The sequence below is a fragment of the Azospirillum argentinense genome (assembly GCF_000632475.1).
GTDB lineage: Bacteria > Pseudomonadota > Alphaproteobacteria > Azospirillales > Azospirillaceae > Azospirillum > Azospirillum baldaniorum.
On the sequence record NZ_CP007796.1, the window covers coordinates 634,388 to 686,487 of the forward strand.

Sequence of the window (52,100 nt, forward strand, 5' to 3'; positions counted from 1 at the left end):
ACGGCGGGGAGCAGAACCTGACGGTCATCAACATGTCGGAATTCAAGGAGGAGCATAAGGTCTCCATGCTCCTGGGTTCGCCCCCCGGCTATGTCGGCTTTGGCGAGGGCGGCGTTCTGACCGAGGCGGTGCGCCGCCGCCCCTACTCCGTGATCCTGCTGGACGAGATGGAGAAGGCCCACCCCGGCGTGCAGGACATCTTCTTCCAGGTGTTCGACAAGGGCATGCTGCGCGACGGCGAGGGGCGCGACATCGACTTCAAGAACACCCTCATCATCATGACCTCCAACGCCGGCACGGACACGCTGACGCGGCTCTCCGCCTCCCCCAGCGGCCTGCCGGCGCCGGACACTCTGCCGGACGCCCTGCAACCGGAGCTGCTGCGCCACTTCAAGCCGGCCTTCCTCGGCCGCGTGACGCTGGTGCCCTACCTGCCGCTGGCGCCCGACATCCTGACCCGCATCGTCGAGCTGAACCTGAACCGCATTGCCCGGCGCCTGCGCGAGGCTTACCGCGCCGACTTCCGCTACGGCCCCGAGGTGGTGGAGGCGATTGCCGCGCGGTGTGGCGAGGTTCACAGCGGCGCCCGCAACATCGAGCATATCCTGACCCGCGGCCTGCTTCCCGACCTGTCCGCCCTCCTTCTGGAGCGCTTGGCGCGCGACGAGCCGGTCGCGGCGGCCCGGGTCGGGTTGGACGCGCAGGGACGCTTTTCCTTCGACATCCACTAATTCCGCTTCAATCCTCTGGGAGGAGTCCGATGGCCATCTACGTGAAGATCGACGGCATCGAAGGCGACGCGACGCAGGAGTCGCACAAGAGTTGGGTGGAGGTCGGATCCATGGCCTTCAGCGCAGGACGATCCATCAGCACGCCGAGCGGCCGCGCCGCCAACCGCGAGGCTTCGGAACCCTCGATCAGCGAGGTGACGCTTAGCCGCGAACTTGACAAATCGTCGCCAAAATTCTTCAAAGAGGCGGTAGCTGGCAAGGTCGGCAAAAAGGTGCAGATCGACCTTGTTACCACTGGCGATCCCGGCGATACCTATATGACCTACACACTGGAGAACGCACTGGTCAGCGGTTACAGCGTGTCGGCGAACGGTTCAGGTCGGCCGAGTGAGACAATCAGTCTGAATTTCTCAAAGATTGAGTTGAAGTACACGCCGTATGATGCAGGCCACAAGCCGCAGGCGCCTATTGTTAGCTCCTACGACATAGCGACAACGAAAGCTGGATAAGTAAAAAAGCCTCAATATTCATGCTTTTTACAGGGAGGCAACATGACTGATCTTGATCCTCATGCTCGACTAAAATCTCGAGAATGGGAAAAGAATGATGAATGCATAAAGTATCTTAACGCCAATAAAGTAAAAATGCAAAATATCAGCCAAGGAGTAGGCGCAATTAACTACGATGAATATTCAATTTTAATTGAATTGATGCCAAAAAATATCACTCCAGGAAAATTCCTGCAAGATCTAGCTTCCGATATCAATCAAACTGTCAATCATGGAATGTTCAATACCATGAATGTGTTTGTTAGAAATTCAAAAAAAGAACCCAAAATAGGCGATATTTATGACATTGACATCTTAGGACCGGACAACGGTTCGATCATGACGGTAGCAATATCTCCTGATTTTGGTTCAGATCAAGCTAGCTCTGGATGGTTCATTATTAACACCGTTGAATCAGGAAAGTACGGCACTCATCCAGAATCTGGGGCCAGAGAATTCGGCTACGAAACAATAGCGGATGGAATAAAATTCTACACCAGAGGCGCCTCGCGACCCCAGAATGTCGGTTCTAAAATTGGTGGCTCTATCCCGCAAAGCATGAGTTGGAGTGCAATGATGGAGGGTATCGGAACCTCCATCAGTATGAAAGGCGGAAAAGCAAACATGAAATCCATTAAAAAGATAAAATTTTGAATAATTATTCTGGCCGAACATTCTAACAATAACGCCCAAATATTAATTTTTTATACTCACGACCCTCAAGAACAATCAAGGACCACATCCCCAACATCCACTTCAAAATCCCCACACTTCAGCCACATGTTCCACCCCAAGCGTGGCTGGAAGGCACCAACCTCCGCCAACCTGCACTCCGGCACCTCCTCGCGCTTCAGAATGAGCTGCACGTCGAAATCCAACGCCTCCCCCACCTGGAACCGTGTCAGCGCCGCCACGCGGTCCAGCCGCGCGCCGCCGGGCAGCAGCGAGTCAAAGTCCGCATAGGACACCGGCCCGATCACCACCCGAAACCGGCTCTGCACGTCCCAGGCGCGCTCACCGGCCATGGCGTCCACCCCCAGCGTGCAGAAGGCTTCGCCCAGGCGGGACTGCTCCGTCTCCGGCAACGTCAGCCACGCGCCCTGGAACTGCTCGATGCGCACAGGCAACCCGAGGTCGCCGGACAGCATCGCCTCCAGGGCAGCGGCGGAGGCGCGGCGTTGCGACAGGTGGCCGGCGTAATGCACCAGCGTCGGCGCCAGCGGGGGCGCCATGCCCTGCACCCCGACCAGGGCTTGCAGAACGGCGGTGATCGGGTCGGGCTCCTCCGCCGTGGCGGCGCGCTCCATCGACAGCCCGAGGTGGTATTTGCCGGCCGCCCGCGCGAACAGCGACAGGATGCGGTGGTGGAAGATGTCCAGGAAGTCGGCCAGCGCCGGGTTGTGCGAACGCCGGCATTCGTGGACGAAGGCGGTGTAGTGCTGCGGCAGCACGCCGAGCGGCCCCGTCAGGCCCAGCACCGACACGGCCATGTCCGCGCCGTCCCCGTACCGGTCCACGCGCGGCACCTCCGCGGCGGGATAGGTCAGCGTGTCGAGGCTGCGGAAGCGCACCGCGTCCTCGATGCACGGGCGGTCGCCGCCCACCGCCCGCCGGTCGCGCCCGGCAGCGCGCGCCGCCGCTTCCAGCAGGCGCACCGCCTGGACGAAGTCGAAGCGCCAGGGCTCCGCCTCCAGCTCGTCGGTTACAGGAGAATCCGCTCGCCCGCGCGCGCCGGCCATTGCTTCAGCACTCCCCCATGGTCCTTCGCGCGCAGGGTCAGGCGCGTGAAGCTGTTGATCGCCGCGTGCAGCGCCAGGAACCGTTCCAGCACCGCCGCGAACAGCAGCATGGACGTCCCCGAATAGCGCGCCGGGTCCAGATCCAGCGCCACGTCCACGCCCCGGCACAGCGCCAGCAGGCCCCCCTGCGGCGCCCGCGCCGCGGCGGGCCGGGCGCCGAGCCCCACGATGCCGTCGATGATGGCGGCGGTCTCCGGCGTTCGGCGCAGGTCGTACAGCGCCAGGATCTCGCGCAGATGCTCCGCCGCCCCCTCACCCGTCAGCGACAGGTGGTTGAGGCTGAGGTGGGAGATCAGCCGCCAGCGGTTCTGCCCCAGCTCCGACGGCCGCAGGGTGCGCGACGGCGGAGTCAGGCAGTCGATGCTGTCCACCGCGGCCATGCCCTGGACGGGCGTCAGACGCGGATTTCCGCCGCCGAAGGGCAGCTTGCCCGGCAGATCCCGGTTCAGGCAGGTCAGGTCCAGCGACAGCACGTGCCCGGCCGGTGCCGCGGGGTCGAATCCCAGGTCCACCAGCGACACGTACAGCTCGCTGCCGGGATTGGCCGGCCCGGCCGCGCGGCGCGTCGCATGCCAGAACCGCCCCTCGGGCGCGCCGGCGTGGCGGGTTCCGTAGAAGGGCAGGAACTCCGTGCGCCGGCCGTCCGGGGCGGCGGCGGTGACGCGGTCGATGCCGTAGACCTCCGTCCCGCGCGGCCGGCGCGCGTCGGGCACGACGCGGTATTCGGTCTGCCGGTGGGTCAGCGGGATCGGCTCCGCCTTCTGGGAGAACAGGTTGATCACCGGCGTGCAGCCGAGCGCGAAGTTCTCGACGCTGACCGCCCGCTCCAGATCCGGCCGCGCCTTGTCCAGATAGAGGAAGACCGACAGCGTGGTGCCCTTCGCCCGCCGCGCCCGCTCGGCCAGGCCGGTCAGGTCGAAGAACTGGAAGCTCTCCGGATAGGCGAAGTACTTGGTCAGCAGGCGGTAGCCGGGGGCCGTGCGCGGGTCGGCCGGCAGCATGGCCTCGTCGGGGTCGAAGCCCACGGGACGGACCGTCTCCGCCCCCAGGATGACCGGCGCCGGATCGGACGCGTCCTCCGCCACCGCGACGGAGAGCACATGGCCGGCCATCAGATCGTAGAGCGGAAACACCCGTTCCGGCGCGCCGCGCAGGAACAGGCGCAGGCGGTCGGGCGCCAGCGACGAAAACGGCGTCTCGGGCATCAGCGTGCGGAAGGTCAACCGCAGCACCGACACCGCGCCGCGCGCCCGCGGGTTCTCCGGGGCCGCGATCGGCCGTCCGGCGAGCACGGCGGACTCCAGCGCCACCGGCCACAACGTCACCGGGCAGCAGGTTCGGAAGGTGCAGACCTCGCCCTCCACCGCTTCGCTGTTCAGCGCGCTGCCGGCCGGCAGTACCGCGGGCTCGGTCAGGTCCGGCACGCTGGTGAAGCGCACCACGGCGGCCGAGGGCAGCGGCGCCAGATAGTGCGGGTACAGCACCCCCAACAGCGCCTCGGTCAGTTGCGGGAAGTCGTCGTCCAGCTTCAGCCGGACCCGTGCGGCGAGGTAGGCGAAGGCTTCCATCAGCCGGGCGACGTGCGGGTCCTCCACCGCGTCGCCGGTCAGGCGCAGCCGGCCGGCCTGGACGGGATGCGCCTTGGCGAACTCCGCCGCGGAGCGCCGCAGGTGGACGAGTTCCTGATTGTAGTAGGCGATGAGATCGTCGCTCATGCGCCTTTCCCAGTCTGGTTCCGCCCGATCTTGTGGCGCCGCGTGGCGGGATCGAACACGGAGTCGAGCACCAGCGGCTCCGGCGTCGGCTCCGCATACACCAGCGCGTTGATGCGGAACCGCAAGGTCGGGTCCAGCGGGTCGGTCTTCGACAGCAGCTCCACCCGCACCGAGACGTAGCGCGGCTCCATCAGCCGGATGGTCTGCTCCATGGCGCGGCAGAAGGCTTCCTGCGCCTCCGCGACCGCCAGATCGGTGCCGCCCATGTCCGGCAGGCCGTAGGCCAGCAGCGAGGCCTCCAGCTCCTCGAACTCCGTCGGCCAGCCGAGGCAGCGGCGGCGCGCGTTCAGCAGGGCTTCCAGATCGCGGCTGAGGCTGGCGCGCAGCTCGCGGATGCTCTGCCCACGCGCCTTGGGGTCGGGCTGGCCGGGCTTGGGCGCCGGTTCCAGAAGCCGGTCGAGCACGGAGGGCAGCAATCCACGGTCGACGATGCTCATGACGCCTCCATCGGGATTCATCCCTTTTATGATCCGGCCTTTTTAAGATCCGGCGCGCGCGGCGACGCGGGTGGTCAGGCGGAAGCTCGCCACCGCCTGTTCGAACTGGAAATGCGGCTGCAAGTGGATGATGCATTCGAAATGGCCGGGGCGGCCGGGCGGTTCGACGACCTGCACGCGCCCGTCGCGCAGCGGGTAGCGCGCCTTCATCTCCACCGAGGCGTCGTCGTTCCCCATGACATAGCCACGCAGCCAGTCCTCGATCCACGCCTGGCACTGTTCCGGGGTGGAAACGCTGCCGACACGGTCCCGCGCCAGCACCTTGATGAAATGGGCGAAGCGGCTGACGCAGAGCATCGCCGACAGCAGGGCCGAAAGCCGGGCGTTCGCCCCCGCCGCATCGTTCAGGTGGCCGGCCGGCTGCTGCACGGCCAACTGCTGAACCGATTGGCAGCTGTTGAACACGCAATAAGGCGTCTCGCGCGCCCGCGCCAGCGGCAGCAGCCCCTGTTCGCTGAGCGCCCGTTCCTGGCGTTCCGTCAAACCGATCTCCAGCGGCGCCCGCACCGCCACACCCCGGCGGTCCGTCGCGAAGTCGGCGCGCGGCAGATGGGTGACCAGCCCGCCGGCCAACTCGTCCAGCCGCGCCCCGCGGATGTCGGCGAGCCAGCCATGGTTGGCGAAGGCGCGCAGCACGACCGCGCCGAAGGCGAAGGCCGCGTTGCCCCACAGCAGTTCCCGCCCGTCCGGGACCTCCACGTTTTCCCGGAAGCGGAAGCCGTCGCAGCGCGTGCCATCGTCGGCGTAGGGCGCCCGCACCAGCACGCGCGGCAGGGCGAGGCCGAGGAAGCGCGCGTCCTCCTGCGCCTGGAACCGGGCAAAGCGCGCGTGCTCCGCCCCCTGGAAGACCGACGAGAGATCCGTGTTGGGCGTCAGGTCCGAGAAGCGCTCAACCCCGAGCGTGGCCGGCGCGCAACCCAGGATCATGGGCGCGAAGGCCGCCGCCGCGATGGCCGACAGACCGCCCAGCGCCGCCACGTCGTCGCTGGCGTGGCCGGGACCGAACCGATTCTGCACCTCGTAATCGCCGATCAGCAGGCCGTAGGGCTCGCCGCCCGGCATGCCGAACTCGTCGGAGTAGATGCGGGCGAACAGCACGCTCTGGTCGAAGTCGGCCGCGCGCTCCAGATCGCGGCAGACCTCCGCCCAGGAGACGGGAAGGACGCGGATCTTGGCACCCTCCACCCCGGCCGCGGCCTGCACCAGCAGATGCAGACTGCGCCACCCGGCTTCCAGTCTTTGAAAGCGCGGGTGGTGCAGAATGGCGTTGACTTGGTCCGTCAACGCCTCGTCGATGGCCGCGATCAGCCGGTCCACCTCGGCGCGGAGGCGATCCCGGTCGCGGGGCGGTGCGATGGGAGTCGGTGCGACCTCCAGGCCGCCGCACGCATCGTCCATCCCTTACGACCGCTTGGGCACGCGGGCGACCAGACGCATGGAGGCGTTCAGCTCTTCCATCTGCAGCCACGGCCGCAACCACGCCACCGCGTTGTAGGAGCCGGGCTTTCCGGGAATCTCCTTCACCTCCACCCGCGCGTCGCGCAACGGGTATTTGGCCCGCATCTCGGCGCTCGAATCCGGATTGGCGTTGACGTAGTTCATGATCCAGCGGTTCAGCCAGTCCTCGCAGTCGGTGGCCTCCATGAAGGACCCGATCTTGTCCCGCGCCATGACCTTCAGGTAATGGGCGAAGCGGGAGGTCGCCATGACGTAGGGCAGCCGGGCGGAGATGGCGGCGTTGGCGGTCGCCTCCGGCCGGTCGTACTGCTTGGGCTTCTGGGCGGTCTGGCCGCCGAAGAAGACGGCGTATTCGGTGTTCTTGTAGTGGCACAGCGGCAGGAAGCCCAGCTTGGACAGCTCCGCCTCGCGCCGGTCGGTGATGGCGATCTCGGTCGGGCACTTCATGTCCCGGTCGCCTTCGTCGGTCACGAACTGGTGCACGGGCAGCCCGTCCACCCGCCCGCCGTTCTCCGCCCCGCGGATGGTGGTGCAGAAGCCCGTCTTGGCGAAGGCGTCGGTCAGCTTGGTCCCCATCACATAGGCCGTGTTCATCCAGCAGTAATTGCCGTGCTCCATCGGCTGCGGCTGGCCCGCGGCGTCGCCGGGCGCCTCCTCGTACTTGAACTCCTCCACGGGCCGGGTCTCCGCCCCGTAGGGCAGGCGCGCCAGCACGCGCGGCATGGTCAGGACGACGAAGCGCGAGTCCTCCGACTCCCGGAAGGCCCTCCACTTCGCGTATTCGACCGAGTCGAAGATCTTGGCGAGGTCGCGCGGCTTGGCGAGGTCGCGGTAATCCTCGAACCCGAACAGCTTCGGGCCCGCGGCCGTCACGAAGGGAGCGAAGGACGCCGCCGCCACGTTGGACATGGAGGACAGGAGCTGGATGTCCTCCGGATGGTTGGTGAACTCATAGTCGCCGATCAGCGCGCCGTAGGGCTGCCCGCCGGACATGCCGAACTCGTTCTCGTAGAGCTTCTTGAAGGTGGTGCTCTGGTCGAACTCGACGGCGCGGTCCAGGTCCTTGAACAGCTCGCGCTTGGTGATGTGCATCACGCGGATCTTGAGCGACGTGCCCGTCTCGCTGTTCTTCACCAGATGGTTCAGGCCACGCCAGCTTCCCTCCAGCTTCAGGAAGTCCGGATGGTGCATGATGGCGGCGAGCTGCCGCGAGATCGTCGCGTCGATGGCGTCGATGGCCTTGTTCAGCGTGACCGTCAGGTTGCGGTCGTAAACGACGGTGCCCTTCAGCGCTTCCTCCGTCAGGGTGGACAGAAGCGCCTGGGTCCGGTCGGGTTCGGTCTGCCGCGTCGCCTGGATCGCCTGGTCGAGCAGACTGGGCATCGTCGGGGCGGTGGTGGGAACGGGAGCGCCGCCGGGCTCCGCGCCGGCTTGGGTCAGGTTGCTCATCCCCGCTCTCCTTCTCCGCCTGTCTGTTGGTCACCGCCGGGAATGCCCAGCTCCCCGGACAGACGGCGCAACTCGGCGTTGTCCTGCAGGATGTGGTCGAGCAGTTCCTCCAGGTTCTCCGAACGGTCGGCCTTGGACAGCAGGTCGCGCAGCCGGTTGCGCGTCTCCAGAAGCGCCCTCAGCGCCTGCACCTGTTCGACGATGCGGGCCGGCTCGAAATCCTCTATCGAGCGGAAGTTCAGCTCGACCGCCATCTCGCTTCCGTCATCCCGCAAGGTGTTGGGCACACGCATCTTCACGCCGGGCGTCATCGCCGCCATGACCTTGTCGAAGCTGTCGCGGTCGATCTCGGAAAAGCGCCGTTCGCTGAGCGGCTTGGGCGGTTGCGCCGGATTTCCGGAGAAATCGCCCAGGACGCCGACGACGAAGGGCAGTTCGCGTTCGACCTCCGCCCCTTCCGTCTCGACCTGATAGCTGATGTGGACGCGCGGCTTGCGGACGCGCGATAGCTTGTCGTGAACGCTGTCCATGAGTCCTCCCAGGAGAGTTCATTCAAATGGACGGCCGGATCGGGTTCGATCCGCAGCACCGCCGCGTCCGCGCCATTATTGAGAAATTTCGCCTATTTGTTTACCGATCGGCCATACGTCTACAAACCTTAAAAAGGACCGCCAATTGTGTCTTCGATAATCGACTCGTCAAAGTGCGTCTAAGGGGTAATCAACACTAACGAGTTATTGGCACATTCGCGGCTTAACACCGTCTGACAATAGAAACGCCGGTTTCGTTCGGGAATACTGCTACTCGACGATCATCACGGCAGAAGATCGAGCAGGAGCAGGCATGGGGATGACCGCCGCACCCCTGAGGAAGATTCGTCAGCGGCAGGCCCGTGACGTGGCGGATCTCTGCACGCTCGATGACGCGGCCCGGCTTCTGCTTGCCCCGGACCAATCGCCGACCGATTATCTTGCGGCGCTGATCGGCGCCGGCCGGCGCGCCGACGCGGTGCGGGTTCTGGCCCACGCCCTGCCGCCGCGGGAGGCGGTCTGGTGGGCCTGCGTCTGCATAAGGGCCACCCTGCCCCCCGACGCGCCGGAGCCGGTCCTGTCAGCCCTGGAGGCCGCCCGCGCGTGGGTGTTCCAGCCCAGCGACGCCAACCGCCGCGCTGCCTACGCCAGCGCCCAGGCGACCGACTTTCAGCACGCGGCCAGTTGGGCCGCCGTCGGCGCCTTCTGGTCCGGCGGCAGCATGGCGCCCGCCGGCGCGCCCGATGTCCCGGCCCCGGACGGGCTGGCGGGCAAGGCCGTCGCCGCGGCGGTGATCCTGGCGGCGGTGACCCGGCAGCCCGAACAGGGGAACCAACGGCTGGCGGCCTTTCTGGACAGCGGCCTGGACATCGCCGCGGGGGGCAACGGCCGCCTGACCGAAACCTTGAGCGGGTCCGGAGCGGGTGGCGCCGGGGAAGGAGACACCCGATGACCTTGTCCCGCGTCACGCTCCAGGTCGTCAGCCATCAGTCGGCCGACATGGATTGTCCGTCGGCGCAGCCGGATGGCCTGCCGTTCACCATCGGCCGCAAACCCGGCAACTCGTGGGTGCTTCCCGATCCGGACCGCCATGTTTCGAAATGCCACTGCATCATCGAACGCGACGGACCCGACTGGATCCTGACCGACACCAGCACCAACGGGGTGTACATCAACAACGGCTCGAAACCTCTGGGCAACCGCAACAGCGCGGTGCTTCAGGACGGCGACCTGCTGCGCGTCGGCACTTACGACGTCGCGGTCAGCATTGCCATGATCCCCGCAGCAGCCCCGGCGGCAATCCCGGCACAAGTACCGGCCTTGCCCCCGGCACCGGATCCCTTCGAGGACCCGCGGCCCTTCGGCCGGACGGCCCCGTCGGCGAAGCCGAGCGGCTGGCCCCAACCCGACCATGCCCCGCCGGAGACCAGTTGCTTCCGCATGCCGGACCCCACCGCCGATGCGGCGCTATCGGCATCGTCCTTCATTCCGCCCGACTGGGACGAAGACGAAGACGCCGCCGCTCCACACCCACCCGCAACGTCCGTTGCGGAACCGCCCCGGCCGGCCCCGCCGGTCCCGGGCACCGTTCCGCCGGCCGCGGCGGGCGGAACGCCGGATGCGAAGGACGATCCGCTGTGGGAGGCTTTTCTGGACGGGCTGGGCATAGACCTCGGTCCCCTGAGCCCAGCGGAACGCGCCGCCACGATCCGCACCGTCGCCACGGTCTACCGGACGGGGGTGCTGGGCCTCACCCAGCTTCTGCGCAGCCGGGCCACGGTGAAGGCCACCTTCAACGTCGATCACACGATGATCCAGGCGGTGGACAACAACCCCCTGAAGTTCGTCCCCGATCCGGACGAGGCCCTGGCCCGCATGGTGCGCCCCACCGGCCGCGGGTACATGCCGCCGGACGACGCCATGCGGCAGGCGCTGGACGACCTGCGCTCGCACGAGATGGCCATGATGGCCGCCGTGCAGAAGGCGGTCACGGCGCTCGTCAAGGAGTTCGATCCCGAAGCCGTGGCGCAGGCGGCGGAGTCCGGCGGCGGAATCACCCACCTGCTGCCCGGCGCGCGCAAGGCCCAGTGCTGGGACCATTACGAACGTCACTACAAGCGCGTCCTTGCCGGGCTCGAGGAGGATCTTCTCGGTTCCTTCGGGCGGGCGTTCGGACGCGCCTACGTGACGCACACCAAAACGTCCGAACGACGCTGAGGCCGACGGACGCGCGGGGACGAAAGACGGAAAGGTCGCCGCCCATGGTCTGGGACAACAAGATCGTCTGGTCGGAGGGCATGTTCCTGCGCGCCCAGCACTTCCAGCAGTTCGACCGCTACGTCGAAGCGCTGGTGGACGCGCGGACGAATGCGTTATGCGCGTATGGCTGGGGCGTCACGGAGTTGGAGATCGACCGCGATCTCCTGGGCACCGGAAAGCTGGCGCTGCGCCGCGCCCGGGGGGTTCTGCCCGACGGGACGCCCTTCCAGCTGCCCGAACAGGCGCCCTTGCCGACGCCGATCAAGCCGGCGGAGTCCGTTCGCAACGCCGTCGTGTACATCGCCCTGCCCCTGCGCTCCCCCGGGCGCGCCGACGTCGCCCTGCCGCCGCACGAAGAGGCGATCACCCGCTACGCGGCCACACCGTTCGAGGCGAAGGACGCCGTCGCCGCGTCCAACGCGATCGCCCAGCTCCAGGTCGGCCAATTGCGCCTGCGCCTGATGTTGGCGAACGAGGAGCGCTCCGGCTACGCCTGCATCGGCGTCGCGCGCATCGTGGAGGTGCCGGCCGGTCGCGGCATCGTGCTCGACCGGCATTACATTCCGCCAAGCCTGGTCTGCGCCGCGGCCCCGCAACTGACCGGCTTCCTGGCCGAGATGCACGGGCTGATCGGCCAGCGCGCGGAGGTGCTGGCCAACCGGCTGGGGCAGGCCGGCGCGGGGGGCGCGGCGGAGGTCGCCGACTTCCTGATGCTGCAGCTGTGCAACCGCTACGGCCCGTTGCTTGCCCACCACGACGCGCAAGCGCGCCTGCACCCGGAGGGCCTGTACAGCCTCTTCGTGCAGATGGCCGGGGAGCTGGCCACCTTCAACGACCGGGGCCGCCGTCCGCCGAAGTTCGAGCCATACCGCCACGACGACCTTCAGATGAGCTTCCAGCCGGTGGTCGCGGAACTGCGCCGGCTGCTGAGCGCCGTGCTGGAACAGACCGCCATCCCCATTCCGCTGCAGGATCGCCGCTACGGCATCCGCGTGGCCGCCATTCCAGACCGCAGCCTGATCGACGCGGCGAGCTTCGTCCTGGCCGTGCGGGCCGACATGCCGACCGAGCAGTTGCGCCGCAACTTTCCCCTTCAGGTGAAGATCGGCCCGGTGGAGCTGATCCGCGATCTGGTGATGAGCGCACTGCCCGGCATCGGCACGGACCCCTTGCCCGTGGCGCCACGGCAAATCCCCTTCAACGCCGGATCGGTCTACTTCGCGCTCGACCGCGGCGGGGCGATGTGGAGGCAGCTCGGCACGTCCGGAGGACTGGCCATCCACCTCTCCGGCGAGTTCCCGCAGATCGTCATGGAGCTGTGGGCCATCAGAGGATAATGCGCGATGAACGAAGACGATCCCTTCGGCATCGAGGACGCCGACAAGACGATCTTCAATCCCGTCAACCTCAACACCGGCCTCAACACCGGCGGGGCATCGCCGCGCCGTGCCGGGTCCCCCACGGCCGCTCCTCCACCGCCGTCGGACCCCACCCTGTCCCCGCCGACCGGCCCACAACCGGGCGCGGCCCCGCCCGGCGCGTCCGGCGGCCCATCCGGCGGCTCCCAGGGCGGCTTCCGGGGGCGGCTGCACGCCGCTGCCGAACAGGGGCGCGCTCCGGTCGCTTCGCCGGGCGGCGAGGCCATCGCGCTGCCCCACACCGGCGTCAACCCGTTGGCCGCCGCCGCGGCTCCGCTCCTCGGCCTTGTCTCCCGCCTGCGCACGGCCAGCATGTCCGTGCCGATCGAGCAGGTGCGCGCCCAGACCGTCGCCGCGCTCCGGGACTTCGAAGGCCGTGCGACGGCTCAGGGAACCCCGCGGGAGACGGTGCGGACGGCGCATTACGCGCTCTGCGCGACCATCGACGACATCGTGCTGAACACTCCCTGGGGCAACCGCAGCCCCTGGGCCGCCGCCAGCATGGTCAGCAGCTTCCACAACGAGGTGACCGGCGGCGAACGCTTCTACCGGCTGCTGGAACCCCTGATGCGCCAACCGGCGGCCAACCGCGACCTTCTGGAACTGCTGTACCTGTGCCTGTCCCTCGGGTTCGAGGGGCAATACCGCCTGTCGCCGCGCGGCCAGTCGGAGCTGGCGCGCACCCGCGACACCGTCTACCGGTCCATCGCGGAACTGCGCGGGACCGGCGAGCGCGATCTGTCCAGCCGTTGGCGCGGGGTCGCAATGCCCCACCGCACGACCTCCACGGGCGTGCCCCTGTGGGTGATCGGGGTGGGTGCCGCCGCCCTGCTGCTGGCCGCGCATGTCGGCTTTTCCTTCGCGCTCAACGACCGCACCGACCGGACCTTGGCTGAGCTGGTGCGGCTGCCGCCGCGCTCGCCCCCGCAACTCAGCCGCCCGACGGCGGCCTCCCAGGCCAGCGTCCCCGCGCCACCGGCCGAGCGCCCCGCCGATCCCGCTCCGCGGCCATCGCAGAGGATCGCCGCTCCCGCGCCGCCTCCCCCCTTCGCCCAGATCCGCGGCTTCCTGGAACCCGAGGTCCGGCAAGGGCTGGTAAGCCTGCACGACGCGTCGGACGGGCTGGTGATCCGCATGCGCGCGGGCAGCATGTTCCGCTCCGGCAGCGCCTCGGTCGAAAAGCAGACCTATGCGCTGCTGGACCGCATCGGACAGGCGCTGGAGGGGGAACCGGGCTTGGTCCAGGTGGTCGGCCACACCGACAACGTTCCGATCCGCACGGTCCGTTTTCCGTCCAACTGGCACCTGTCCAAGGCGCGGGCCGAAGCGGTGCGCGACCATCTGGCAAGGCTGATGTCAGCCCCCGCCCGCCTGTCCGCGGACGGCAAGGCCGATCTGGAGCCCGTCGCGTCCAACAACGACGCCGAAGGCCGCGAAGAGAACCGCCGCACGGACATCCTCATTCGGGCTGAAAGCCCGCCTGCCGTGGCAAACCGATGAACCGCGGACCGCTGAACCACGCCCCCACCCATTCCCCAACGGCGGGGTGCGGCATTGCAAAGGGTCACGGATGATGGGCCGCCTTGCCTCCGCGTTGCGCTCCCGATGGTTCTTCTCCCTGCTCGGGGTGGCCCTGCTGGGCGCGCTCCTGTGGTTTGCCGGACCGCTGATCGGCGTTGGCGACGCGCGCCCGTTCGAGGACGACGCGGTGCGGCTGGCGGTCATCCTGGTCGCGCTGCTCGCCTGGGCGGCGGCGCTCGCCCTCGCCGTCCTGCGCAAGCGGCGGCGCGCGGCGGCGATGGTCCAGGGCATCGCCGCGCTCTCCCCGGACGAGCCGGCCGTCGCCACCGCGGACGAGATCGCCACGCTTCAGGAGCGGCTGAACGACGCTCTCGACCGGCTGCGCCGCAACGGCAAGGGCGCCGGCGCGATCTACGACCTTCCCTGGTACGTGCTGATCGGTCCGCCGGGGTCGGGGAAAACGACAGCCCTGCTGAACGCCGGCCTGCGCTTTCCGCTCGCCGCCGACAACGGGTCGGCGTCGGTTCGCGGAGTCGGGGGCACCCGCAACTGCGACTGGTGGTTCGCGGACGAGGCCGTCCTGCTGGACACCGCCGGCCGCTACACCACCCAGGACAGCCACGCGGCGGTCGACGCGGGCGCATGGCTCGGATTTCTCGACCTGCTGAAACGCACCCGCCCCCGCCAGCCCGTCAACGGCGCCCTGGTCGCCATCAGCCTGGCGGAACTCGGCGCCGCGAGCCCCGCGGTCCGCAACGCCCACGCCGCCGCCGTCCGCCAGCGCCTGAACCAGCTGTATGAGCGGCTTGGCGTGCGGCTCCCCGTCTATGTGCTGTTCACCAAGCTCGACCTCGTCGTCGGATTCACCGAGTTCTTCGCCGATCTCGGCAAGGACGAGCGGGAGCAGGTGTGGGGCGTCACCCTGCCCTTGGAGGAGGCGAGCCCGCTGGACCGGCTGCCCGCCGACCTCGACGCCCTGACGGAGCGCCTGCAGACGCGCGTGCTGGAGCGCCTGAACGCCGAATCGCTCGCCGAGCGCCGCAACTTGGTTTTCGGTTTCCCGGCGCAGTTCGCATCGCTGAAGGAACCGGTCGCGGACTTCCTGACCGCCGTCTTCCAGCCGTCCCGGTACGAGCCCAGGCTGATGCTGCGCGGCGTCTATTTCACCAGCGCGACGCAGACCGGCGCGCCCATCGACCGCCTCATGGCGGCCATGGCCGGCACGTTCGGACTGACCGCCCCGGCCCCGGCCGGCGCCGGTCCGAGCGGGCGGAGTTTCTTCCTGACGCGCTTGCTGCGCGAGGTCGTGTTCGGCGAAGCCGGCCTCGTCGGGCGCGATCCGCGGGTGGAGAAGCGGAACCGCCGGGTCCGTCGCGGCGCTTGGGCGGCGGCGGCCCTGGTGACGCTGGCCGGCATCGGCGCATCGGCTCTCAGCTACCAGCGGAACACGTCCCTGGCCGAGCGTGTGGAAGCGGAACTCGACAAGACCAGGGCGCTTCTCGGCAACTCGGACGGCAATCCACCGATGCTGGGCGAGCAGGACCTCATCCTCGACATACTCGACCGGTTGCGCGGACTCACCGTCGGGACGGAGGGGATGGCGGGGCCGACCCCCGTGTCCATGCGCTTCGGCCTGCACCAGGGCGACAAGCTGTCCCCCGCCGCGGACGAGGCGTATCACCGTGCGCTCGACCATCTCTTCTACCCGCACCTGCTTCTGTTGATGGAGTACCGTTTGCGCGGCGCCATGGACCGCCCGGACCTGCTCTATGAGGGATTGAAGGCGTATCTGATGCTCGGCGGGGTCGGGCGGAAGGACGGGCCGACGCTGGATGCGGCGCTGGTCAAGGAGTGGATGGCGCTCGACTGGGCCGCCACCTACCGGGGCACCGACAGCGAATCCGTGCGGTCACGGCTGGCGGCCCACCTCGACACTCTTCTGGCGAAGCCGCCGATGGCTCTTCCTCTGGACGAGCCGCTGGTGGCCCAGGTCCGCGCCACGCTGCTGCGCGAGTCTCCATCCGCGCGGGCCTACCGCATCGTCCGCCGTGCCGCCGAGGAGAAGGCGCCTCCGGAATGGCGCGTCATCGACCATGCGGGCCCGGCCGGCGCACAGGTCTTCATCCGCCAGTCCAACCAGCCGTTGACCGCGGGAATGCCCGGCCTGTTCACCCACAAGGGCTTCCACGAGGCGTTCCTGCCCAATCTCGGGGGCGTTGCGGAGCGCATCGCCGGGGACGCCTGGGTGCTGGGACCGCAGACGCTGGGACCTCAGACCGCGGCCGCCGGCCGTGACGGCGTCGCGCGGATTCAGGGCGAGGTGCTGACCCTCTATTACAACGAGTTCGCCCGGAACTGGGACGGGTTGCTGGCCGACCTGTCGCTGGCGCGGTTCCGCAGCGTGGACGAGGCCGCGACCGTTCTGAACGCCGCGGCCGGTCCGATGTCTCCCGTCCGCACGCTGGTCCAGGCCGTGGCGCGCGAGACGGATCTGGCCACGGCGCCTCCGGCGGCCAACCCCGTCGATGCCGCCCAGCAGGCCGCGGGCCAGACGCAGGCCGGGCAACGGCTCGCCGGGCTGGCGGAACAGTTCGGGTTGAAAACGGGCGGCAAGCCCGGCCAACCGGTCAGCGACCGCTTCCAGACCTTGCGCGATCTCGCCTTCGGACGCAGCGGCGGACCGGCGGGCCTGGACCAGGTGCTGGCCTCCCTCGACGGCCTCTACCAGCAGGTGAGCCGCGTGGCCGGCCTGCCGGGCCAGGGAGAGGGCGACAAGGCCGCCGCCGTGCGCCTGGGCCAGCAGCTCGCCGCCACCGCCGCGACCCTGCCGGAGCCGCTGCGAAGCTGGATCGGCGGCATGGGGCAGCAGACGTCGGTCGCGGCGCTGGGCAGTTTGCGCACGCAGATCAACACGGTCTGGCAAGCCTCCGTGGTTCCTTTCTGCGAGCGCGCGGTCAAGGGACGCTATCCGCTGCAACCAAGCAGCCGGAACGAGGCGGCGGTGGACGACTTCGCCCGTCTGTTCGCGCCGAGCGGCCTGATCGACAGCTTCTTCAACGCGAACCTGAAGCCGTACGTGGACACCACGCGCCAGCCCTGGCGTTGGCAGCGCATCGGCGGCATGGACCTGGACCTGTCCGAACCGGTGCTGGAGCAGTTCCGCCGCGCCGCCACCATCCGCGAAGCCTTCTTCGCCACGGGCAGCCCCCGCCCGGACGTCAAGTTCACGCTCACGCCACGCACCATCGACCCGCGGATCGAGACGGTGGAGATCGATCTGGAAGGGCAGCTCGTCACGTTCCAGGCCGGCGTCAACCGGGGCGTTACGGTGCAATGGCCGATGCCGATCAGCACCAACGTTTCCGCCGTGACCTTCGTTGCCGGCGGCACCACCGACACCCCGAACAAGGTTCAGGCCCGCAGCGCCAGCGGCCCCTGGTCGGTCTTCCGCCTGTTCCGTGAAGCGCGGTTCGAGCCGCGCGGACCCGACCGCGCCATCGTCACCTTCGCCGGCGGCGGCATGTCGGCTTCGTTCGAGCTGCGCGCGAGCAGCATCGTCAATCCCTTCTCACTGCCCGACATGGAGCAGTTCCAATGCCCTCCGAACCTTTGAGCGGCTTTTTCGGAAAACTGCCGACGCGTGGAGATTTCGTGGCGCGGTCCCTGCCGCCGGGCTTTCGGGAGGTGTGGGACGGTTGGCTGTCACGGGTCGTCGCGGACAGCCGGTGCTGGCTGGACGGGGGTCCGGAGGAGCGCTGGGGGCGCGTCTTCGCGGCCGCTCCCGTCTGGCGTTTCGCCCTGGGTCCGGACGTGGCCGGCCCCCAAGCCCTGTGCGGTCTCCTCGTTCCGAGCATCGACAACGCTGGGCGCGCGTTCCCTCTGACCCTGGTGGCCGTATCGAGCGATGGCGCTGGCAGCGGCTGGTTCGACCAAGCCGAGGCCATGCTGCTCGATGTCCTGGACCGGGGCGGAGAACCGGAGGAGCTGGCCGCCGCCCTGACGAACCTTCCATCGGCGCCACACATGGCCGAAGCGGGCCGGTCCTGGTGGTGGATTGCGGATCATCCGCCCACGGTCCACACCGGGCTCCCGGACTCACAGGCCTTTGTCGCCATGCTCACCGGAGGGGCCGTTCTGTTTCCCATCCGCTCCGCCGCCGCGACCGATCCCGGAACCGTCCGAACGCGGAACGAGGATGCCATGCTCGACCGCCCGGACCTTGGTCTCTGGGCCGTCGCCGATGGGCTGGGGGGGCTGGACGCCGGAGATCGGGCGAGCCGGCTGGTGATCGGCCAGCTGGGCGCCCTCGCCCCCGCCACATCGGCGCAAACCCTCCTCCACGACGTCGGCCGCATCCTGCGTTCGGCCAATGCGGAGTTGCACGAGGCGCCCACGGCGATGGCCTGCACCCTGGTGGCCCTGCTGGTGTTCGGGCGGCATTTCGCCGCCGTCTGGGCCGGCGACAGCCGGCTTTATCGGCTGAGGGCCGGAGTGCTGGAGCAGCTCACGACCGACCACAGCGTCGTCCAAGCCATGGTCGAAGCCGGCGACCTCGCCTCGTGCGATGCCGCGCACCACCCTCGCGGGAACGAAGTCACCCGCGCCGTCGGCGCGGCGGACACCCTGTTCCTGGACGTCATCCAGGGCGAATTGGCCCCTGGCGACCTGTTCCTTCTGTGCAGCGACGGATTGACCAAGGTTCTGCCCGACGCGGACATCGGCCGGATCGCCGCAAGCCAGCCCGTGGACCGTCTTCCTGCGCACTTGGTCGGCATCGTGCGGGAGATTGGTGCCCCCGACAACATCACCGTCGTCGCGGTGGAGGTTGCCTCACCATGACCAAGCCCGCCGCGCGCTGCACCGACATGCACCTGTGCCCCATGGCAACCCCGGCGGTGGTGCCGGTTCCGCATGTGGGCGGACCGATCGTCGGCCCCGGCGCGGTCAACGTCCTGATCGGCGGCCTGCCCGCCGCGCGTGTGGGCGATCTCGCGGTCTGCGTCGGCCCACCGGACACCATCGCCGGGGGCAGCGCCACGGTCCTGGTCGGCGGCAGTCCGCAAGCACGGATGACCGACCCGACGCTGCACGGCGGTACGATCATGGTCGGGCTTCCAACCGTGCTGATCGGAGGCTGAAGCAGCCGCTTGCAGCAGGGCCGAGGGCAACGTCAACCGCCCCCGGACCAGCGGTCCATGGGCGCAGCCGCAACGGGGTGTGCATCGCTGCTTGGTGCCGACACACGAGACACTTACAGGATCGGACTCGGCACCGACAGGAAGCCATCCATTGCCAGCGCGATGCCCCCCATGGGAACGGCGTCCGGGCCGAGTGGGGATACCACAAGCCGCAGGTCGCGGCGCAACGGTTCCAGCGCGTGCTCGTCGAGGGCGGCGTTCAGCGCCGGAAGAATGAACTCCGCGACGATCGACAGGTTGCCACCCAGCACCACCAGGCCCGGATTCGCCAGATTGACCAGATGCGACAGCGCGAAACCGAGGTGTGAACCCGCCTCTTCCAGCAATGTCCGCACGACCGGATCGCCGTTGCGCGCCGCGGCGGCGGCGGCCCAGAGGTCGGGCAGAGCGCGCCCCCGCTCGCCGGCCTGGGCGAGGATCGAAGTTTCGGAGACGTAGGTTTCCAGGCACCCCCGCTTGCCACACCCGCAGGGGCGCCCGCCCGGCACGACGGTCAGATGCCCGATCTCCCCGGCGAAGCCCTGCGCGCCGCGGTACAGCCGTCCGCCGAGGAACAGCCCGCCGCCGACGCCCGAATGGCCGGTCAGATAGACGAAGTCCTCCACCCCCCGGCAGGCGCCGAACAGCCGCTCGGCCATGGCGGCGGCCTTGGTGTCGTTGTCGACATGGACCGGCGCGCCCAGCGCCTCCTCCAGCAGCGGGCGGATCGGCGTGTCGCGCCAGCCCAGGTTGGGCGCGAGCACGAGCCGGCCCTCGCGGTCCATCAGCGCCGGAATGCCGACGCCGATGCCGCGCAAGGGCGGCGCTGCCGCTCCGCCCTCCGGCCGGCTCGCCGCGACGACCGCGTCGATCCCCTCGTGCAGGTGGCGCAGCGCCGCGGCGAGGTCGGTGCTGCCGGCGATCTGCGACTGCTCCACCACCGTGCCGGCCAGCGTGGTGGAGACGATGCGGATCGTTCCCGGCTCCAGCCGGGCGCCCACCAGCAGCCCGGCCGACGGGGCGATGCCGAGCGCGGTTTCCGGCCGCCCGATGCGGCGGGCGCGCGGCGCCTCGCTCCGCTCGACCAGCCCGTCCTCGATCATCTGCGCCACGATGGCCGAGGTCGTCGCCTTGTCCAGGCCGGTCAGCCGGCTGAGGTCGCGCTGCGCGCAGCTCGGGTTCTCCCGCAGCGCGTGGAAGACGCGGACCATGTTGAGGCGGCGGATCGCGGCCGAGTTGACCCTTGGCAGCATGCGGATTCCTGTCTCGCGCGTCCGGCGGCAATCGTTGGGCGCCGGGCGGGGCATACACCGAAAAGGTGGGGAATGTCGCCCCGACATGGCTTGACGCGGGCTGATTCGAATCATACGCTTCCATTTGTTAGACCGTCTATCTAATTCGCGGCCACATGAGAAGCCGCAATCCAGGGAGGGGGCGACCCCATGGCCGAGCCGCTTTTGGCAGCGTTCGGCGTCACGAAGAGCTTTGGGCCCGTCGAGGTCCTCCATGGGGTGGATTTCACCGTCCAGCGCGGTGAGGTGCACGCCCTGGTCGGCGAGAACGGGGCCGGCAAATCGACGCTGATGAAGATTCTGTCCGGCTTTCACCAGCCGACCTCGGGCGCCGTGCGCGTGGATGGGCGCCCGATGAGCTTTTCCGGCATCGGCGCCGCCGAGGCGGCGGGCGTCGTGCTGATCCACCAGGAATTCAACCTCGCCGAACACCTGACGGTCGAGGAGAACATCTTTCTCGGGCGCGAGCTGCGGCGCGGCCCCTTCCTCGACAAGCGCGCCATGCGCGAGCGGTCACGCGCCGTCCTGGCGGAGCTGGAATGCCCGGTGGACCCCCGCGCGCGGGTGCGCGACCTCGCCGTGTCGGAGCGGCAGATGGTCGAGATCGCCAAGGCGATGTCGCGCGAGGTCCGCGTCCTCATCATGGACGAGCCCACGGCGGTGCTGACCGGCACCGAGTCCGCCGTGCTGTTCGGCCTGATCCGCCGGCTGCGCGCCCAGGGGGTGGGGATCGTCTACACCTCCCACAAGCTGGACGAGGTGCGGGCCATCACCGACCGGGTGACCGTTCTGCGCGACGGCCATCACATCGCCACCCGCCCGACCGCCGAACTGACGGAGGACGGCATCGCCCAGCTGATGGTCGGGCGGGCGATCAGCGACCTGTTTCCCGCCAAGACGCCGCCGGCACCGGACGCGCCCGTGGTGCTGGAGGCGCGGGGGATCGACGTTCCCGGCTGGGTGCGGGGCGCCGGCTTCGACCTGCGCCGCGGCGAGATTTTGGGCTTCGCCGGGCTGATCGGCGCCGGACGGACGGAGCTGGCGGAAGGGCTGCTCGGCCTGCGCCGCCGCACCGCCGGCACGCTGTCCCGCAACGGGGAGCCGCTGCGCGTCCGCCGCCTGGAGGACGCGGTGGCAGCCGGCATCGCCTACCTGACCGAGGACCGCAAGGGCAAGGGCCTGCTGCTCGCCAAAGGTTTGCAGCCGAACCTGACGCTGCTGGCGCTGGACCGCTACGGCCGGGTCTTCGTCGACGAGCGGCGGGAGGCCGCGGCGCTGGAGCGCGCGGTGGCGGAGTTCGACATCCGCGTCCGGACGCTGGACGTGCCGGTCGGCAGCCTGAGCGGCGGCAACCAGCAGAAGCTGCTGCTCGCCAAGACCATGCAGGTCGATCCGGAGATCCTGATCGTCGACGAGCCGACGCGCGGCATCGACATCGGGACCAAGCAGCAGATCTACCGGTTCCTGCACGAGTTCGCCCATCGGGGCGGGTCGGTGATTTTGATCTCCTCGGAAATGCCCGAGATCATCGGGCTGTCGCACCGGGTGGTGGTCATGCGCTCCGGCGTGGTGACCGGCATCCTGGAGGGGGCCGACGTCGAGGAGGGCGAGATCGTCCGCTACGCCACCGGCCTGAAAGGCCGCCCGGTCGATGACCTGAAAGGCTTCACACCAAAAGGAGACGCGCATGACGCCGTCGGTCATGCCTGAGGCCGCGCGGAAGCCCTCCTCCGGCTTCGATCTGAAACTCTACGGGCCGTTCCTGGCGCTGGCGGCGCTGATCGTGCTGGGCACCATCGTCAACCCGGTGTTCCTCAGCCCCGGCAACATCGGCAACGTGCTGACCCGCACCGCCTTCATCGGCATCATCGCGGTGGGGGCCACCTTCGTCATCACCGCCGGCGGGATCGACCTGTCGGTCGGCTCGCTGGCCGCCTTCGCGTCGGGCGTGACGATCGTGGTGATGAACGCGCTGGTCGGCTCCATGGGCGCCGGGCTGCCGGTCATCCTGATCGGCGTCCTGGTGGCGCTGGGGCTCGGGCTGGCGGCGGGGCTGGTCAACGGGCTGCTGGTGACCAAAGGGAGGATGGAGGCGTTCATCGTCACGCTGGGGACCATGGGCATCTTCCGATCCCTGGTCACCTACATCGCCGATGGCGGCACGCTGTCGTTGAATTCGGAGATCCGCACGATCTACCGGCCCGTCTATTACGGCGGCGTCTTCGGCATCTCCTACCCGATCCTGGCCTTCGCGGTGGTGGCGCTGATCGGCGCGCTGATCATGTACCGCACGCGGTTCGGCCGCTACTGCGCCGCCATCGGGTCCAGCGAGGACGTGGCGCGCTACTCGGCGATCAACGTGGACCGGGTCAAGCTGCTGGCCTTCGTGCTCCAGGGCGTGTGCGTCGCCATCGCGGTGGTGATCTACGTGCCGCGGCTGGGCTCGGCCTCGGCCACCACGGGCCTGCTGTGGGAGCTGGAGGCCATCGCCGCCGTCATCATCGGCGGCACCATGCTGAAGGGCGGTTACGGCCGCATCTGGGGAACGGTGGTGGGCGCCGTCATGCTCACGCTGATCGACAACATCCTCAACCTGACCGGCGCCATCAGCGTCTACCTGAACGGCACCATCCAGGGGGTGATCATCATCGTCGCAGTGCTCCTGCAACGGGGGACCGTGGCGCGTCGCTGAAAAAACACGAAGAGGGAGGAATTGACCATGACGTTCCGTTTCGGTCTGGCCGCGGCGCTGGCCGCGGGCCTGATGGTGGCGCCGGTCGCCAGCTGGGCGCAGCAGAAGATCAAGATGGGCGTGTCCATCCCCGCCGCGACGCACGGCTGGGCCGGCGGCCTCAACTGGCACGCCCAGCAGGCCGAGAAGCGGCTTGAGAAGCAGTACCCGAACCTCGACGTGGTGATCGTCACCGCCCGCGACGTCGGCCGTCAGGCCAACGACCTGGAGGATCTGGTCTCGGTGCAGCGGATCGACGCGCTGGTCATCCTGCCCTTCGAATCCGCGCCGATGACCGACCCCGTGCGCGCCGTCAAGCAGGCCGGCAAGTTCGTCACGGTGGTGGACCGCGGCCTGACCGACCCGTCGATCCAGGATCTCTACGTCGCCGGCAACAACCCGCAGATGGGCGAGGTCTCCGCCCGGTTCATGAAGGAGAAGATGGGCGGCAAGGGCGACATCGTGGTGCTGCGCGGCATCCCGACCGTGATCGACAACCAGCGCGTCGATGCCTTCATGAAGGAGATCGAGGGCACCCAGATCAAGGTGCTGGGGATGCAGTACGCCAACTGGAACCGCGATGACGGCTTCAAGGTGATGCAGGACTTCCTGTCCCGCTTCCCGAAGATCGACGCGGTGTGGGCGCAGGACGACGACATCGCGCTCGGCGTCATCGAGGCCGTCAAGCAGGCCGGCCGCGAGAAGGAGATGTTCATCCTGGGCGGCGCCGGCATGAAGGACATGATCAAGCGCGTCATGGACAAGGACGTGCTGGTCCCCGCCGACGTCCTCTACCCGCCCGCGATGATCGCCGAAGCCATGGAGATCACCGCCAAGCATCTGGTGGAGAAGGCGCCGATCCAGAAGGAATACATCATCGAGGCGACGCTGGTGACCCCGGAGAACGCCGCGAAATACTACTACCCGGACTCGCCGTTCTAAGAACCTCTGCCCCCTCCCTGGCCCTCCCCCGCCTTTGGCGGTGGAGGGGGCACCAACACACTCATGGAGAAACCCGCCATGAAGACGATCAAGGGGCCGGCGATCTTCCTCGCGCAGTTCGCGGGGGACGCGGCGCCGTTCAACAGCCTACCGGCCATCGGCGCCTGGGCCGCCGGGCTGGGCTTCAAGGGCGTGCAGATTCCGTCCTGGGACGGCCGCCTGTTCGACCTCGCCCGGGCCGCCGAGAGCAAGGGCTATTGCGACGAGGTGAAGGGCGTGCTGGCCGAGGCCGGCGTGCAGATCACCGAGCTGTCCACCCATCTCCAGGGGCAGCTCGTCGCCGTGCACCCGGCCTATGACGAGGCGTTCGACGGCTTCGCCGCACCGGAGGTGCGCGGCAACCCGAAGGCCCGCCAGGAATGGGCGGTCAACCAACTGCTGATGGCGGCCAAGGCCTCGGCCAACCTGGGGCTGACGGCGCACGTCACCTTCTCCGGCGCGCTAGCCTGGCCCTACGTCTACCCCTGGCCGCAACGGCCGGCGGGGCTGATCGAAACGGCCTTCGACGAGCTGGCGCGGCGCTGGCGGCCGATCCTCGACGCCTTCGACGCGGGTGGGGTGGACCTTTGCTACGAGATCCATCCCGGCGAGGACCTGTTCGACGGAGCCACCTTCGAGATGTTCCTGGAGCGCGTCGGCAATCACCCGCGCTGCAACATCCTCTACGACCCCAGCCACTTCGTGCTGCAGCAGCTCGACTATCTCGGCTACATCGACGTCTATCACGAGCGGATCAAGATGTTCCACGTCAAGGACGCGGAGTTCAACCCGTCGCCGCGCCAGGGCGTCTATTCCGGCTACCAGCCCTGGATCGGCCGGGCCGGGCGCTTCCGCTCGCTCGGCGACGGGCAGGTCGATTTCGGCGGCATCTTCTCCAAGCTGACCCAGTACGGCTTCGACGGCTGGGCGGTGCTGGAATGGGAATGCGCCATGAAGCACCCCGAGCAGGGAGCCGCCGAGGGCGCGCACTTCATCGACGCGCACATCATCCGGGTGACCGAGAAGGCCTTCGACGACTTCGCCGGGGCCGGAACCGACGATTCGGCCAACCGGCGCATGCTCGGCATCGGCTGAGCGGGAGGGAACCATGACCATCGAAGGGAAGACGGCCACCGGGCCGAACCGCCGGCTGCGCCTGGGCATGGTCGGCGGCGGGCGGGGCGCCTTCATCGGGGCGGTGCACCGCATCGCCGCGCGCATCGACGACCGTTACGAGCTGCGGGCGGGGGCGCTCTCCTCCGATCCGGAGCGCTGCCAAGCCAGCGGCGCCGACCTGTTCCTGCCGCCGGAGCGCTGCTACGCCAGCTTCGCGGAGATGGCGCGGGCCGAGGCGGCGCGCGACGACGGCATCGACGTGGTCAGCATCGTCACGCCCAACCACCTGCACCACGACGCCGCGAAGGCGTTCCTGGAGGCGGGCATCCACGTCATCTGCGACAAGCCGCTGACCACCACGGTGGAGGACGCGGAGGATCTGGCGGCGGCGGTGGAGCGCAGCGGCCTCGTCTTCGCGCTGACCCACAACTACACCGGCTACCCGATGGTGCGGCAGGCCCGCGCCATGGTGGCGGCCGGCGATCTCGGCGTCCTCCGCGTCGTGCAGGTCGAATACCCGCAGGACTGGCTGAGCACCCGGCTGGAAGAGAGCGGGCAGAAGCAGGCGGAATGGCGGACCGACCCGGCGCGCAGCGGCATCGCCGGCTGCGTCGGCGACATCGGCACCCACGCCTTCCAGCTGGCGGAGTTCGTCACCGGCCTGCGCTGCACGCGGCTCGCCGCCGACCTGACGGCCTTCGTGGAGGGCCGCCGGCTCGACGACAACGCGCACATGATGCTGCGCTTCGGCAACGGCGCGCGGGGCATGCTGTGGGCCAGCCAAGTGGCGCCCGGCCATGAGAATGGGCTGCGCCTGCGCGTCTACGGCGACAAGGGCGGGCTGGAGTGGTTCCAGGAGCAGCCGAACCACCTGCGCTTCAGCCCGCTCGGCGAGCCGCCGCGCACCATCACCCGCGGCGGCCCCGGATCGGACGGAGCGGCGGCGCACGCCACGCGCATCCCGTCGGGCCATCCCGAAGGCTATCTGGAGGGCTTCGCCCAGATCTACCGCGATGCCGCCGACCTGATCGTCGCCCGCATGGGCGGTGCCGCCGCCGGTGAGCAGGCGGCGCTCGTCCCCACCGTCCGGGACGGCGTGCGCGGCGTGCGCTTCATCCACGCCGCCGTGGAATCGAGCCACCGGGACGCCGCCTGGGTCGAGATTTGAAAGGACTTGCCATGACCGAAGCCTATTTCACCGGCGTCGAGCGCATCCGCTACGAGGGGCCGGACAGCGACACCCCGCTCGCCTACCGCTGGTACGACCCCGACCGCATGGTCCTGGGCAAGCGCATGGCCGATCACCTGCGCGTCGCCGTCTGCTATTGGCACAGCTTCTGCTGGCCCGGCTCCGATCCCTTCGGTGGCGGCACGCTGGACCGGCCCTGGATGGGCAGCGGCGATCCGGTGGCGCTGGCCGAGGCGAAGATGGACGTGGCGTTCGAGCTGTTCGAAAAGCTCGGCGCGCCCTTCTTCACCTTCCACGACCGCGACGTGGCGCCCGAGTTGGGCTCGCTGCGGGAAACCCAGGCCACCTTCGCCCGCCTGACCGAGCGGTTGCAGGGCTGCATCGAGCGCAGCGGCGTCAAGCTGCTGTGGGGCACCGCCAACCTGTTCTCCCACCCCCGCTACATGGCCGGCGCGGCCACCAACCCCGACCCGGAAGTCTTTGCCTGCGCCGCGGCCCAGGTGCGCGACGCGCTGGAGGCGACGCACCGGCTGGGCGGCGTCAATTACGTGCTGTGGGGTGGGCGCGAGGGCTACGACACGCTGCTCAACACCGACATGGCGCGCGAGCTGGACCAGCTCGGCCGCTTCCTGACGATGGTGGTCGAGCACAAGCACAAGATCGGCTTCACCGGCACCATCCTGATCGAGCCCAAGCCCATGGAGCCGACCAAGCACCAGTACGACCACGATGTGGCGACGGTCTACGGCTTCCTGAAGCGCTACGGGCTGGAGACGGAGGTCGCCGTCAACATCGAGGTGAACCACGCCACCCTGGCCGGCCACAGCTTCGAGCATGAGGTGGCGACGGCGCTGGCGCTGGGCGTCTTCGGCTCCATCGACATGAACCGGGGCGACCCGCAGAACGGTTGGGACACCGACCAGTTCCCCAACGACCATGTGGAGCTGGCGCTGCCCATGGCGCGCATCCTGGAAGCCGGCGGCTTCACCAATGGCGGCTTCAACTTCGACGCCAAGATCCGGCGCCAGAGCGTCGAGCCGGACGACCTGCTGCACGCCCATGTCGGCGGCATCGACACGCTGGCCCGCGCGCTGCTCGCCGGGGCGCGCCTCGTCGAGGACGGCCGGCTGCGCAGCCTGCGCGCGGAGCGCTACGCCGGTTGGAAGAGCGATCTCGGGCAAAAGCTCCTCGGCGGGCTGGATCTGGCCGGCGCGGCGGACGCCGGCCTCGGTCTCGATCCCCGGCCACGGTCAGGCCGGCAGGAGATGCTGGAGAATCTGGTGAACCGCCTCGTCTGAGGCTGCCGGCTGATTGGGGGGAGGGTCCATGTATCTCGGCATCGACCTGGGGACGTCCGGCGTCAAGGCGGTGCTGGTCGACGCGGCGCAACGCCTCGTCGGCCAGTCCACCGCGCCGTTGGAGGTCAGCCGCCCGCACCCGCTGTGGTCGGAGCAGGACCCGGAGGACTGGTGGGCCGCCACCGGGCGCGCCGTCGCCGGCCTGCGCGCCGCTTATCCCGCCGCGATGGCGGCGGTGCGGGGGATCGGGCTGTCGGGGCAGATGCACGGGGCGACCCTGCTCGACAACGGCGACCGCGTGCTGCGCCCGGCCATCCTGTGGAACGACGGGCGCAGCGGCGCCGAATGCGCGGAGCTGGAGCGCCGCGCCCCCAACCTGCGCGCCATCGCCGGCAACCGCGCCATGCCCGGCTTCACCGCGCCCAAGCTGCTGTGGGTCGCGGCGCACGAGCCGGAGCGGTTCAAGGAGGTCGCCAAGGTGCTGCTGCCCAAGGACTGGCTGCGCCTGCGCATAACCGGCGACCACGCGTCGGACCTCTCGGATTCCGCCGGCACGCTGTGGCTCGACGTCGGCCGGCGCGCGTGGTCGGACGAGCTGCTGGCCGCCACGGGGCTCGGCGAGGCGCACATGCCGAAACTGTACGAAGGATGCCAGCCGACCGGCGCGCTGCGGGCGGAGGTTGCCGCCGACTGGGGCGTTCCGGCGGGAACCGTGGTGGCGGCCGGGGCCGGGGACAACGCGGCCGGAGCCGTGGGGGTAGGGGTGGTGGCGCCGGGCAGCGCCTTCCTGTCGCTGGGCACCTCGGGCGTGCTGTTCGTCAGCGGCGACCGCTTCGCCCCCAACCCCGAGCGCGGGGTGCACGCCTTCTGCCACGCCCTGCCCGGCCGCTGGCACCAGATGTCGGTGATGCTGAGCGCGGCGAGCTGCCTGTCCTTCGCCGCCCGTCTGACCGGCGCTGCGGACGAGGCGGCGCTGCTGCGCGAGGCCGAAGCGTATGGCGGCGACTCCAACGCCCCGGTCTTCCTGCCCTACCTGTCGGGGGAGCGCACGCCGCACAACGACCCCCACGCCAAGGGCGTCGTCTTCGGCCTGACCCACGACACCGACCGCGGGGCGCTCGCCCGCGCGGTGCTGGAGGGCGTGGCCTTCGCCTTCGCCGACGGGCTGGACGCCCTGGAAGAGGCCGGCGGGCGCGTCGAGCGGTTCCTGGTGATCGGCGGCGGCGCGCGCAGCGCCCTGTGGGGCCGCATCCTGGCCAGCGCGCTCGCCCGGCCGCTCGACTACCCGGCGGGGGGCGAGGTCGGACCGGCCTTCGGGGCGGCCCGTCTGGCGCGCCTCGCCGTGACGGGCGAGGACCCGGAAACCGTGTGCCGACCCCTGGAGATCCGCCACACCGTGGAGCCGGACCCGGCCCTGGCCGCTGCCTTGGCACCGCGCCGCCGCCTGTTCCGCCGCCTCTACGGCGACCTCAGCGCGGCCTTCCGCGAGGCCGACGGGGCCTGACGCTTCTCAGCTCTTGGCGATCTCGCCGAGCACGTCCTTGGCGAGGCTGCGGATGTGCCCCTCCATGGCGGCGCGCGCCTGCGCCGGGTCGCCGGTCTCCAGGGCAGAGATGACGTCGAGATGCTCGTCGCAGTCGGGACGGATGCGCGACGGCAGGCCGGACAGCTCGAACAGGCGGGTGGTCACCCGCAGGTCGCGGATGATCTGCGCCAGCACGGCGTTGCCGGACGCCTCGGCGATCAAGGTGTGCAGTTCCTCATCGGCCGCCCAATGGTCCTCGAAGCGGATCTTGGGCTCGTCGCGCAGCCGCAGCATCTCGGCCTTCACCGCCTGCAGGCGGACCGGGTCGATCCGCGACGCGGCGGCGGCGATCGCCTCCCCCTCCAGGATCTCGCGCAGGCGCATGCTCTGGAAATATTCGCGGTTGGAGACCTCGCGCACCCGGTAGGGGCGGTTGAACTCCTTGCGGATCAGCCCCTCGCTGGCCAGCCGGACCAGCGCCTCGCGGATCGGCGTGCGCGAGATGCTGAGCGCGGTGGCCAGCCGGTCCTCGACGATCACCTCGCCGCTGGGGATGCGGCGGTCGAGGATCATCTCCAGGATGGTCCGGTAGGCCATGCTCGCCAGATTCACGCCGGCGGTTGCCGGGCTCGCGGTTTTCGGGCCGTCCATGTCCGTGCTCATACCAAGTCCTGCCACCTGACGATGATTTCTCTCTAACAAAGCAGACGAATCGTTGTCCTGCAAAGCTTCTCGACGATCCGTCCGGATGGCGGGATGCGGCGCTGTGCCCTTCTCAATGCTGGAGGATCTTGGCGAGGAACTGGGTGGCGCGCTCCGAGCGCTGGGTTTCGAAGAACTCGGCCTTGGTGCAATCCTCGATGATGCTGCCATGGTCCATGAAGATCACCCGGTGGGCGACCTTGCGGGCGAAGCCCATCTCGTGGGTGACGCAGATCATCGTCATGCCCTCGTTGGCCAGTTCGACCATGACGTCGAGCACCTCGTTGATCATCTCCGGGTCGAGCGCCGAGGTCGGCTCGTCGAACAGGATGGCGATCGGGTCCATCGCCAGCGCGCGAGCGATGGCGACGCGCTGCTGCTGACCGCCGGAGAGCTGGCCGGGATATTTGTGCGCCTGATTGCCCAGCCCGACCCGCGTCAGCAGCGCCTCGCCCTTGGCCTCGGCCTCCGCCGTCGCGCGGCCCAACACCTTGCGCTGCGACAGGGTCAGGTTCTGCATGATGGTCAGGTGGGGGAACAGCTCGAAATTCTGGAACACCATGCCGACGCGGGCGCGCAGCGCCGTCATGTTGGTGCTCCGCCCGCCGACGTCGATGCCGTCCACCTGGATGCGGCCGGACTGGAAGGGCTCCAGCCCGTTGACGCACTTGATCAGCGTCGACTTTCCCGAGCCGGAGGGGCCGCAGACCACCACGACCTCCCCCTTCCGCACGGTGGTCGTGCAGTTCTTCAGGACCTGGAAGGTGCCGTAGTGCTTGCTGACGTTCTCGATGGCGATCATGCGGCTTCTCTTGCGGATGGGCGGCGCCGCTGCGGCGCCGGGCGTTGGATGGGAAGGGGCGCTCAGCGGAACCGGTCGAGCAGGAAGGGCGTCGGGTCGATGTCGGTGCGGCCGTCCAGCAGCAGGTCGGCGGTCATGCGGGCGACGACCGGGGCCAGCGTGTAGCCGTTCGACGTCACCGTGTTGAAGAAGCCGGGCAGGCCGGACACCGGGCCGATGATCGGCGCGCCGTCGATGTTGATGTTCATCGCCGCCCAGGCGCGCACCACATGCAGCCCGGCGATCTGCGGCAGCACATGGCGGGCGACCCACAGGTTGCCCTCAATGCTGGAGCGCGACACCGTGTTGAAGCGGCGCGCCGGGTCGAAGACGGCGGTCCAGGCGCCGCCGATGATCAGCCCGCCGGTGACCGCCTGCTTCAGGCTGAGATGGCGGTCGGCGTGGGCGACGAGCTGGCTGACCAGCTTGGGCGCCGGCTCGGTGACGATCATCTGCAAGGGCGCGCTGTGCACCGGCACGTCGATGCCGACCAGCCGCCCGGTCTCGCGCGCCCAGGGGCCGCTGGCGTTGATGATCTGCTTGGCGCGGATGCGGCAGCGCGGGGTTTCCACCCGCCAGCCGCCGCCCTCGACCGCGGGTGCCGCGGCGATGCCGGTGACGTTGACCCCGCGCAGGAAGCGGGCGCCCTGGCGGCGCGCCTGCTCCAGCACGGCGTAGGTCGCGCGCAGCGGGTTGATCTTGCCCTCCTGAGGGGCGTATTCGGCGCCGACCAGCTCGTGCGACAAGGCGGGGGCGAGGCGGCGCAGTTCGGCCGCGTCGATGATGGCGTTCTCGACGCCGTACCGCCGCTCCAGCGCCGCCTTGGCGCGCAGGAACTCCATGCCGGCCGGGCTGTCGGCGACCATCAGGCCGCCGGTGACAGCCAGCTCGAAGTCGGCGCCACAGGCGCGCTCCAGGTCGCGCCACAGCGCGATGGAGCGCGGGCCGAGCGCCAGCGTCGCCGCCGCCGGGCCGCCGCCCGCCTCGGCCTTGGCGCCGAAGTCGAAGGACAGCAGCTGGACATGCAGGCTGCCGGCGTTGGCCCCCGACGCCTGCAGGTTGGTGTCGCCGCGCTCGACCACCAGCACGTCGCGGCCGGCCTGGGTCAGGTAATAGGCGAGGCAGGCGCCGACCACGCCGCCGCCGACAATCAGGATCTCGGCCTCCTGGTCGGGCAGCGGGCCGTCCTCCAGCGGGCGGGCGAGGTTGGGGGTGATGGCGCGCTGGTGGCCGCCCCATTCCGGCTTCTCGAAGGCGAAGGCGCCGGCCGGGGTCGGCTTGGCCGGCAGGCGCGGCGCCAGATACTGGTCGGCGGCGCGCGGCCGGCCGGTGGCCTGCTCCAGCAGCAGGGCGGCGGTGGCGGAGCAATAGCGGCCCTGGCACCGGCCCATGCCGAGCCGGGTGTTGCGCTTCAGCGCGGCGAGGCTGTCATGGCCGGCGGCGATCTCGGCGCGGACCTGACCGAAGGTGACCTCCTCGCAGCGGCACAGCATCGCCTCGTCCGGCACGGCGTCGAGGCGCGGCGGCGGCGCCTGATAGATCGACCACAGCGCGGCCTGGAAGCCTTCGGCCCGCCGCAGGTCGGTCCGCGCCCGCCGGGCCTGCTCCGGGTCGGTGTCGGCGAAGCCGAGCTGGGTGGCGGCGGCGATCCCGGCGAGGGTTCCGCGCGCCTGCGCCACCTTCGACCCGCCGAGATCGACGCCGTCGCCGACCGCGAAGACGCCGGGCAGGCTGGTGGCACCGTCCTCCGCCGTCTCGGTGGCGAGGTAGCCGAGATGGCGGTCGACCAGCCGATGGGCGCAGCCGAGCGCGCGGGCGATCTCGGTGGAGGGGATGAAGCCATAGCCCAGGCACAGCGCGTCGGCGGCAACGGTGACGGACTCGCCCAGCCGCGGCGCGCCGTCGGCGCCGAGCGGGGCGTAGCGCACACGCTCCAGACGCTCCGTACCCTCCGCTGCGCCCTCAGCGGCAACGATCCCGTGCGACCACAGCACCGGCACCCCGGCGCGCCGCAGCCGCAGCAGATAGCGGGCGCCGTCGCCGATCAGGCTGGGGGCCGACCGCACGGCCGTCCACAGGGCGCGCCACTGGGCGGGCGACGGGCGCGGCGCGCTTTCCAGCACGGCGGCCACCGTGACGCCGCCCTCCACCAACTCGCAGGCCAGTTGCAGGTTGAGCGGGCCGTTGCCGGCGATCACCACCCGCCGGCCGGGCGCCACCCGGTAGGCGCGCGCCAGGGTCTGCCCGGCCCCGGTGGTCATCACGCCGGGCAGCGTCCAACCGGCGAAGGGCGCCGGCCGCTCGTAGGCGCCGCTGGCGATCACCAGCCGGCGCGGCCGGTAGACGGTCTCGCGCCCGGCGACGACGGCAACGACCTCGTCGGGGGCGTGGGCGCCCCACACCGTCGCCTCCTGGACGATCGTCGCGCCGGCCAGCCGCGCCGCATCGACCAGGGCGCGGCCGGCGCGGAACTGGCGGTCGGTCGGTCGGTCGGCGTGGTGCGAGGGGGCCAGCGGCTTGAAATACTGGCCGCCGCTCTGCGGCCGCTCGTCGAGCACGACCACCTCGGCGCCGCGCCGCGCCGCCGCTTCCGCCGCCGCCAGACCGGCCGGGCCGGCGCCGAGCACCAACAGGTCGGGCGTCCGCTCCTCCGGTGCCGCACCCTGCGGCGGCGGCACCAGCGGGGCCAGCGGATCGGCGGTGGTGCCGGCCGGCGGCTGCGAACGGACGACCTGCCCCTCGGCCACCTTGGTCAGGCAGGCGCGCTGGCTGGCCTTGCCGTCCACCGTCACCAGACACTCAAAACAGGCGCCCATCCCGCAATAGAGGCCGCGCCGCCCGCCGCCGCGGGTGTGGCGGTAGGCGGCGACGCCGTGCGCCGCCAGGGCGGCCGCCACGGTCTCCCCGGCCAGCGCGGGAATCCGCTCGCCATCGTAGGTGATCTCGATGAGGGCGCCGTCGCGGCGGACGCTTGGATGTTCGAGGCGCATGGGCGGGCGGCTGTGTCCGGATTGCGGTGGAAAGCGGCATTTCGAGGGTGCGTCAAAATGCGCTGGATTCCTGTATACAGATAGTATACGAGTAGTATTTAGGCAAGGTCAAAAATTAGGCAGGAGCTTGGGGGAACCCATGACGGCATTGCGCGGCACCTACACGGTTCTCATCACCCCCTTCACCGCCGACGGTGGTGCGGTGGACGTTCCGGCCCTCAAGAAGCTGGTGAACTGGCAGATCGAGCAGGGCATCCACGGGCTGATCCCGCTCGGCAGCACCGGCGAGTTCCTGTCGATGACCCCGGAGGAGCGGGCCCAGGTCATCGAGATCTGCGTGCAGGAGTCGGCGGGCCGCGTGCCGGTGCTGATCGGCACCGGCGCCGAATGGACCCGCGACGCCGTCGCCCACGCCAAGGAAGCGGAGCGGATGGGCGCCGACGGGATCATGGTGATCCCGCCCTATTACAGCTCCCCCACCCCCGACGAGCTGTTCGAGCATTACCGCCGCATCGGCGAGGCGATCTCGCTGCCGGTGATGATCTACAACAACCCGGCGACCGCCAACGTCGACCTCACCCCGCCGATCGTCGCGCGGCTGAGCGAGATCGACAACGTGCTCTACATCAAGGAATCGACGCTGGAGGTGACGCGGGTCCGCGACATCATCGAGCTGTGCGGCGACCGCATGACGGTGTTCGCCGGCATCCTCGGCTACGAATCCTTCTGGCTCGGCGCCCAGGGCTGGGTCGCCGTCTGCTCCAACCTGATCCCGCGCGATTCGGCCCGGCTGTTCGAGCTGGTGGCCGACCACAACGACAAGGACCAGGCGCTGGCGCTCTACAAGAAGATGCTGCCGATCGTCCGCTGGGTCGGCGGCCACCGCTACGTCGCCGCGTCGAAGACCGGGCTGGGCATGATGGGCCTGGCCGTGGGCGACCCGCGCGCGCCGCGCCTGCCGCTGCCGGCGGGCGATGCCGAGGCCCTGCGCGCCGATCTGGCGGCTTACGGGCTGATCAACTCCCTCGCCTGATCACTTCGCCTGAACACGAGAGAAGGTGACCACGATGACCATTCGTACGCTGCTGATCGCCGCCGGCCTGACCCTGTTCACGCTGCCGGCCGCTGCCCAAACCGCCTGCAAGCCGGCGGTGGCCGATTCCGAGCTGGTCAAGCCCGGCACGCTGGTGATGTCGACCAACCCGACCCTGCCGCCGATGCAGTTCGTCGACTCCAACGGCCAGCTGAAGGGAATGCGCATCACGCTGGGCAACGAGATCGCCAAGCGGCTCTGCCTGACCCCGGAATATGTCCGCATCGAGTTCTCGGCGATGATCCCCGGCCTCCAGGCCGGCCGCTGGGACCTCATCAACACCGGCATCTTCTGGACCGAGGAGCGGGCCAAGATGATGCCGATGATCAACTATGAATCCCAGGCGATCAGCATCTCGGTGTCCAAGGGCAACCCGCTGAAGATCACCAAGCCGGAGGACCTGTCGGGCCGCCCGGTCGGCGTCGAGCTGGGCGGCTTCGAGGAGCGCAAGCTGCGCGAACTCGACAAGATGATTGTCGCCAAGGGTCTGAAGCCGATCGAGATCAAGACCTTCGACAACTTCGCCACGGCCTATCAGGCGCTGCGCGCCGGCCAGACCGAGGCGTCGGTGGCCATCGACCCGACGGCGACCGAATACAGCAAGCGCGGCGACTTCGACCGCGCCCTGCACGGCCTGTTCCCGACCCCCGTCGCCCTGGCGATGAAGAGCAAGCCGCTGAGCGAGGCCGTGGTGGCCGTCCTCAACGACATGCAGAAGGACGGCTCCTACAAGGCCCTGATGGAGGAGTACGGCCTGCTGCCCAACGACGGCGCCTTCAAGGTCAACGGCCCCGGCATGTGAGTGGGTGCGGGCGGCGGCGGGGCTCGTCCCGGCCGCCGCCCGCGCAGCGGATAAGAACGAGAGGTTGATGGAATGACCAGCGGCTGGAACTGGGACGGCTTCTTCGACTACCTGTTCAACGGGTATCTGCTCAGCGGAGCGATCACGACCCTGTGGCTGACGCTGGCGGGCATCGCCGGCGGTCTCGTGGTCGGCTGCCTGCTGGCGCTGCTGCGGCTGTCGCCCTACCGCTGGGTATCGGCGGCGGCGCAGGCCTACATCTGGGTGTTCCGCGGCACGCCGCTGCTGGTCCAGCTCATCATCATCTACACCGGCCTGCCGCAGATCGGCATCAAGCTGTCGGTGACGGAATCCGCGCTGATCGGCCTGATCCTGAACGAGGCCGCCTATCTGGCCGAGATCATTCGCGGCGGCATCCTCGGCGTCGCCGCCGGGCAGAGCAACGCCGGCCGCGCGCTCGGCCTGAACTCGGCCCAGGTGATGATCTACATCGTGCTGCCGCAGGCCATCCGCATCATCATCCCGGCGCTCGGCAACAGCGTGAACGGGCTGCTGAAGACGACCTCGGTCACCTCCGTCATCTCGATGGAGGAGCTGCTGCGCAGCACCCAGCTGCTCATCCAGGAGCGCTTCATGGTGCTGGAGCTGTTCACGGTGGCCGCCCTCTACTATCTGCTGATGACCTCGCTGTGGGACATCGTCCAGCGCCGCATCGAGCGCCATTTCGGCCGCGCCTACCGCAACATCGCGATCGTCGACGGCCAGTGAGGCTCCGGTCATGACCCCTCCCCCGGCCGACCCGCTGTTCCCCCGGCCCGCCAACCTCGGCGACCAGACCTACGGGCATCTGCGCGAGCTGATCCTCAGCCGCCAGATCCCCGGCGGCGCCGAGGTGCCGGAGGGACGGCTGGCCGAGCGGCTGAGCGTGTCGCGCACGCCGATGCGCGAGGCGCTGGTCCGGCTGGTCGGCGAGGGGCTGCTGGAGCGCACCAGCGAGCGCAGCTACCGCGTCCGCGTCGTCTCGGCCCGCGAGTTCTTCGAATGCATGCAGATGCGCGAGCTGCTGGAGTGCCACGCCATCGAGACGGCGGTGCCGCTGGTCGGCGACGCCGACCTCGCCGAGCTGCGGCGCGGGCTCGAATCGCTGGACGGCGGCGAGGACGACATGCAGCACTGGCTCTACGACAACCATTTCCACAGCTTCTTCGCCCGCGTCAGCGGCAACGCGACGCTGGCCGAGACCATCACGCGCATGCGGGTGGTCGCCCGTCTGTTCCGCATCTCCAGCAGCTTCCACCGCAAGGGCGAGATCGACACGGAGCACCGGGCGGTGCTGGAGGCGGTCGAGCGGCGCGATGTGGCCGCCGCCAAGGCCGCCATGCTGGCGCATCTGCGCAACCTCCAGGACGACGCCCGCCGCGCCATCGCCGCCGAGGCCAATCCGGGCGGCTATTTTTTGTAGTACCGACACGCCAATGAATTGGCGTGTCGTATTGCGTTCAAACGCCACGCAGGCTTTTCCGCGCCCATGTGGGCGCGCCGCCGCAGTCGCGACGGTATAAACCAGCAACCGCAAAACCCGTCCTTCGGGACCGAGGGAGAGTTCCATGCCGCAGTTCGACACCGTGATCCGCCATGGCACGCTGGCCACCGCGTCCGACGTGTTCGCCGCCGACCTCGGCGTGATCGGCGGCCGCATCGCCGCCATCGGCACCGGGCTGGGGCCGGGCGCCCGCGAGATCGACGCGACCGGCAAGCTGGTGCTGCCCGGCGGCGTCGACGGCCATTGCCACCTCGACCAGCCGACCAGCGACGGCTCGCAGTCGGCCGACGATTTCGAGACCGGCACGCGCTCGGCGGCCTGCGGCGGCACCACGACGGTCATCCCCTTCGCCTGCCAGTTCAAGGGCCAGTCGCTGCGCGACGCGGTGACCGACTACCACCGGCGGGCCGACGGCAAGGCGGTGATCGACTACGCCTTCCACCTCATCGTCAGCGATCCGACCGACCAGCTTCTCGGCCAGGACCTGCCGGCGCTGATCCATGACGGCTACACGTCGTTCAAGATCTACATGACCTACGACGACATGAAGCTGAACGACCGGCAGGTGCTGGAGCTGCTGAGCGTCGCCCGGCGCGACGGCGCCATGGCGATGATCCACGCCGAGAACGCCGACTTCATCGGCTGGCTGACCGACAAGCTGCTCGCCGCCGGCCACACCGCGCCGCGCTACCACGCCGATTCCCGGCCGATGCTGGTGGAGCGCGAGGCAACCCACCGCGCCATCGCCATGGCGGAACTGGCCGACGTGCCGATCCTGATCGTCCATGTCTCAGGCCGCGAGGCGATCGAGCAGATCCATTGGGCGCAGGGCCGCGGCATGCGCATCTACGCCGAGACCTGCCCGCAATACATGGTGCTGACCGAGCACGACCTGCACGGCCATGGCATGGAGGGGGCCAAGTGCATCTGCAGCCCGCCGCCGCGCGACAAGGCCAACCAGGCGGCGGTCTGGGACGCGCTGGCCGGCGGCACCTTCCACATCGTGTCGTCCGATCACGCGCCGTTCCGCTACCAGGACCCCAAGGGCAAGATGCTGCACGGCGCCAACACGCCCTTCAACTGGATCCCCAACGGCGTTCCGGGCATCGAGACGCGGCTGCCGATCCTGTTCTCGGAAGGCGTCAAGAAGGGCCGCATCAGCCTCCAGCGCTTCGTCGAGCTGTCCTCGACCAACCCGGCCAAGATGTACGGCCTGCACCCGCGCAAGGGCAGCCTCGCCATTGGCGCCGACGCCGACATCGTGATCTACGACCCGGACCGCAAGGTCACCATCACCAACGCCATGCTGCACCACAACGTCGACTACACCCCCTACGAGGGGCTGGAGGTGACCGGCTGGCCGGAGACCGTGCTGTCGCGCGGCGAAGTCGTGGTGGAGGGCGGCACCTGCGTGGCGCAGCCCGGCCGCGGCGCCTTCCTGCGCTGCGACACGCCGGATCTGGCCCGGCCGAAGGTGGCCGCGGTCTGAGAAAGCACATTCCCCCCACCCTGCCCCTCCCCCACCGGGCCGGAGAGGGTTTAGGGTGGGGCCTATGAGAAACCAAGAAATGAGGACCGCCACACCATGGACGCCCTGACCATCACCGCCGGCCCCTTCACCTTCGGCGCCCGCTTCGAGTCGGCGGCGGCGCCGAAGACCTGCGCCAAGTTCCGCAGCCTGCTGCCCTACGAGGGCCAGATCGTCCATGTCCGCTGGAGCGGCGAAGGCGTGTGGATTCCGCTGGGCGACACCGATTTCGGCCTCGGTTACGAGAACCACACCAGCCACCCGGCGCCGGGCCAGATCATCCTCTATCCGGGCGGCATCAGCGAGACCGAGATCCTGCTGGCCTACGGCGGCGTCCAGTTCTCCAGCAAGATGGGCCAGCTCGCCGGCAACCACTTCATCACCATCACCGAAGGGCTGGAGAATCTGGCCGAACTCGGCAAGCGCACCCTGTGGCAGGGCGCGCAGCCGATCCGCTTCGAACTGGCCCGCTGACGCCCGCCGGGACCCGCCGTGCCCCGGCGCACGGCGGGTCCCCAGCGGAACATATCATTGCGAATGATACGCATTCTAAGTATATTGCCGCCGCCATGAGCCGGTCATGGCGCGGCCACGCCGCTTTTCCGTGGAGCAACGGGGCGACGCCATGCCCGATCAGCATCGCAGGCCCGATCCGCACCGCGTGAAGGCGCCGGTTCCCGGTCCGGTGGTGCATGGCTGACACCGCCAAGCCGTCGCTCGACGCTCTGTTCATGGGACACCGGAGCACGCTGGTCCGCCTGCTCTCCCGCATGGTTGGCAGCGCCGCCACTGCCGAGGATCTGGCGCACGAGGCCTATCTCAAGGTGAGGGCGGCGGAACGCGACCGGCCGGTGGATCATCCCCTGCCCTTCCTGTTCCAGACGGCGCGCAATCTGGCCTTCGACCATCTGCGGCGGGAGCGCAGGCTCGCCGGGGTGGTCGTGCAGGACACCACCGTCGAAGGCGTGGAGGAGGTTGCCGCCCCCCTGCCCTCCCCGGAAACCCAGGCCGGCGACCGCCAGCGGCTGGCCCGGATGAACGCCGCGCTGGCGACCCTGTCCGAGCGGCAGCGCCGCATTCTTCTGCTGAACCGGATGGAGGGGCTGTCCCACGCGCAGATCGCCGAGCGGCTCGACGTCTCGGTCAGCACCGTGCAGAAGGACCTGAAGGCCGCCCTGCTGGCCTGTCTGGAGGTGTTCGCCCGGCTTGACCGGGAAGGATTGCGGGTTTCCGCCGGCCCGAACGTCTTACAAAGAGACAAACCGTGACGGCACCACCCGCGACCCCCATGCCCGGCCCCATGCCTGACGACACCGACCCCTCCTTACCGCTGGAGCAGGCGCTCGACTGGTTCATCCGTCTGCAGGCGGAGGACGCGGGCGACGAGTGCCGGCGGGCCTGCGCCGACTGGTGCGCCGCCGATCCCCGCAACGCCCGCGCCTGGGCGCTGGCGCAGGACATGTGGGCCTCGCCCCTCCTCACCGAAGCGCTGGTGGCAACAGCGATTTCGGCCACAACGGTTCCTGACAGCCCGCCACGCCGCCAAGCGCCCGCCGTTCCGCTCCGGCAGCCACGCCGTTCCCGGCCGCTGGCGCGCCGGGCGATGGCGTGGGCGGCGGGACTCCTGGTGGCGGTCGGGCTGGGGCTGGCCGCCGACCTGCCGCTGCGCCTGCAGGCCGACCACCGCACCGCAACCGGCGTGCAGGAGCGTCTGCAATTGGCCGACGGATCGCGGGTGCTGATGGACACCGGAACGGCGCTCGCCACCGACGTCGAGGGGGGCGAGCGGCGGACCCGGTTGCTGCGCGGGGCCGCCTTCTTCGAGGTGACGCCCGACCCCGCCCGCCCCTTCCGGGTCGCGGCCGGTCCCGCCGTGGTGACCGTGGTCGGCACCGCCTTCGCCGTCCGTTACCTCGACGACCGGGTGACGGTAACGGTGCGCCACGGCACCGTGGACGTCGCGCGTCCCGGGGGCCCCGCCGTTCGGCTGCGTGCGGGCGAGGAGGTGGTGGTCACGGCGTCGGGCGTCGGCGTGGAGCACCCCGCCGACCTCTCCGCGGCGCTCGGCTGGGTCGATGGCCGGCTGGTCTTCGAGGACCGCCCCCTGGGCGAGGTTCTGGATGAGCTGGACCGCTATTATCCGGGGCTGATCCTGGTTCCCGACTCCCTCGCCGACCGCCGGATCACCGGAAATTACCGGCTGGACGATCCGGCGCGGACGGCGACGGCCCTAGCCGGGCTCGTGCGGGCCGAGACTCTGCGGGTGTCCGACGCCCTGCTGATCCTGCGCCCGCGCCCCTGAGTCCACCGGCTTTTCCGACCCACGAAACCTCTCCAAAAAAAATTTCCGCTTTTCACGATCCCCGAACGTCAGGTCGGCACGGCCATTAGGAATGCGTCGCAATTGCAATAAGCGGCGCGCTCCGGCCGGTCGATACGTCGCGATCATGGGGAATGCGTTACGATGGGTGCGGGGATGATGGATCGGGGTGCGCGGGGGCGTCGGGGGACGGCCCTGCTGCGGGCGGCGCTGCTGTCGTCGGCGGTGGCCGGTTTGGGTGTGGCGGCGGGAAGTACCGCCCTGGCGGCGTCGGCGAAGACCGGCGGGCAGGTGGCCCAAGCGTCTGGGCAAGTGACGGGGCAGCGCTTCGACATCGCCCCGCAGGGGCTGGTCACCGCTCTCAACGCCTTCAGCGCGGCCAGCGGCTGGGAGGTCGGCTTCCCGGCCGAGGTCGCGCGCGGCCTGTCCTCGCCCGGCGTGTCAGGTACCATGAGCGCCGACGAGGCGCTGCGCCGCCTGCTGTCCGGCACCGGCGTGTCGTACCAGATGACCGGCCCCGGCCGCGCCGTGCTGTCGCGGCAGCAAGCCGGCGAGACGGTGCTGGACCCGGTGACCGTCGAGGGCACGCGCGAGCGGGCGACCGGCCCGGTCATGGGCTACGCCGCCCGCCAGAGCGCCACCGCCACCAAGACCGACACGCCGATCCTGGAAACGCCGCAGTCGATCTCCGTCGTCACCCGCGACCAGATGGACGCCCAGGCGGCGCGCAGTCTGGCCGACGTCCTGAACTACACCTCCGGCGTCACCACCGCCCGCAACGGCGGCTCCTCCTCCTTCGGCGGCGACGGCATCTCGGTGCGCGGCTTCGGCGGCAACGGCACCACCGGCGTGTCCTTCAACGAGTATCTCGACGGGCTGCGGCTGAAGGGCAGCGGCTTCCTGACCTCCGGCATCCACCCGTACCTGTTCGAGCGGGTCGAGGTGCTGAAGGGCCCGGCCTCGGTGCTGTTCGGCCAGACCAGCCCCGGCGGTCTGGTCAACATGGTGACCAAGCAGCCCTCCCCCGACGCCCGGCATGAAATCCTGCTGCAGGCGGGCAACCAGGGCCGCAAGCAGGCCGCGCTGGACATCGGCGGCGACGCGACCGGCGACGGCCGGCTCTCCTACCGGTTCGCCGGCGTCGCGCTGGACACCGACACCCAGACCGACATCGCGGAGCGCCGCCGGCTGGCCGCCGCCCCGACGGTGACCATCCGGCCGACCGACGACACCAGCCTGACCCTGATCGGCCTCTACCAGCGCGACAATTACGACGATTCGCCGCTGAACTACCTGCCGGCCCAGGGCACCGTGCTGCCCAACCCGAACGGCACGCTGCCGACCAAGCTCTTCACGGGCGATCCCAACTTCAACACCTGGGACCGCAAGACCATGAGCGTCGGCTATCGCTTCGAACACCGGTTCGACGAGCGCTGGACGGTGCGGCAGAACGCCCGCTACCTGCACAACGACCTCGACCTCAAGCAGGTCTACGCGTCCGGCCTGCTGCCCGACCAGCGCACCACGCGGCGCACCACCTTCTCGGCCCGCGAGCGCGCCTACGACCTGACCGTTGACAATCAGGTCCAGGTGAAGGTCGACACCGGTCCGCTGCGCCACACCGTGCTGGCCGGCGTCGACCATCAGCGGCTGAGGAGCGACACGCTGCGCGGGCAGGCGGCGGCGCCGAACCTCGACCTGTTCAACCCGGTCTACGGGCTGCCGATCGCCACCCCGCCGATCTACCAGAGCACCGCCACCCGCATCACCCAGACCGGCGTCTACGCCCAGGACCAGATCAAGTGGGGCGGGCTCGCCGTCCTGCTGGGCGGGCGCAAGGACTGGGCCGAGACGCAGCAGCGCAACCGGCTGAACCAGGGGCGGGCGTCGCAGCAGGACGACGCCTTCACCGGCCGCGTCGGCGCGCTCTACCTGTTCGACAACGGCTTAGCGCCCTACGCCAGCTATTCGGAATCCTTCGAGCCGACGTCCGGCAGCGACTTCTACGGCAACCCGTTCGAGCCGACCACCGGCCAGCAGTACGAGGCCGGGCTGAAGTACGAGCCGCCGGGCTCCGGCAGCCTGTTCACCCTGTCGGCCTTCACCATCACCCAGCAGAACGTCACCACCGCCGACCCGCTGCACACCAACTACAACATCCAGACCGGCGAGGTCCGTTCCCGCGGCTTCGAGGCGGAGGCGCGCGTCAGCCTCGCCGCCGGGCTGAACGCGGTGGCCAGCTACACCTTCCTCGACGCCGAGGTGACGAAGAGCAACGGCGCCGACCGCGGCAAGCGGCCGGTCGCCGTGCCGACCCATTCGGCCTCGGCCTGGGGCGACTACACGGTGCAGGACGGCCCGCTGGCCGGCCTGGGCGGCGGGCTCGGCCTGCGCTACGTCGGCTTCACCTACGGCGATCCGGCCAACAGCTTCAAGGTGCCGGCGCACACGCTGGTCGACGCCGCCCTGCGCTACGACCTGTCCTATCTGAACCCGCAGCTTCAGGGCATTCAGGCGGCGATCAACGCCAGCAACCTCTTCGACAAGGAGTATGTCGCGGCCTGCTCGCGGGCGACCAACTGCTATTACGGCCTGCGCCGCACCGTGATCGGCTCGCTGAAGTATTCCTGGTGACGCGGAAGACCGAGATCGCGCTGCGGGTCGTGACCGCCGTCGGCGGCGGCTACGCCCTGGCGGCGGGAACGGCGGCGGCGCTGTCCCTGGCGCTGCCGGCCGTGCAGGACCGGGCGGAGGCGGTGTTGACCGCCACCATGGCGGCGCTGCTGCCCTGCGTCCTGACCGTGGTGCTGGTGTTCGCCGCGGCCAGCGCCCGGCGCGCCCTGGCCTGGACCGCCGGCCTGACGGCGGCAATCTGGGCGGCGGTCTCACTGTTGAAAAGCATGACGGGAACCGGGGTATGAACGGCAGTTTCCGCCTGTCGATGACGTGGCTGCACAATTGGGGCGGGCTGGTGGTCGGCTGGCTGCTGTTCTGCGTCTTCCTGACCGGAACCACCGCCTACGCCCGCTTCGAGATCACCCGCTGGATGCAGCCCGAGCGGGTCGAAGCGACCAACAGCCCCGACGCGGCTGCGGCGGCGATCGCCACCCTGTCGCGCGAGGCGCCGCAGGCCCGCCGCTGGCTGATCACGCTGCCGGACGAGCGGCGAACCGCGACCCAGGTCTACGTCTACAACCCGCCCGGGATACAGCCCGCCTTCCGCAAGCTGTGGTTGGAGCCGGACGACGGCCGCCCGGTGCAGGCGCGGGCGACCTTTGGCGGCGACTTCCTCTACTACTTCCACTTCGACCTGCGCGTTCCCGGCCTGGTGGGGCGTTACCTGATCGGCGCCGCCGGGGTGGCCCTGCTGGTGGCGCTGATCACCGGATTCGTCATCCACCGGCGGGTCTTCTGGGACTTCTTCGCCTTCCGCCCCGGACGGTCGCGCACGCGGCTGTGGATGGATGTCCACAACGCCTTGGGCATCATCGTGCTGCCCTACCACGCGCTGATCACCGTGACCGGGCTGGTGCCGCTGATGCTGCTCTACATGCCCTGGGGCCTGCAGGCGGCCTTCGGCGACCGGCCGGCGGCCTTCAACACGGCGGTCTACGCCGAACCGCCGCCGCCGGCCGCCGCGGGACGGGCCGCCCCCCTCACCGCCATCGAACCGCTGCTGGCGGAGGCGGCATGGCGGTGGGACGGTGGGCGGCCGGGATGGATCGTCATCGACAACCCGGGCGACGCCGCCGCCGCCATCCTCGTCAAGCGCACCGATTCCGACCGGGTGGTGATCACGCCGGAAGCCATCCTGTTCGACGGCACGACCGGCGCGGTGCGCGAGGTCTGGGAGGGGATGGGCGGAGCCGCCGCGACGCGGGCCGGCGCCTACGGCCTGCACATGATGCGCTTCGCCGACACGCCGCTGCGGCTGACGATGATCCTGTGCGGGCTGGCCGGCACCGCAATGATCGGCACCGGGCAGGTCTACTGGATCATCAAGCGGCGCAAGCGCGAGACCACCCCGTCCTTCGGGCTGCGTCTGGCCGACGGCGCCAATCTGGCGGTGATGGTCGGGCTGCCCATCGCCATCGCCGCCTATTTCTGGGCCAACCGGCTGCTGCCCGCCGGGCTGGCCAGCCGGGAGACCTTCGAGGCCCTCGCCTTCTTCGCCGCGTGGTTTCTCACGGCCCTGCACCCGGCGCTGCGCGGCGTCCAGCGCGCCTGGGGCGAGCAACTGGCAGTGGCGGCGCTTCTGTGGGCCGCCCTGCCGCTGATGAACGCCCTGACCAGCAACGCCCATCTCGGGGTGACGCTGGCGCGCGGGCTGTGGGGTGTGGCCGGCATCGACCTGACCGCCCTGGCGACGGGCGCCCTGTTCGCCCTGTTGGCCCGGCGCCGGTTCCGCGGGGCGCGCCAGCGCAGCGACCAACCGCTGCCATCGGCATCGGCGCCCGCATCGTAACGACGGACAAGGGCGCGGCCCGACCGTCGCGCCCTGCCGGCTCAATCATACAGACCGGCACCGAAGATGGCGATCTGCTGCGCCATGTGCCCCAGGCTGACGCCGGTCTCGTCAGCGCCGTCCAGGGCCGATCCGGCGTCGAACGGGTGGTCCGGGGCGATCACTCCGGCGGCGATCAGATGCAAGCGAACGGCCTCGACAATGACGGCCGGGAGGGTGGCTGAGGCGGCTTCAAGGTTCACAGTCATAATTTTCAGCCTCTCTATGAACAAGTATCTTGCACAAGGAATAGAAACCTATCATAGAACGGCCGGTGTTGCACCCTTTAATGGTGCGAAAATTTTGCGCCCCGTCGCGCCTGGGTGGAGCGTGTTTCCGGCGCTCCCGGAAACGCGGGAGGGGCGCCCGGATCGGTTCAGCCACCCCTCGCGCCGGGGCTACTTGTAGACGGCGTTCCTGACCTCGGTCGGAAACGCCCCGGCCATGCCTTCGAACGCGGTGTTCGTCAGGGCAACGACCGAGAGGCCGTTCTGGCGATCGATGAACCAGGAGTGTCCGTAGGCGCCCCCCCATTGCAGCGTCCCGGCGGCCTGCGGCGTGCCCGTCCGCGCCGGATCGTCCAGAACCGCCCAGCCATAGCCGAAGCCCCACCCCGGCCCCTGCGTCTTCGCCGTCGTGCCGACCTGATCGCTGGTCATCAGCGCGACCGTCTCGGGTTTGAGGATCGGCGAACCGCCGGTGCGGATCGCTTCGAGAAAGCGAAGAACATCCGGCGCCGTCCCTGCCATGCCCGCACCACCCGACGGGTAGGACTTGGGGTCGAGAATCCGGGACGGCGCGAAGGTCGCGGCAAGCCCCATCAACGGAACGGCCTGCCCGTCCGCCATCGCCACCGGCTCCGGGTTGCCGTCCGCATAAGCTCTGGCAAGCCGGGAGACGTCGCGCACCGAGAAGCCGGTGTCGTCGATGCCGAGCGGCGCCGTCACGTCGTCGCGGACGATGTCGGAAAGGCTCCGCCCTTCGACCTTTTCCAGAACGCCGCCGAGCACATCGATGCCGAGGGAATATCGCCAGCCTGTGCCGGGCGCAAAATTCAACGGAGCGGCCGACAGGCGGGTCAGGTTCTCGGCCAGCGAAAGCCCCGGCTGGTCGAGCCCGTCCGAGACGTTCAGCCTGTGATACGGCCCGTCCGCCGGTTCGAGGAAGCCGTAGCCCAGGCCCGATGTGTGGGTCAGCAGCTGGCGTATGGTGATCGCCGGAGTCGAGCCGTCCGGCAAGGCGGGGCGGAAATCCGGCAGCCAGCGTGTGACGGGCGCGTCGAGGTCCAGCCGTCCGTCCTCGACAAGCCGCATGGCGGCCGCGGTCACAAACGGCTTGGTGACGGAGGCCAGGCGGAAGATCGCGTCCTCGCGCATTTTGACGCCGGCTTCCCGGTCGGCATGGCCGGCGGCGCGGCGATAGACGATCCTGCCGTCCTTCGCGACCAGGACGACCGCGCCGACAATCCGCTTCTCGGACAACGCTCTGTCGATCACCGGATCGAGGCGGGCCTCCATCGCGGGGTCATTGGCCGGTTGGGCCAAGGCCGGACTGGCGAAGTCTGGACTGGCCAAGGCTGAACTGGCGATGGCGAGTGCAGCGGCGACAAGGGGGATGCGCATGCCGGTGAAACCCCGTATATATGGAGCGATCACTCCTGAATAACGCAGTCCGGGGACTATTTCCAGAGTGACCGTTATGAAAAATAACGCGCCGACGCTGCGACCGCGCGGCCGCCCGCGCGCCTTCGACCGGGACGAGGCGCTGGCCAAAGCCGCGGACACCTTCTGGCGGCTGGGCTATGAAGGCGCCTCCATCGCCGATCTGACGGCGGCGATGGGCATCACGCCGCAGAGTCTTTACGCCGCCTTTGCCTCGAAGGCCGATCTCTATCGCGAAGCGCTGGAGTGGTATCAGGCCACCGTCGGCGCTTCGACGGCGGCGGCCCTGGAAGAGGGCGATGCCGTGGTCGCGCTGACGCGGGTCCTTCGGGACTCGGCCCGGGACTTCACCAGACGCGACCGCCCGCATGGCTGCATGGTTTCGACGGCCGTGCTGACCTGCGCGACGGAGAACGACCCCGTGGCGCGTCATGTCGCCGGCCTGCGCACTGCGACGATCAACCTCATCCGGGCGCGCATCGAGCGCGGCATTTCCGAGGGACAGTTGAAAGGGGAGACCAATGCGGCCTCCCTCGCGCGCTTCGTCGGTGCGATGATCCAGGGCATGTCCGTGCAGGCGCAGGACGGCGCCCCCACCGAGGCCCTGTCAGCGCTTGCCGACCATGCCGTTGCCGAGATCGAGCGGCATCGCGCGTAGCGTTTCTCGACATCCACACGGCATTTCGGCGCCACCACGGCTGCTTCCGCCAATTTGTGCGCCAACGTCCCCCGGAGACCGCTTTTTGATGTTGAAAGCGTATCTCCTGAGCGCATACTTAGTTACGAAGCGCTCACTGAGGCGCACCCAACCATGAGAGCAAGAATTATGGCCGACTTGAGGCACCTCACCCATCCGGGCGACATCGTTCGCGAACGCCGTGAGGAACTGGGGCTATCGCAAGTTCAACTCGCCGGCCTCATTGGTTACAAGAATTCCAACTTCATCACCATGATCGAAAAGAAGCGCTCCCGCGTGCCGCTCTACACCGCGCCGAAACTCGCGCAGGTGCTGCAGATCGACCAGATGTGGTTCATCGAGCGCGTGATGTCCTTCTTCGACGAGGAAGGCATGAACGAGAAGGAGACCTTCCGCGAAGCCGCCAAGGTCATCTTCGATCCGGAAAACATGCGGCGCTACGCGGACAGGAAGGACCAGGGCGCCATCGACCCCCGCCTCTCCTGACCCTGTGCCGGATCGGGGCCGGGAAGACGCCACCCCGACCCGCTCTTACTTGACCCCGGTCTTACTTGACGATGTCCAGCAGAGGCATCTGCCCGTCGCTCCCCTTCGGCAGCGCGGCCCGGCGGCGGCGGCGGCTCTGGCTGGCGGTTTCCGGGGTGACGGGAACGAAGCGCTTGGGACGACCGGCTTCATCGAGGTCGTCGTTGTTGACCACCAGGGTGAGTTCGCGCTCGTTGACCGAGCGCTCGGCCACCGCGCGACGGATCTGGTCGAGGAAGGACTGCGAGGGGTAGAGGTTGTACTCGACGTCGACGTACTTCCGCCCTTCCTTGATCTCCTCGATCTCGATGCGGTCGAGCGCCCCGATCTGCGTATCGGCGAGCGCCTTGACGACATCGTGAATCCGCAGCCGCATGTCGCGGAATCGCGACCACTCCGCCATCCCGGAATCACGGATGATGTCGCGGGCGGTGATCGGCACGACCGACTGCGAGGGGTCCTGTCGCAACGTCTCGGCGATGCGCTTGAACAGCCAGCGCGAGAACGGGTTGCGGATCTTCATCAGGGCTTCGTAGGAGATCGAATGCCAGTCGACCCGGCGGATCGCCTCGCGCAGCATCATGTTGAACTGCACGAAGGTTTCCGCATCGCCGCTCTCGTCATCGAGAATCGACGCGTCGTCGGCGTCGTCCGTCTCGTTGGGACGCTGCCGCAGCCCGAGACCGGCGAAAATGCCGGAGTCCATCATCACCTTGCGGCGGCCGCGGCGCTCGATCTGAATCGTGCAGCGCCGCATGACCATCAGCGCCTCCTTGATCTCGGGAATGCTGAGGGTGTGCCGGACGGAGCGCAGCTCCTGCCAGATCTCGTAGAGGGAGAAGCGCAGGATCGCCTCCCCGTTGTCCACCGACAGGCGCGCCGGGTCCGAGGCCAGCTTGCGGATCACGTCCTCGATGATCTGTTCGCGCTCGCCCGGATAGGCGTCGATCTCCTCCACCACGTGGGCTCCGCTGGAATCGCGGACGAAACGGCCGTCCCTGCCCTTCACCCGGCGCTGGATGCGCGCCGGCACGACCGTGAGGTGGTAGATCTGGTCGGCGAAGGAGAACTGGCGGTGGATCATCGGCAGGCGGTCATCCTGGGCCGCGGGGTCCCTGGGCTCCAGGTTGTGCGCCGCCTGTCCGTTGGCTTTCGATTCGGGGCTGTCGAACACGTATTTCGGGGCCAGATCGTACAGGGAGACCATGTTGACGCTGTGCCGCCGGCCCGTGGTGGCGTCGATGTGCTCGAACAGCGTGCCCTGGAGAGTCTGCCCCTGCGTCTCCGTACGGCGCTGCTTGACGACGATCTGCCCCGACATCTGGTGCCTCTCCGCAATCCTGAACACCAAGCCTATGCCGCTTCCGCCGTTCAACGCAACGACGTCGCGCACGGTTCCATAGGTGGCAGGCGCGCATCCGGTAGGTGGCAGGCGCGCTTCCAGGAGGCGACAGGCGCGCAAGCAGTAGGTCACAGGCGCGTTTGTCGGACGACGGCCCGGCTTGGCTGCGAATCGGACATCCGTCCCTCGGCAAGGCCGGGTGACGGCCAACCGGTCACGGCTCCGGGGCACAACCGTAGCCGACCGGAGTCCTGCTCCGGCTGCAACCGGGGCATCGGGTTCGAGCGCGCCTGACACCTACTGCCACTCCGCAATCGCGGAACGCGCCTGCCACCTAGAGAATCCGGCGATTCGAAACGCGCCTGACGCCTTCATAGCCGCCGGCGATTCGAACGCGCCTGTGTCCTACAGCAACACGCCGCCAAAGGCGCCTGTGACCTACAGGAACGGGCGCGCTCCGCGCCGGTGCGGCGACTCGATAGGTTGCAGGCGCGTTTCAGCCCGTCCCGATTCGCGCCGTCAACCGCGCCTGCGACCTTCATGTCCGCGCCTGCCGCCTGCATGAGACGCGCCTGCGACCTCCGCAAGCGCGCCTGACACCTACCACAAACGCGCCCGCCACCTGCCGATAGGAGACGGGCGCGCTTTGGAGACTCCGGTGCCGTCGGGGAATCCTGCCCGCAAGACCGCCGGCCCATGCCGGTTTCACGCTTTTGCCGGAGTCCCGGATGACCAGCACGACCGACACCGCCAGCCGTTGGGGAAAGATCCCCGCCTGGTGGCTCGACCACCCCGATCTCGACGCCGACGGATTCGCGGTCCTGGCGGCGCTCGCCACCTTCGCCGACGAGAACGGCGTCTGCTGGCCGTCGCAGTCGACGCTTGCCGCAAAGCTGAAACGCTCGCGCCCGACCATCAACCGCATCCTGCAGCGTCTCGACGACATGGGGCTGGTCGGCATCGAGCACCGCCGCGGCCGCGACGGCTCCCGGCTGTCCTGCCTGTACCGGCTGCGCATCGCCCAGAACGAGGCCGCGACGCAGCCCCAGCCCCGCCCTGTCCGGGACCATGACAGGGATGACTCGCCGGCGAACGCCCCCTGTCCAACACCGAGTCAGGAACAGCTCCATCCCGAACAGATTCCGGACTCGCTCGCTTCGGGCGGGCGCCAGCCGGTGCGCGATGTTCCTGAGGATTGGATGCCCACCGCCGGAGATTTCACCTGGGCCCGAAGCCGGTTCGGCACCGTCGACCTCGGCCGGCACGTCGAGGGGTTCGTCCTGCGCTGTCAGGCGCACGGCTATCGCTACCGCGACATATCGGCCGCCTGGAGGGCTTGGCTGTCCCAGGACGCGGCGGCCGGCAAGGCCCCCGCGGACAAAACCGCCCCATCGGCTGCGGGCGCCATCCCCGGCACCATTCCCGGCACCATCCCCGGTGTCGGCCACGCCCGCCAAAGCGTGGCCGAACAGCGCGTCAACGCCTGGATGGCCGTCGCTGATCGCCTGAAGGACGCCCGCCTGAAGGACAGGAACACCCCGTCCCACACCCGCCCCCGTTTCTGAGGAGGTCCCGATGTCCGTTGCTGTGATGCCCCTGCCGGGGCGCTCCCCGCTGCCCTTCGATCCGACGATGGCGCCGGCGGAGCGGTCCCGGCTCCTCGTCGCCGCCTTTCCGGAGGCGTTGCGGGAGGTCCTGACCACCGGTCACCTGGAACACCGCCCGCGCTTCGGCGACAACGGTTTCGAAGGGCTTCAGGAAACGTGGTTTCCACCGGCGACCCTTTCGGCCCGGCAAGCCGCCATGGCGCGGCGGATGCTGAGCGAACTGGAAGACTCCATCCTGGCTCCGGCCGAGCCCGATCGTCTGCTCGGCCGCGTGCTGGCTTTGCTGTCGCATTTTCCGGCTAAGGGCTTGACGCCCGACGTCGAGCAGCTGGTGGCCATGGACTGGGTCGAGGATCTCGGCGAATTCCCGGTCTGGGCCATCGACGCGGCGGCGCGCGCCTGGCGCCGGACGAAGAAGTGGCGGCCGAGCATCGCCGAGATGCGGGCCCTGTGCGGGGAGGCCTGCGCGCGGGAGCGTGTCCTGGCGCAGCGGCTGCGAGCGATCGCCGGAGCTTGCCAGGGCGAGGTGATCCCCGTCCGCCGGATGGAGTGACCGGGCGTGGCCCGCGCGTTCGGTTCCGGCAACTGGGTGGGCGTCCATTGACAAAGTTCCGGCAACTTGCGCAGAATCCCCGAAACCGAACGAAGGGG

45 protein-coding genes (1 of these 45 cut by a window edge) are annotated in these 52,100 nt (G+C 69.2%); 32 read left to right on the top strand and 13 right to left on the bottom strand.

What is annotated here, in order from left to right; all coding sequences use genetic code 11:
* The 3 genes in view from tssH to ABAZ39_RS35925 are tightly spaced (at most 42 nt apart) and all read left to right on the top strand, a layout consistent with a single transcriptional unit that may run on beyond the window.
* Positions 1–731, top strand: partial view of a type VI secretion system ATPase TssH gene (gene tssH / locus ABAZ39_RS29035; RefSeq protein ID WP_040137690.1) — the 3' end only. 1,909 nt of this gene lie to the left of the window's left edge; 731 of the gene's 2,640 nt are visible here — the last part of the coding sequence; the start codon falls outside the window, past its left edge; the stop codon is at positions 729–731.
* A gap of 29 nt (positions 732–760) precedes the next feature.
* Positions 761–1,240 (top strand): Hcp family type VI secretion system effector, encoded by a 480-nt coding sequence (locus tag ABAZ39_RS29040; protein ID WP_040137691.1) that lies wholly within the window; start codon positions 761–763, stop codon positions 1,238–1,240.
* A 42-nt stretch (positions 1,241–1,282) separates the two neighbouring features.
* Entirely contained in the window at positions 1,283–1,933 is a 651-nt protein-coding gene (locus ABAZ39_RS35925) for a hypothetical protein (RefSeq protein WP_144243666.1), read from the top strand.
* Between the two features lie 65 nt (positions 1,934–1,998).
* Here ABAZ39_RS35925 and tssG read toward each other — a convergent pair whose 3' ends face one another.
* From tssG to tssB, 6 genes are all read right to left on the bottom strand, one after another.
* Positions 1,999–3,018, bottom strand: coding sequence for a type VI secretion system baseplate subunit TssG (gene tssG, locus ABAZ39_RS29045; protein WP_051658693.1), 1,020 nt, complete (start codon positions 3,016–3,018; stop codon positions 1,999–2,001).
* Positions 2,982–4,793, bottom strand: coding sequence for a type VI secretion system baseplate subunit TssF (gene tssF, locus ABAZ39_RS29050; protein ID WP_040137692.1), 1,812 nt, complete (start codon positions 4,791–4,793; stop codon positions 2,982–2,984). Before tssF ends, tssG begins: the two co-directional genes overlap by 37 nt.
* Complete coding sequence (tssE, locus tag ABAZ39_RS29055; RefSeq protein ID WP_040137693.1) at positions 4,790–5,290, bottom strand: type VI secretion system baseplate subunit TssE; 501 nt, start codon at positions 5,288–5,290, stop codon at positions 4,790–4,792. Before tssE ends, tssF begins: the two co-directional genes overlap by 4 nt.
* 42 nt (positions 5,291–5,332) lie before the next feature.
* Positions 5,333–6,748, bottom strand: coding sequence for a type VI secretion system contractile sheath large subunit (gene tssC, locus ABAZ39_RS29060; protein ID WP_040137694.1), 1,416 nt, complete (start codon positions 6,746–6,748; stop codon positions 5,333–5,335).
* A gap of 3 nt (positions 6,749–6,751) precedes the next feature.
* A complete protein-coding gene (gene tssC, locus ABAZ39_RS29065) occupies positions 6,752–8,191 on the bottom strand; it encodes a type VI secretion system contractile sheath large subunit (protein ID WP_051658719.1) in 1,440 nt (479 codons plus the stop codon).
* A gap of 62 nt (positions 8,192–8,253) precedes the next feature.
* Entirely contained in the window at positions 8,254–8,787 is a 534-nt protein-coding gene (gene tssB, locus ABAZ39_RS29070; protein ID WP_040137695.1) for a type VI secretion system contractile sheath small subunit, read from the bottom strand.
* A gap of 319 nt (positions 8,788–9,106) precedes the next feature.
* Here tssB and ABAZ39_RS29075 point away from each other — a divergent pair, with 319 nt between their 5' ends.
* The 7 genes from ABAZ39_RS29075 to ABAZ39_RS29105 all read left to right on the top strand — a co-directional run bounded on the left by ABAZ39_RS29075 (position 9,107) and on the right by ABAZ39_RS29105 (position 19,123).
* On the top strand, positions 9,107–9,739 hold the full coding sequence (locus ABAZ39_RS29075) for a DUF6931 family protein (RefSeq protein WP_063922747.1): 633 nt from the start codon (positions 9,107–9,109) through the stop codon (positions 9,737–9,739).
* Positions 9,736–11,004: a type VI secretion system-associated FHA domain protein TagH gene (gene tagH, locus ABAZ39_RS29080; protein ID WP_040137696.1), complete on the top strand. Its 1,269-nt coding sequence runs from the start codon at positions 9,736–9,738 to the stop codon at positions 11,002–11,004. The genes ABAZ39_RS29075 and tagH overlap by 4 nt, the downstream gene beginning before the upstream one ends.
* A gap of 44 nt (positions 11,005–11,048) precedes the next feature.
* Complete coding sequence (tssK, locus tag ABAZ39_RS29085) at positions 11,049–12,383, top strand: type VI secretion system baseplate subunit TssK (RefSeq protein ID WP_040137697.1); 1,335 nt, start codon at positions 11,049–11,051, stop codon at positions 12,381–12,383.
* Positions 12,384–12,389: 6 nt separating this feature from the next.
* Complete coding sequence (gene icmH / locus ABAZ39_RS29090) at positions 12,390–13,964, top strand: type IVB secretion system protein IcmH/DotU (protein WP_040137698.1); 1,575 nt, start codon at positions 12,390–12,392, stop codon at positions 13,962–13,964.
* 70 nt (positions 13,965–14,034) lie between these two features.
* Positions 14,035–17,598, top strand: a complete 3,564-nt coding sequence (tssM, locus tag ABAZ39_RS29095) for a type VI secretion system membrane subunit TssM (protein WP_040137699.1) — start codon at positions 14,035–14,037, stop codon at positions 17,596–17,598.
* Positions 17,580–18,824 (top strand): type VI secretion system-associated protein TagF, encoded by a 1,245-nt coding sequence (gene tagF, locus ABAZ39_RS35185; protein ID WP_081863412.1) that lies wholly within the window; start codon positions 17,580–17,582, stop codon positions 18,822–18,824. Before tssM ends, tagF begins: the two co-directional genes overlap by 19 nt.
* Positions 18,821–19,123 (top strand): PAAR domain-containing protein, encoded by a 303-nt coding sequence (locus ABAZ39_RS29105; protein WP_040137700.1) that lies wholly within the window; start codon positions 18,821–18,823, stop codon positions 19,121–19,123. Before tagF ends, ABAZ39_RS29105 begins: the two co-directional genes overlap by 4 nt.
* 113 nt (positions 19,124–19,236) lie before the next feature.
* Here the strand turns inward: ABAZ39_RS29105 and ABAZ39_RS29110 are convergent, their stop codons facing one another.
* A complete protein-coding gene (locus ABAZ39_RS29110; protein WP_040137701.1) occupies positions 19,237–20,415 on the bottom strand; it encodes an ROK family transcriptional regulator in 1,179 nt (392 codons plus the stop codon).
* Positions 20,416–20,604: 189 nt separating this feature from the next.
* Here ABAZ39_RS29110 and ABAZ39_RS29115 point away from each other — a divergent pair, with 189 nt between their 5' ends.
* The 7 genes from ABAZ39_RS29115 to xylB all read left to right on the top strand — a co-directional run bounded on the left by ABAZ39_RS29115 (position 20,605) and on the right by xylB (position 29,273).
* The gene (locus ABAZ39_RS29115; protein WP_051658696.1) at positions 20,605–22,164 is read left to right on the top strand and encodes a sugar ABC transporter ATP-binding protein; all 1,560 of its coding nucleotides are present in this window, start codon (positions 20,605–20,607) and stop codon (positions 22,162–22,164) included.
* Complete coding sequence (locus ABAZ39_RS29120) at positions 22,142–23,146, top strand: ABC transporter permease (protein ID WP_200885651.1); 1,005 nt, start codon at positions 22,142–22,144, stop codon at positions 23,144–23,146. The genes ABAZ39_RS29115 and ABAZ39_RS29120 overlap by 23 nt, the downstream gene beginning before the upstream one ends.
* A 27-nt stretch (positions 23,147–23,173) precedes the next feature.
* Positions 23,174–24,127, top strand: coding sequence for a substrate-binding domain-containing protein (locus ABAZ39_RS29125; protein ID WP_040137702.1), 954 nt, complete (start codon positions 23,174–23,176; stop codon positions 24,125–24,127).
* Positions 24,128–24,205: 78 nt separating this feature from the next.
* Complete coding sequence (locus ABAZ39_RS29130; protein ID WP_040137703.1) at positions 24,206–25,261, top strand: sugar phosphate isomerase/epimerase family protein; 1,056 nt, start codon at positions 24,206–24,208, stop codon at positions 25,259–25,261.
* A 13-nt stretch (positions 25,262–25,274) separates the two neighbouring features.
* Positions 25,275–26,450: a Gfo/Idh/MocA family protein gene (locus ABAZ39_RS29135; RefSeq protein ID WP_040137704.1), complete on the top strand. Its 1,176-nt coding sequence runs from the start codon at positions 25,275–25,277 to the stop codon at positions 26,448–26,450.
* An 11-nt stretch (positions 26,451–26,461) separates the two neighbouring features.
* Entirely contained in the window at positions 26,462–27,769 is a 1,308-nt protein-coding gene (xylA, locus tag ABAZ39_RS29140) for a xylose isomerase (protein WP_040137705.1), read from the top strand.
* A 28-nt stretch (positions 27,770–27,797) separates the two neighbouring features.
* Positions 27,798–29,273, top strand: a complete 1,476-nt coding sequence (xylB, locus tag ABAZ39_RS29145) for a xylulokinase (protein ID WP_040137706.1) — start codon at positions 27,798–27,800, stop codon at positions 29,271–29,273.
* Positions 29,274–29,279: 6 nt separating this feature from the next.
* On the opposite strand, the gene ABAZ39_RS29150 is transcribed toward xylB, so the two are convergent.
* From ABAZ39_RS29150 to ABAZ39_RS29160, 3 genes are all read right to left on the bottom strand, one after another.
* The gene (locus tag ABAZ39_RS29150; protein ID WP_081863413.1) at positions 29,280–29,957 is read right to left on the bottom strand and encodes a GntR family transcriptional regulator; all 678 of its coding nucleotides are present in this window, start codon (positions 29,955–29,957) and stop codon (positions 29,280–29,282) included.
* A gap of 112 nt (positions 29,958–30,069) precedes the next feature.
* The gene (locus ABAZ39_RS29155) at positions 30,070–30,798 is read right to left on the bottom strand and encodes an amino acid ABC transporter ATP-binding protein (RefSeq protein ID WP_040137707.1); all 729 of its coding nucleotides are present in this window, start codon (positions 30,796–30,798) and stop codon (positions 30,070–30,072) included.
* A 62-nt stretch (positions 30,799–30,860) separates the two neighbouring features.
* Entirely contained in the window at positions 30,861–33,827 is a 2,967-nt protein-coding gene (locus tag ABAZ39_RS29160; RefSeq protein ID WP_040137708.1) for an FAD-dependent oxidoreductase, read from the bottom strand.
* A 139-nt stretch (positions 33,828–33,966) separates the two neighbouring features.
* Between ABAZ39_RS29160 and dapA the strand changes: the two genes are divergently transcribed.
* The 11 genes from dapA to ABAZ39_RS29215 all read left to right on the top strand — a co-directional run bounded on the left by dapA (position 33,967) and on the right by ABAZ39_RS29215 (position 45,578).
* Positions 33,967–34,860: a 4-hydroxy-tetrahydrodipicolinate synthase gene (dapA, locus tag ABAZ39_RS29165; protein WP_040137709.1), complete on the top strand. Its 894-nt coding sequence runs from the start codon at positions 33,967–33,969 to the stop codon at positions 34,858–34,860.
* A gap of 34 nt (positions 34,861–34,894) precedes the next feature.
* Positions 34,895–35,722: an ABC transporter substrate-binding protein gene (locus tag ABAZ39_RS29170; RefSeq protein WP_040137710.1), complete on the top strand. Its 828-nt coding sequence runs from the start codon at positions 34,895–34,897 to the stop codon at positions 35,720–35,722.
* A gap of 72 nt (positions 35,723–35,794) precedes the next feature.
* A complete protein-coding gene (locus ABAZ39_RS29175; RefSeq protein ID WP_040137711.1) occupies positions 35,795–36,490 on the top strand; it encodes an amino acid ABC transporter permease in 696 nt (231 codons plus the stop codon).
* 10 nt (positions 36,491–36,500) lie between these two features.
* On the top strand, positions 36,501–37,184 hold the full coding sequence (locus tag ABAZ39_RS29180; RefSeq protein ID WP_051658697.1) for a GntR family transcriptional regulator: 684 nt from the start codon (positions 36,501–36,503) through the stop codon (positions 37,182–37,184).
* A 145-nt stretch (positions 37,185–37,329) separates the two neighbouring features.
* Positions 37,330–38,754 carry a dihydropyrimidinase gene (gene hydA, locus ABAZ39_RS29185; RefSeq protein WP_040137712.1) on the top strand — a complete coding sequence of 475 codons (1,425 nt, stop codon included), beginning with the start codon at positions 37,330–37,332 and terminating at the stop codon, positions 38,752–38,754.
* Positions 38,755–38,850: 96 nt separating this feature from the next.
* On the top strand, positions 38,851–39,267 hold the full coding sequence (locus tag ABAZ39_RS29190; protein ID WP_040137713.1) for a DUF3830 family protein: 417 nt from the start codon (positions 38,851–38,853) through the stop codon (positions 39,265–39,267).
* 218 nt (positions 39,268–39,485) lie between these two features.
* Positions 39,486–40,061, top strand: coding sequence for an RNA polymerase sigma factor (locus ABAZ39_RS29195; protein WP_040137714.1), 576 nt, complete (start codon positions 39,486–39,488; stop codon positions 40,059–40,061).
* Positions 40,058–41,095, top strand: a complete 1,038-nt coding sequence (locus ABAZ39_RS29200; protein ID WP_247881783.1) for a FecR family protein — start codon at positions 40,058–40,060, stop codon at positions 41,093–41,095. Before ABAZ39_RS29195 ends, ABAZ39_RS29200 begins: the two co-directional genes overlap by 4 nt.
* A gap of 174 nt (positions 41,096–41,269) precedes the next feature.
* A complete protein-coding gene (locus ABAZ39_RS29205; RefSeq protein ID WP_247881784.1) occupies positions 41,270–43,747 on the top strand; it encodes a TonB-dependent siderophore receptor in 2,478 nt (825 codons plus the stop codon).
* Complete coding sequence (locus tag ABAZ39_RS29210; RefSeq protein WP_051658698.1) at positions 43,744–44,034, top strand: hypothetical protein; 291 nt, start codon at positions 43,744–43,746, stop codon at positions 44,032–44,034. The genes ABAZ39_RS29205 and ABAZ39_RS29210 overlap by 4 nt, the downstream gene beginning before the upstream one ends.
* Positions 44,031–45,578, top strand: coding sequence for a PepSY-associated TM helix domain-containing protein (locus tag ABAZ39_RS29215; protein ID WP_040137716.1), 1,548 nt, complete (start codon positions 44,031–44,033; stop codon positions 45,576–45,578). The genes ABAZ39_RS29210 and ABAZ39_RS29215 overlap by 4 nt, the downstream gene beginning before the upstream one ends.
* Before the next feature lie 41 nt (positions 45,579–45,619).
* Here ABAZ39_RS29215 and ABAZ39_RS29220 read toward each other — a convergent pair whose 3' ends face one another.
* Both ABAZ39_RS29220 and ABAZ39_RS29225 read right to left on the bottom strand, forming a co-directional pair.
* Complete coding sequence (locus ABAZ39_RS29220; RefSeq protein WP_040137717.1) at positions 45,620–45,826, bottom strand: hypothetical protein; 207 nt, start codon at positions 45,824–45,826, stop codon at positions 45,620–45,622.
* A gap of 189 nt (positions 45,827–46,015) precedes the next feature.
* Entirely contained in the window at positions 46,016–47,239 is a 1,224-nt protein-coding gene (locus ABAZ39_RS29225; protein ID WP_040137718.1) for a serine hydrolase domain-containing protein, read from the bottom strand.
* A 76-nt stretch (positions 47,240–47,315) separates the two neighbouring features.
* Between ABAZ39_RS29225 and ABAZ39_RS29230 the strand changes: the two genes are divergently transcribed.
* Entirely contained in the window at positions 47,316–47,936 is a 621-nt protein-coding gene (locus ABAZ39_RS29230; protein ID WP_040137719.1) for a TetR/AcrR family transcriptional regulator, read from the top strand.
* 168 nt (positions 47,937–48,104) lie between these two features.
* Entirely contained in the window at positions 48,105–48,461 is a 357-nt protein-coding gene (locus ABAZ39_RS29235; RefSeq protein ID WP_040137720.1) for a helix-turn-helix domain-containing protein, read from the top strand.
* Positions 48,462–48,522: 61 nt separating this feature from the next.
* Here ABAZ39_RS29235 and ABAZ39_RS29240 read toward each other — a convergent pair whose 3' ends face one another.
* Positions 48,523–49,821: a hypothetical protein gene (locus ABAZ39_RS29240; protein ID WP_040137721.1), complete on the bottom strand. Its 1,299-nt coding sequence runs from the start codon at positions 49,819–49,821 to the stop codon at positions 48,523–48,525.
* 749 nt (positions 49,822–50,570) lie between these two features.
* On the opposite strand from ABAZ39_RS29240, the gene ABAZ39_RS29245 reads away from it, so the two are divergent.
* Both ABAZ39_RS29245 and ABAZ39_RS29250 read left to right on the top strand, forming a co-directional pair.
* Positions 50,571–51,407 (top strand): helix-turn-helix domain-containing protein, encoded by an 837-nt coding sequence (locus ABAZ39_RS29245; protein ID WP_040137722.1) that lies wholly within the window; start codon positions 50,571–50,573, stop codon positions 51,405–51,407.
* Positions 51,408–51,417: 10 nt separating this feature from the next.
* On the top strand, positions 51,418–52,002 hold the full coding sequence (locus ABAZ39_RS29250; protein ID WP_040137723.1) for a hypothetical protein: 585 nt from the start codon (positions 51,418–51,420) through the stop codon (positions 52,000–52,002).
* Positions 52,003–52,100 lie beyond the last annotated feature (98 nt).

Excerpts from the sequence above, each read along its gene's own strand:
- ABAZ39_RS29040 (WP_040137691.1), top strand. The coding sequence starts at position 761 with ATGGCCATCTACGTGAAGATCGACGGCATCGAAGGCGACGCGACGCAG.
- ABAZ39_RS35925 (WP_144243666.1), top strand. The coding sequence starts at position 1,283 with ATGACTGATCTTGATCCTCATGCTCGACTAAAATCTCGAGAATGGGAA.
- tssG (WP_051658693.1), bottom strand. The coding sequence starts at position 3,018 with ATGGCCGGCGCGCGCGGGCGAGCGGATTCTCCTGTAACCGACGAGCTG.
- tssF (WP_040137692.1), bottom strand. The coding sequence starts at position 4,793 with ATGAGCGACGATCTCATCGCCTACTACAATCAGGAACTCGTCCACCTG.
- tssE (WP_040137693.1), bottom strand. The coding sequence starts at position 5,290 with ATGAGCATCGTCGACCGTGGATTGCTGCCCTCCGTGCTCGACCGGCTT.
- tssC (WP_040137694.1), bottom strand. The coding sequence starts at position 6,748 with ATGGACGATGCGTGCGGCGGCCTGGAGGTCGCACCGACTCCCATCGCA.
- tssC (WP_051658719.1), bottom strand. The coding sequence starts at position 8,191 with ATGCCCAGTCTGCTCGACCAGGCGATCCAGGCGACGCGGCAGACCGAA.
- tssB (WP_040137695.1), bottom strand. The coding sequence starts at position 8,787 with ATGGACAGCGTTCACGACAAGCTATCGCGCGTCCGCAAGCCGCGCGTC.
- ABAZ39_RS29075 (WP_063922747.1), top strand. The coding sequence starts at position 9,107 with ATGACCGCCGCACCCCTGAGGAAGATTCGTCAGCGGCAGGCCCGTGAC.
- tagH (WP_040137696.1), top strand. The coding sequence starts at position 9,736 with ATGACCTTGTCCCGCGTCACGCTCCAGGTCGTCAGCCATCAGTCGGCC.
- tssK (WP_040137697.1), top strand. The coding sequence starts at position 11,049 with ATGGTCTGGGACAACAAGATCGTCTGGTCGGAGGGCATGTTCCTGCGC.
- icmH (WP_040137698.1), top strand. The coding sequence starts at position 12,390 with ATGAACGAAGACGATCCCTTCGGCATCGAGGACGCCGACAAGACGATC.
- tssM (WP_040137699.1), top strand. The coding sequence starts at position 14,035 with ATGATGGGCCGCCTTGCCTCCGCGTTGCGCTCCCGATGGTTCTTCTCC.
- tagF (WP_081863412.1), top strand. The coding sequence starts at position 17,580 with ATGCCCTCCGAACCTTTGAGCGGCTTTTTCGGAAAACTGCCGACGCGT.
- ABAZ39_RS29105 (WP_040137700.1), top strand. The coding sequence starts at position 18,821 with ATGACCAAGCCCGCCGCGCGCTGCACCGACATGCACCTGTGCCCCATG.
- ABAZ39_RS29110 (WP_040137701.1), bottom strand. The coding sequence starts at position 20,415 with ATGCTGCCAAGGGTCAACTCGGCCGCGATCCGCCGCCTCAACATGGTC.
- ABAZ39_RS29115 (WP_051658696.1), top strand. The coding sequence starts at position 20,605 with ATGGCCGAGCCGCTTTTGGCAGCGTTCGGCGTCACGAAGAGCTTTGGG.
- ABAZ39_RS29120 (WP_200885651.1), top strand. The coding sequence starts at position 22,142 with ATGACGCCGTCGGTCATGCCTGAGGCCGCGCGGAAGCCCTCCTCCGGC.
- ABAZ39_RS29125 (WP_040137702.1), top strand. The coding sequence starts at position 23,174 with ATGACGTTCCGTTTCGGTCTGGCCGCGGCGCTGGCCGCGGGCCTGATG.
- ABAZ39_RS29130 (WP_040137703.1), top strand. The coding sequence starts at position 24,206 with ATGAAGACGATCAAGGGGCCGGCGATCTTCCTCGCGCAGTTCGCGGGG.
- ABAZ39_RS29135 (WP_040137704.1), top strand. The coding sequence starts at position 25,275 with ATGACCATCGAAGGGAAGACGGCCACCGGGCCGAACCGCCGGCTGCGC.
- xylA (WP_040137705.1), top strand. The coding sequence starts at position 26,462 with ATGACCGAAGCCTATTTCACCGGCGTCGAGCGCATCCGCTACGAGGGG.
- xylB (WP_040137706.1), top strand. The coding sequence starts at position 27,798 with ATGTATCTCGGCATCGACCTGGGGACGTCCGGCGTCAAGGCGGTGCTG.
- ABAZ39_RS29150 (WP_081863413.1), bottom strand. The coding sequence starts at position 29,957 with ATGAGCACGGACATGGACGGCCCGAAAACCGCGAGCCCGGCAACCGCC.
- ABAZ39_RS29155 (WP_040137707.1), bottom strand. The coding sequence starts at position 30,798 with ATGATCGCCATCGAGAACGTCAGCAAGCACTACGGCACCTTCCAGGTC.
- ABAZ39_RS29160 (WP_040137708.1), bottom strand. The coding sequence starts at position 33,827 with ATGCGCCTCGAACATCCAAGCGTCCGCCGCGACGGCGCCCTCATCGAG.
- dapA (WP_040137709.1), top strand. The coding sequence starts at position 33,967 with ATGACGGCATTGCGCGGCACCTACACGGTTCTCATCACCCCCTTCACC.
- ABAZ39_RS29170 (WP_040137710.1), top strand. The coding sequence starts at position 34,895 with ATGACCATTCGTACGCTGCTGATCGCCGCCGGCCTGACCCTGTTCACG.
- ABAZ39_RS29175 (WP_040137711.1), top strand. The coding sequence starts at position 35,795 with ATGACCAGCGGCTGGAACTGGGACGGCTTCTTCGACTACCTGTTCAAC.
- ABAZ39_RS29180 (WP_051658697.1), top strand. The coding sequence starts at position 36,501 with ATGACCCCTCCCCCGGCCGACCCGCTGTTCCCCCGGCCCGCCAACCTC.
- hydA (WP_040137712.1), top strand. The coding sequence starts at position 37,330 with ATGCCGCAGTTCGACACCGTGATCCGCCATGGCACGCTGGCCACCGCG.
- ABAZ39_RS29190 (WP_040137713.1), top strand. The coding sequence starts at position 38,851 with ATGGACGCCCTGACCATCACCGCCGGCCCCTTCACCTTCGGCGCCCGC.
- ABAZ39_RS29195 (WP_040137714.1), top strand. The coding sequence starts at position 39,486 with ATGGCTGACACCGCCAAGCCGTCGCTCGACGCTCTGTTCATGGGACAC.
- ABAZ39_RS29205 (WP_247881784.1), top strand. The coding sequence starts at position 41,270 with ATGATGGATCGGGGTGCGCGGGGGCGTCGGGGGACGGCCCTGCTGCGG.
- ABAZ39_RS29215 (WP_040137716.1), top strand. The coding sequence starts at position 44,031 with ATGAACGGCAGTTTCCGCCTGTCGATGACGTGGCTGCACAATTGGGGC.
- ABAZ39_RS29220 (WP_040137717.1), bottom strand. The coding sequence starts at position 45,826 with ATGACTGTGAACCTTGAAGCCGCCTCAGCCACCCTCCCGGCCGTCATT.
- ABAZ39_RS29225 (WP_040137718.1), bottom strand. The coding sequence starts at position 47,239 with ATGCGCATCCCCCTTGTCGCCGCTGCACTCGCCATCGCCAGTTCAGCC.
- ABAZ39_RS29230 (WP_040137719.1), top strand. The coding sequence starts at position 47,316 with ATGAAAAATAACGCGCCGACGCTGCGACCGCGCGGCCGCCCGCGCGCC.
- ABAZ39_RS29235 (WP_040137720.1), top strand. The coding sequence starts at position 48,105 with ATGGCCGACTTGAGGCACCTCACCCATCCGGGCGACATCGTTCGCGAA.
- ABAZ39_RS29240 (WP_040137721.1), bottom strand. The coding sequence starts at position 49,821 with ATGTCGGGGCAGATCGTCGTCAAGCAGCGCCGTACGGAGACGCAGGGG.
- ABAZ39_RS29245 (WP_040137722.1), top strand. The coding sequence starts at position 50,571 with ATGACCAGCACGACCGACACCGCCAGCCGTTGGGGAAAGATCCCCGCC.
- ABAZ39_RS29250 (WP_040137723.1), top strand. The coding sequence starts at position 51,418 with ATGTCCGTTGCTGTGATGCCCCTGCCGGGGCGCTCCCCGCTGCCCTTC.